Below are 57,671 nucleotides of genomic sequence, written 5' to 3'. Positions count from 1 at the left end.
GGGACCAGCGCGATGATCCCCTGCGGGCGCCGGAACACCGGGCGCCCCGGGTCCAGCGGCGGACGCGGTCCGAACGCGACCGGCTCCGGCAGCTTCTTCACGCGGGACAGCGCGCCGAGGTTCATCAGCAGGACGATCGGCGTGATGACGGCCGACAGCGGCCCCCACCATCCCGCGATCAGCGTGTTCGCCTGCATGTCCCGGAACACCGCCAGCCCGCACGGACGGCAGAACACACCCCGCCGCCGCAGCGACCGCATGATCACGATCAGGCCCTGATGGCCCCGGAAGGTCACCTGCGCGGCGGGCGCGGCCCCGCACACCTGGCAGGCGCCCTGATCCGTCCCGTAGGGGGAGTGCGGCGCGGGGTACGCCGCCTGTCCGGGGGCGCCCCGGTAGGGACCGGGAGCCTGTGGGTACGGCGGCGCGGTCACGTGCGCGTACGGGTCGGGGGTCCGCGGGTACGGCTGCCCGGCGTGCTGCGGGGACGGCGGCGGGCCGGACTGCTGCTGATACGGGCCCGGTACCTGCGGATACGGCCCGGGTGCCCCCGGTGCCTGCGCGTACGGCCCCGGCGCCGGATACCCGTAGGGCCCGGGCGGCCCTCCGGCCGGCGCACCCCCCGGCCCGTTCGGGTGCGGCTGCGAGGCTGGGGCGGCGGGAGGCGGGGGCGCGCTCAACGGGAGTCCTTCAGCGGGGAGATGGCGTGACGGCGGTCCCGGCCAACCCTATCCAGCCAGTTGTGCGGGCAGCGCGGCCGTGTGCGTCACGATCAGGCCCGACACCGCACGGGTCAGGGCCACGTACAGCCGCCGCAGCCCGGTGCGTTCGTCCGGCTCGCCGTCCACCACGGCCTGCGGCTCGTCCAGGACGACGTAGTCGTACTCGAGCCCCTTGGCCAGCGAGGCCGGTACGAGGGTCAGCCGGGTCTCGCGGGTGGTCTCCTCGCCGGGCGCGAGGAAGCCGATCCCGGCCGCGGTCAGCGCCTCCGCGAGCGCGGGGACGCGGGCGTCGGCCGCGATGAGACCGGTCGAGCCCTCGTTGCGCAGCAACTCCTCGCAGGCGGCGATCGCTTCGTCCGTGCCCTCGGCCCCGCGCACCTCGAAGAAACCGGGGTTCTCACGCACCGAGGCGACCGGGGTGAGACCGGGCGCGATGTGCGGCAGCAGCCGGGAGGCGTACGTGATCACGTCCGTCGGCACACGGAAACCGGCGGTCAGCTCCTCGATCACGCCGTCCGCCTTGCCGAGATGACCCAGTGCCTTCTCCCAACTCCGCGTCGCCCAGGGCGTGGTGCCCTGCGCGAGGTCGCCGAGGACGGTCGCGGAACCGGTGGTGCAGCGGCGGCCGACGGCGCGGTACTGCATGGGGGACAGGTCCTGCGCCTCGTCCACCACGACATGGCCGAGCGAGGACGTGCGCTGGATCAGGTCCGCCGCCTCGTCCACCAACACGGCATCGGCGGCCGACCACTTGGCCGACTTCACGCTGCGCACCGGCTTCGCGTGGAGAATCGCCTTCTGCTCGTCCTCGTCCAGGATGCCCGCCGCGTGCTCCGCGAGGAACGCCTCGTCGGTGAGCAGCCGCAGCACCAGCTTCGCCGGATCGACGGGCGGCCAGAGGGACTTGACGGCCGCCTTGACCGCGCTGTTGCGCGCGACCGAGTTCTGCACCCGGTCGTCCGGGGCTTCCCCGGCCCGCTCCATCTGGACGAGTACCGCGTGCGCGATCCGCTGCGGGAGCGCCTCGCGCGCGGCGCCGTAGCGGATGTCGCGCTCCAGCAACTCCCTTACGATCTCCTCCAGTTCGTACGCCGAGACCCGCCAGCGCCGCGATCCGCGCACAACCAGCACCTGTTCGGTCGGCATCGTGACGTGCGCGTACAGCGCCCGGCGCAGCACCTCCGCGAGCCGCGCGTCGCCCTTGATCACGGCCGCGCGGGCGTCGTCGGTGCCGCGTACCTCCACGTGCGCGACCAGGTCGTCCACGGTGGCCTGCTGCACGCTCAACTCACCGAGAGCCGGCAGGACTTGCTCGATGTAGTGGAGGAAGGACCGGTTCGGTCCGATCACCAGGGTGCCGGTGCGGGCGAGGCGTTCCCGGTGGGCGTAGAGCAGATAGGCGACACGGTGCAGGCCGACGGCGGTCTTGCCGGTGCCGGGTCCGCCCTGCACACAGACGGTGCCGCCGAGCCCGCTGCGGACGATCTCGTCCTGCTCGGGCTGGATGGTCGCGACGATGTCGCGCATGGGGCCGACGCGCGGCCGCTCGATCTCCTGCTGGAGCAGCTTGCTGGTGGCCGCCGCCTCCGCCGGGTCCGACAGATGCTCGTCCTCGTACGCGGTCAGCTCGCCGCCGGTGTAGCCGAAGCGGCGGCGCAGCGCGATGTCCATCGGGTCCTTCTTGGACGCCCGGTAGAACGGCTGCGAGACGGGGGCGCGCCAGTCGATGACCATGGGGTCGCCGTCGGCGTCGTGCACATGCCGCCGCCCGATGTAGAACTGCTCGCCCTCCGCCCCCTCCGCCCGGTCCACACCCGGTGCGTGCAGATAGTCCAGCCGCCCGAAGAACAGCGGGGTGTCGCTGAGATCGGCCAGCGCCTTGATCCGCTCCTCGATCTGGCGGGCGAGCACCGCCGCGTTGACCCAGTTCGCGGTGACGTCCTTGATGTTCAGCGCCTGGGCGTCCTCGCGCATGGCGCGCAGGGCGGTACGGGACGCGGCGAGGTGGGCGCGCTCGCGGGCCAGGGGATCGTCGGGGGCGCCGGGGTCGTCGCGCGTGTCGTGGCCGGCCGGCTGGTCGTGGGCTGTCGCGGACAAGGGTGTGCCTCCGGAAGGGCCTGCTGCGTGGCTGTGACGGTGCCGTCCGGTTGCCGTCCGGACGGCGGCACTCCGAGGTGGAGGCGGGCAAGAGCGGAGATTGTAGAGGGGGCGGTGGGGCGGGGGCCAATGGATATTCGGCTGGTCGGGGGTGGGGCCGGGCGCGGCCGGCGCGCGGGGACCCGGGCCGATGCCGAGTTGCGCAGAAGCCGCGGTGGTGCTGGGCCCCCTAGGGGGCGGAACCCCGAGGGTGGAGGGGTGGATCTCCACCCGGAGGTCCAGACGGACGCCGGGAACACCCACCCGTGAGCCGATACCACTCCGATGGCCGAAGTCTCACCATGGAGACATGAGCGCAGCAGCCATCCATCCCGTCCATTCGCTCCAGGCCCGGCCGCCGAACGGTGCCACGGCCCTCGCCGGAGCGTCCCACCGCCACCTGCTCGGCGACGCCCTGCGCGCGATCAAGGTCTTCGCGCAGGCCGCCTTCGGCGTGGTGATACTCGGAGAGTACGGCGAGGAGGCGGGCGTCCACCGCAGATGACGCCCTGCCCCTCCCGGCCCCCGGCTCCTAGCCCTCGGCCGCTTCCTCCGCCGAGGTGTCCGGCGAGTCCGCCGGAGGGTTCTTCGTGGCCGCGTCCGCGAGGATGTCGTCGGCGTCCACGATCCGGTAGGCGTACCCCTGCTCGGCCAGGAACCGCTGGCGGTGGGCCGCGAAGTCCTGGTCGATGGTGTCGCGGGCGACGACCGAGTAGAAGTGCGCCCGGTGCCCGTCCGCCTTGGGCCGCAGCACCCGGCCGAGCCGCTGGGCCTCCTCCTGGCGCGAGCCGAAGGTGCCGGACACCTGGATGGCGACCGTCGCCTCGGGCAGGTCGATGGAGAAGTTGGCGACCTTGGAGACCACGAGCACGCTGATCTCGCCCTCACGGAAGGCGTCGAAGAGCTTCTCGCGCTGGGCGTTCGAGGTCTCGCCCTTGATCACGGGCGCGTTCAGATGCTCGCCCAGCTCGTCGAGCTGGTCGATGTACTGCCCGATGACCAGGATCTGCTGCCCGGTGAACTTGCGCACGATCGCCTCGGTGACCTTCCGCTTGGTCGCGGTGGTCGCACAGAAGCGGTACTTCTCCTCGGTCTCGGCGGTGGCGTAGGCCAGCCGCTCGGAGTCGGTGAGGTTGACGCGGACCTCGACGCAGTCGGCGGGCGCGATGTAGCCCTGCGCCTCGATCTCCTTCCAGGGCGCGTCGAACCGCTTGGGCCCGATCAGGGAGAACACGTCCGACTCGCGGCCGTCCTCGCGGACCAGCGTCGCGGTCAGTCCGAGCCGCCGGCGCGCCTGGAGGTCGGCGGTGAACTTGAAGACGGGAGCGGGAAGCAGATGGACCTCGTCGTAGAGGATCAGTCCCCAGTCGCGGGAGTCGAAGAGTTCGAGGTGGGGGTAGACGCCCTTCCGCCTGGTCGTCAGCACCTGGTAGGTGGCGATGGTGACCGGCCGGATCTCCTTCTTCGTCCCGCTGTACTCACCGATCTCGTCCTCGGTGAGCGAGGTCCGCCGCACCAGCTCGTGCTTCCACTGCCGGGCGGAGACGGTGTTGGTGACGAGGATCAGGGTGGTCGACTTGGCCTGCGCCATGGCACCGGCGCCGACCAGGGTCTTTCCGGCACCGCAGGGCAGCACGACGACACCGCTGCCGCCGTGCCAGAAGTTCTCCACGGCCTGCTTCTGGTACGGCCGGAGCGCCCAGCCGTCCTCGGCCAGGTCGATGGGGTGCGCCTCGCCGTCCACGTACCCGGCGAGGTCCTCGGCCGGCCAGCCCAGCTTGAGCAGCGTCTGCTTGATCTGGCCGCGCTCGGAGGGGTGCACGGCGACGGTGTCCGGGTCGATGCGGGCGCCGACCAGCGGGGCGATCCGCTTGGACTTCAGCACCTCCTCCAGCACCGGCCGGTCGGTGGTGGAGAGCACGAGCCCGTGCGCGGGGTGCTTGGTCAGGGTGAGCCTGCCGTAGCGGTCCATCGTCTCGGCGATGTCCACCAGCAGCGCGTGCGGCACCGGATACCGGCTGAACTGCACCAGCGCGTCCACGACCTGCTCGGCGTCGTGCCCGGCGGCACGCGCGTTCCACAGGCCGAGCGGCGTGACGCGGTAGGTGTGGATGTGCTCGGGTGCCCGCTCCAGCTCGGCGAAGGGCGCGATGGAGCGACGGCAGTCGTCGGCCCGCTCGTGGTCGACTTCCAGGAGCAGGGTTTTGTCGGACTGGACGATCAGCGGACCGTTCACCTGATGACTTCCTTCCGCACGGCCAAACCTCCAGTGTGCCCGATGCGTGAAGAAAGCGGGTCAGTCCTCCGCCAGCTCGGCCACTCCCGTGATCCGGTGCAGGGCGTAGGTGCGGACCTCGTCGGCCGTGTGGTCGTACGCGGTCACGAAGCCGCCCTCGACGCGGATCGGCGCGACGACGCGCTGGCTGGCGGCGCCCTCGGCGTTGACGTGACCGATCCACACGGCGCCGCCGGTGAGGACGGCGGCCTGCAGGGTGGCCAGGGTGTCGGCGGGGCTGGTGCGGGGCAGCTCGCCGCCGGCGAGCTCGCTGCCGGTGCTCTTGCGCGGGGCGGTCGCGGCCAGGTCGCCCGCGCGGATCGCGCGGATCGCCGCCGTCAGCAGGGTGGCGTCGGGCGGCGGCGGCCCGTCCGGCACCGGCTCGGGCGCGGTGCGCGGCGGGGTGCGGTGGGCGTCGGCGCGGGCGATCAGCACGTCGCCCTCGGCGGACTCGGCGGCGGGGGCGTAGCCCATCGACCGCAGCCCCTCCAGCAGGGTGGCGGGGTCGCACGGGGCGGCCAGCACGGTCGGGGCGAGGCGGCGCAGGCGCAGGGCGGCGGCGCGCTTGTCGGCCAGGATCTCGTTGAGCACGGCGTCGTCGTCGCAGCGGACGTAGGAGGAGGCGGCGCCGACCCGGAGGTGGCCGTGGCGGCGGGCCACGTCGTCGATCAGATAGGCGAGCGGTTGCGGGACGGGGGTGCGGGAGTGTTCGGCGAGGAAGGCATGCAGGTCGGCGGCGGTCTGTCCGGCGTCGAGCGCGCGGCGCACCGAGCCGGGGGTGAAGCGGTACACGGTCGCGCCGCCCTTGGACTCCACGTCCGCGAGCACCCCGAGCACGTCCGCGAGGGGCCGCCGCAGCGGGCCGGGTGCCACCGCCGTCAGGTCGGCCTGGAGCAGCACGTGGTCGAGGGGTTCGGGAAGGAGCGGGGCGAGCAGGCGGGCGGCTGCCGCAGTGGCGGTGTCCTGTTCGGAGGGGGAGAGGAGGTCGGGGCCGTGGGCGGACCCGAACTCGTCCGCCGCCTCCACCGGGCCCAGCAGGGCGCGGCCCTGGGCGGAGAGGGCGCCCCGGCCCGTGACGCCGAGGGATTCGGACTCGGCGAGGGTCCAGCGGGCGAGCCGGGCGCGCAGGTCCTCGGTGCTGTCGCGCTGAGGTCCGCGCAGGGGCCGTTCCCAGCTCAGCCGGGCGAGCACCGCCTCGGCGGAGGGGGCACCGCCCTCCGGGAGCCCGGCGAGCAGGGTCAGCACCCGGTGCCGTACCTCGGGCGCGGCCGAGCGGTCGAGACCCGGGCCGAGCGTGGAGAGCGTGCGGTCCTTGGCGTCCCGGCCGCCGATCAGCCCCGCCGTGCGGGTGGCCGTCAGCCAGGTACCGGCGAGATGGGCCCAGCGCTCGGCAGGGGGCCGTTCCAGCCAGGTGTCGTAGGCGGGCGTGGGGGCGTAGCGCTCGTCGGCCTCGCCGTCGGAGGCGAGGAGACCGGCGGCATACGCCAGTTCGATCCAGAAGGCGGCGACCGGCTCGGACAGGTCCAGGGCGACGGCGGTCCGCTTGAGGTCGCGCACGCTCAGCCCGCCCGCGCGCAGGACGGCGGGGCCGCCCTGGTTCCAGGACTTCAGCAGTTCCTCGACGGTGGCGAGGGCGGTGAACGCCTGGCCCGCGGCGGTGGCGTCGACGACCCGCGGGCTGTGCACGGCGGCCGGTTCGACGGCGGGCGGCAGCGGTTCAGGCGCCCGGTGCGCGCGGCCCCCGCGCAGATGCAGGGCGACCTCGCGGGGCAGGACGACCGTGCCGGGCGCGGTCGGCAGCAGCAGCCCCCGGTCGAGCAGCCAGCGCAGATGGGCGGCGGGGTCGGCGGTGACCTGCCCGTACGGCGGTCCCCACATCAGCCGGGACAGCACCTCGCGGGCGGCCTCCGGGGCGCCGTCGAGCAGCGCGGCCATCTTCTTGCGGTCCGTGAACAGGGCGGTCAGCGCGGTGACGGCGGACACCGAGTCGTGGGTGGAGCGGAGCCCGGCGGTGGCGACGATCTCCTGCATCCGCCCCGGCGACATGCCCGAGGTGGCCTCCCGCACGGTCGGGCCGAGCCCGGTCGGGGAGGGGTGCTGGGCGGAGGGGGCGAGCAGTTCGCGGGCGGTGCGCACCAGGCGCAGCCGGTCGTCCTCGCCCCAGACCAGCGCCTGCTCGCGCAGGGCGGCGACGGTGCGGGGCAGCGCGGCGGCGACGGCTTCGTCCCCCTCGTCCCCGGCCAGCAGCCCGAGCAGCGTGTCGTACGGCGCCGGATCCGGGGCGACGGCCAGGGCCTGGGCGGTCTGGAGGGCGAACCGGTCCAGCCGTTCCAGGGCGCGCAGCACCGAGGCGCGGGTGCCGGCGCGGGTGGCCAACTGGGTGAGGTCGCTGGGCACAGGCGTGATGAGGTCGGGTCGGCCGCGCAGCAGCGCGGCCAGCGAGGCGTCGTCCCGCGCGCGGAGCGCCTCCGCGAGGGACCGGGGGGATGAGGGGGCCTCGGGGCTCATCTGACCCACGGTAGCGGCTGCGCTGCCGCCTGGCTGCGGCCCCCCGGCACCGTGCCCGAGCCGGTACGTCCCGGTGGGCGGCGCTCTGCGCTACCTTCCTCACGGGGTTTCACCGCCGTTGGCCCCGGAGGGGTTCCGTTGGGGATCGAGAGCGACCAGGTCGTCTACGAGTATCTGAGCCGCGTCGGAGACGTCGCGCAGCAGCGGCAGTTGCCGTCCGCGACGCGGATGCGGCTGGTGTCCGAGCTGCGCAACGAGATCGACCGCCACCGGGCGAGGACGACGGTGGACTCGCCCGCCGCCGTCCGCCGCATCCTGGACCGGCTCGGCAGCCCGGACGAGGTGGTGGCCTCGGCGGGCGGCGCCGGGAGTGTCCCGCAGGGTCCCGCCACGGCGGTCCCGCCCCAGCGCGACCCCGACCCGGAGCCGCCGAAGCGTCCGAAGGGGCTGAAGTCCCTGCGTGGCACGTTCCCCGGCCAGCGCCCGTCCGCCCCCGAGGCACCGGCGCCCCGGCCCCAGGTCCCCTCCCCGCCCCACCTCGCGTCGGCAGACGAACTCGGCGACTCCGTCACCCGCCCGGACTGGTGGCGCGTCGACAACAGCCCCTTCGGCGCGGCGGCGGCCGACTCCGTACCCGGCTTCGTCGGCGGGGTGGAGATCCCCGAGCTGCTCAAGCGCCCCCCGAAGGAGCCGGAATCCGAACCCGAGCCGGCCGTCGAGGCCCCCGTCCCCGACCCGGAGCCCGCCCCCCGGTCCCGCTTCCTCCGCCTGCTCCCGCGCCGCCGGACCACCGGCTGGACCAACCCCCTCCTGCTGCTCGCGGCGGCCGCCCTCGTCGCCGGCGCGGTCCTCGGCAACTGGTTCGTCCTGATCCTCGGCTGGCTCATCGCCTACGGCTCCCGCCGCCTCACCCCGGCCGAGACCAAATGGGCCGTCATGATCATCCCCGCCCTCTCCGCCGCCACGGGCGTCCTATGGCTCTGGGGCCGCCACACGGGTCACTGGGGTACCCCGCTCCCCTCCGACCACATGTCCACGGCCATCACGGCGACGTGGCCGTGGGTGGTGCGGGGCGCGGCGGTGGCGTCGGCGGTGTTTCTGCTGTGGCGTTCGCAGCGGCGGTAGCCGTCCGGCGGTGCTGGGGAGAGAGCGGGAGAGAGACGGCGCGGCCGGAGTCGAGTGCCGCTCGGACGCGAGGGCTGGTCCGCCGGTGACCTAGTGGTTCGCCGTGCGACGTGCGGAGAGGAGTCGGGGCTGGCGGGGGTGGCGCCCGTTCAGGGGCGTCCACGGCCGGGCCGGGTTGGAGGGGCGCTCGGCCGCGTGGGCTCGTCTGCCGTGCGGACCCCGGGACACGGCGCGTGCCGAGGAGGCGGGGCTGGGCCTGCTCGGGAGGCGTCCACGGTTGGGCCGTATCGAGACCCGCTCGGCCCCGGGGGCTGGTCCGTCGCGCGGTTCGTGTCGAGGGGGCCGGCCGATCCGGCTGCACCGCCCGGAGGCGTTCTGGCCGAAGACCAGGTGGTGGCCGTCCGGAGGGCACCCGGCACAATGGCCCGATGACTGCGCGCCCCCTTCCCGTCCTCACCGTCGGCTTCGATCTCGACATGACGCTCATCGACTCGCGGCCGGGGATCCGGGCGTGTTACCTCGCGCTGTCCGAGCGGACGGGTGTGTACGTCGACGCCGATCTCGCGGTGACGCGGCTGGGGCCGCCGCTGGCCGAGGAACTGGTGAACTGGTTCCCGGCCGAGCAGGTGCCGGCGGTGGCGGATCTGTACCGGGAGATGTACCCGGAGCACGCCGTCGCCGCGACGCCCGCCATGGCCGGGGCGCGCGAGGCGATCGAGGCGGTGCGGGCGGCCGGGGGCCGGACGATGGTGGTCACCGCCAAGTACGAGCCGAACGCCAAGCTCCACCTCGCCCACCTGGGCATCGAGCCGGACGTGGTGGTGGGCGACCTGTGGGCCGAGCAGAAGGCGGAGGCGCTCCGCGAGTACGGCGCGCAGGTGTACGTCGGCGACCATGTGGGCGACGTCCGCGGTGCCCACGCCGCCGGCGCCCTCTCGGTCGCCGTCACCACGGGCCCCTGCGACCACGCCGAACTCACGGCAGCGGGCGCGGATGTCGTCCTCCCCGACCTCCACGCGTTCCCGGCGTGGCTGGACTCCCACAGGAAGACGCGGCGCGCCTGAGTCCTCCGGGGCGGGGACGGAGAGGCAACCCCTACCGTCCCGGCTGCACCCCTGGCACGTCCCCGGCGGCCTGGGTGACCTCGCGGTGACCGCCGTGCCTGCGCCGTGCCCGGGTGGAATCCCGTCCCGCTCCTGAGCGGTCCCCGGCCGAAAATCGTGCCTAAGCCTCCGCTCAAAACCCCGGGCGCACCCCGGCAATGACCCGGCTGAAATCCTCGTGCCGAGCGCCGGCATGGGCCCGGCTCAAAACCCCGAGCGGAACCCCAACCCCCGCCCGGCTCGAAAACCCGTGTCGAACCCCCAGCACCGACGCGGCTCAATTCCTCGCGCCGAAGTCCGGCACCGGCCCGGCTCAGAGCCTTGGCCCGAGCCGCAGCACCGGCCCGACCCGAAACCCCGAGCGGAACCCCGTCCGGTCCGGATCAAACCCCGCACCGAACCTCACCCCGGCCCAGCTCCAGACCAGCCCCGGACCCGAGCACCCCGCCCCGGCGCCGCAAACACCGCCGGCGGCCAGGGCCTAGCGCAGCGTCCTCGCCTGTTTGCGGCCCGCCGACGCCGATCGCAGTACCCCCGCGCCGGCCATCAGGAATCCGACCGCCATGAGCATGCTGAGGCCGAACATGTAGGTCGGAAAGGGGGTCGCGCCGAGAAAGAGGGGGGCCACGGTGACCAGCGTGGCCAGGGCGCCGAGGAAGAACACGATGACTCCGGCGCGGATCAGTCCGTCACCGGGCCCGGCGGAATTCGTTTGGGTTTTGTCACGCACCGGACCAGGGTAGTTCCCAGCGCGAGGGAACAACCCGGCGACGTCTTGTCAGCCGCTCACAGACCATTAGCCTTGGTGTCGGCGGGTCAGGGTCGACCCGCCGAGTGCTATCCAGAGCAGTTTCCGAGCAGTTTTCCCGACGAGTACGAGGACGAGGACAGACGTGCCTACCGGCAAGGTCAAGTGGTTCAACAGCGAGAAGGGCTTCGGCTTTCTCTCCCGCGACGACGGCGGTGACGTCTTCGTGCATTCCTCGGTTCTCCCCGCCGGAGTCGATTCACTCAAGCCGGGACAGCGCGTGGAGTTCGGAGTCGTCGCCGGTCAGCGCGGTGACCAGGCGCTTTCCGTGACCGTTCTGGAGCCCGCCCCGTCCGTCGCGGCCGCCCAGCGCAAGAAGCCGGACGAACTGGCCTCGATCGTGCAGGACCTGACGACCCTCCTGGAGAAGATCACCCCTCAGCTGGAGGGTGGCCGCTACCCGGAGCGCACCGCCGGCAAGCGGATCGCCGGCCTCCTGCGCGCGGTGGCCGACCAGCTCGACGTCTGACCTCCCGGGCATCGAGGACCTCGAAGCCCTCCCCCCGGACGCCCGACCCCGTCGGGCGTCCACCTCGCAGCCAGACCCCCGTAGCCGTCTCCCAGCGAAGCGAGACCTACGGAAACGCCAGTGCCTGCGGCGCGAGCGGCGGTACGAGTCCCTCGGCCGCCGCCCGGGTCAGCAGACCCCGGATCGCCGCGTAGCCGTCCTCGCCGAGGTCGGCGGTGAACTCGTTGACGTACAGCCCGATGTGCTGGTCCGCCACGGCCGGGTCCATCTCCTGGGCGTGCGCCATGACGTACGGCCGGGAGACCTCCGGGTCGTCCCAGGCGGCCCGGACGGACCCGCGAATGGCGTCGGCGAGGCCCCGCAGGGTCTCCGTGCCCAGCGACCGCTTGGCGATGATCGCGCCGAGCGGAATCGGCAGCCCGGTGGTCCGCTCCCAGTGCTCGCCCATGTCGGCGAGCTTGTGCAGCCCGTACTCCTGGTAGGTGAATCGCGCCTCGTGGATGACGAGTCCGGCGTCCACCTTGCCGTCCCGCACCGCGGGCATGATCTCGTGGAACGGCATCACCACGATCTCCCCGACCCCGCCGGGCAGGGTGTCCGCGGCCCACAGCCGGAACAGCATGTACGCCGTCGACCGCTCGCTCGGCACCGCGACCGTACGGCCCGTGAGGTCGGCGCCCGCCTCCCGCGTCAGCACCAGCGGCCCGCAGCCCCGGCCCAGCGCGCCGCCGCAGGGCAGCAGGGCGTACTCGTCGAGGACGTAGGGGAGGACGGCGTACGACACCTTCAGCACGTCGGACTCGCCGCGCTCGGCCATGCCGTTGGTGATGTCGATGTCCGCGAAGGTCACGTCCAGCGCGGGAGCGCCGGGGACGCGGCCGTGGGCGAGGGCGTCGAAGACGAAGGTGTCGTTGGGGCAGGGCGAGTACGCGATCTGAAGCGGCGCGCCGGCCGCCGGGGATTCACTGGTCATGCGGGTTCCAACTCTCCAGGACGGGCGCGATCTTCCCGAAGCCCTCGGTGAGGGCGGCGAGCGCGTCGCCGATGCGCCAGGCGGCACGGTCGCGCGGGCCGACCGGGTTGGACACCGCGCGGATCTCCAGCACGGGCACCCCGTGCGCGGCGGCGGCCTCGGCCACCCCGAAGCCTTCCATGCCCTCGGCCAGCGCACGCGCATGACGGGCGCGCAGCTCGGTGGCGCGTTCGGCGGTGCCGGTGACCGTGGAGACGGTCAGGACGGTGCCGGGGCGGGCGCCAGCAGCCTCGACGATCGCTCGTACGGCTGAATCCGGCGGCGTGTGGCTGACGGTTCCGAAGCCGAGATCGGTGACCGGCAGAAAGCCGTCGGCGGTCTGGGCGCCCAGGTCCGCGACGGTGATCGCGTCCGCGACGACCAGCGAGCCCACGGGCGCCTCCGGGAGGAAGCCGCCGCCGATCCCGGCCGAGACGACCAGGCGGTACGGCGTGCCCGCGAGAGCGGCCGCGGTGAGCGCGGTGGCGGTGGAGGCGGCGGCGAGCGCGGGGCCCACTCCGGCGGCCAGCAGATCGCATCCGGCGCCCGTACGGAACACGGACACGCCCGGCAGTCGGAGTTCCTCGGCGGTGCCCGGAAACGCCCGTGCCACCGCGTCCCGTTCGGCGGGGACGGCGGTGGCGACGAGTACGCGGGCGTTCACGACGGGGACCGGGGTCAGGAGTCGGACTTCTTGACCTTGAAGCTCCACAGACCCTTCGCGGCCTTCTCGCCCATCTGGACGGACACGGTGTTCGTGTTGCCCTGGGTGCCGTACTGCGCGTTGAAGAAGGCGCTGCTCGGGATCGTGCGGTACGTCTTCTTGCTGGCGTCGGTGAACTGGCGGCCGTTCACCAGCAGGGTCCAGCCCTCGTCCGCGATCTTCGGGTCGACGCCGATGCGGACGGTGCTGTCCTGGTCCACGTCGATCGACTTGATGTCGCCGGCCTTCTTGGCGCACTTCGCCAGGGTCTGCGCGTCGAGCGCCTTGCCGTCGTTCCAGCAGACGGCCTCGGAGTTGACCGAGCTGTCGCCGACGGTCACCGTCGCGACGGGCGTCGGCTTGTCACAGGCCGACAGGACGAGCAGTCCGGCGGAAACGGCACCGGCGACGGCGACGGCGCGGCGGCGTCGCGAGCGGGATTGCAGCGAGGTCATGGCCGAAGGCTATCGGGCACCCCGGCGGTGACCCCCACGTGGGGTACGGCGTGCCCGGTTCGTCACGACGACGGCGCCGACCGGCACGGCCCGCGGCGCGCCCGGGATGCCCCGGCGCGTCCCGCTTCCCGCGGCGGGTCCTCACACCACGCGTGCCCGCGACCGCCCTCCGTGCCGCGCCGACGCCAGCAGTCCGCGCAGTGTCGTCACCCAGCCGATGGCCACGATCAGGGCGGCGATCGAGAGACCGAGGGTGCCGTTCAGCGGCAGCACGATGCCGATGGCGCCCCCGAGCACCCAGGCCATCTGGAGCAGGGTCTCGGAGCGGGCGAAGGCCGAGGTGCGCACCGCCTCCGGCACGTCCCGCTGGATCAGGGCGTCCAGGGACAGCTTGGCCAGCGCCTGGGCGAACCCGGCGACGGCGGACAGGCAGGCGACCAGCAGGGCTCCGAAGAAGGCGGCGGCCAGGACCGCCGTACCGAGCGCCACGGCGACCACGGTCACGATGATGACCTCGGGCGCGCGGGACTTCAGCCACGCCCCCACGGCCGTGCCGAGCGCGTTGCCCGCGCCCGCCGCCACGCCCGCGATGCCGAGCGAGACGGCCGCGCTCTCGCCGGTCAGCGGGTGTTCGCGCAGCAGGAAGGCGAGGAAGAAGATCAGGAAGCCGGACAGGCAGCGCAGGGCGGCGTTGGCGCCGAGGGCGTGGGTGACGGCCGTACCGACCGAGCGCAGTCCCGGCCGCCGGGCGCGCTGCTTGCCGCGCGGGTCCGGCAGACCCGAGGCGTCGGCGGAGAGCAGCGCCACGTCCTCGCCCCTGGCGGAGTCCACCTTGTGCGGCAGCGTGAACGACAGGACGGTGCCCGCCACGAAGATCACGAAGGCGCCGTACAGGGGCCAGGGGTCGCCGACCATCTGCAGGCCCGCTCCGATCGGGGCGGCCACACCGGTGGCGAGCAGCCCGGCCAGGGTGACCCGGGAGTTGGCCTTCACCAGGGAGAAGGCGGGCGGCAGCAGCCGGGGCACGACCGCGCTGCGCACCACGCCGTACGCCTTGGAGGCGACCAGGACGCCGAGCGCGGCCGGGTACAGCTCCAGGGCGCCGGTCGCGACCGCCCCCGAGATGACCAGCGCGAGCAGGGCGCGGGCCAGCATCGACGCGGCCATGGCGGCGCGACGGCCGTGCGGGAGGCGGTCCAGGAGGGGACCGATGACGGGGGCGAGGACGGTGAAGGGCGCCATGGTGATGGCGAGATAGAGCGCGACGCGCCCGCGCGCCTCGTCGGTCGGCACGGAGAAGAACACGGTCGAGGCGAGAGCGACGGTGATCATCACGTCTCCGGCGCCGTTCACCGCGTGCAGTTCGATCAGTTTGCCGAGCCCCGACTCGCCCGCGCCGTGCGCGTGCGTCACCCGCCGGATCCCGCGCGCCGTTCCCGTCACCGGCAGATGCAGGGCACGGCCGACCGAGCGGACGACACCGCCGACCCGGCCCGAACCGCTGCCACCGCTCCCCCTGTCCGTGGCTGCCACGAGCTTCATACTGCCCCGAGGAGCCGGGACATGTGCGTTTTGCGGCCGAGCGAGTTGATCGGCCCACCGGTTCGCCGGGCCGCCCGGAGAACCCGTACGGGGCGCCGCGCGGCCGCCTCGGCGCGTCGTCGCCGGTGAGCGCGGAACCCGCCGAACCGCAGCGGACTGTCCCCCACCACGGGCGACGGGGTAGCGTGCCTATCTCAGCCATAACGCAGAATGGATGGCAGAGGTGCGCCCGCGCGTGATCGGACGCGGACGTCGATGCGGCCCACAGGTCCGCTCCGTCCGCTTCACCGCCGGAGGGCATCCGCACTCGTAGACGGCGTAGGAGAGAAGCGATACCTGTGAGCGCAGCGACCACGCGAAGCCGCACCCCCGACCGCCTGTGCGCCGAGGCGATCGACCTCGCCCGCGCCGCAGCGGAGGAGGCGGCCGCGCCCGGCGTGGTCGGCGAGCACATCGGGATGACGTCGGAGGGTGACCGTGTGGTCACCCACTTCTTCGAGTGCAAGGAACCGGGCTACCGGGGCTGGCGCTGGGCCGCCACCGTCGCCCGCGCCTCCCGCGCCAAGCTCGTCACCCTCGACGAGGTCGTGCTGCTGCCCGGCCCCGACGCCATCCTCGCCCCCGAATGGGTGCCGTGGAGCGAGCGGCTGCGCCCCGGCGACCTCGGCCCCGGCGACCTGCTCCCCACCGAGGAGGGCGACCTCCGCCTGGAGCCCGGCTTCAGCGGCGAGGAGGAGCCCCCGCCGAACTCCGTCGTCGCCAAGGGGATCGCGGAACTCGCCGAGGAGGAGGACGCCGACGTCACCCCCGGCAGCCCCGCCGAACAGCCGACGGTCCCGGCGCGCGGCTCCATCGCGGCGGTCGCCGAGGAGCTGGGGATGCGCCGCGCCCGCGTCCTCTCCCGCTACGGGCTGCACGTCGCCGCCGACCGCTGGGAGGAGGCGTTCGGCCCCAAGTCCGCGATGGCCCAGGCAGCTCCCGCCACCTGCGCCACCTGCGGTTTCCTCAACCCCATCGGCGGCTCCCTCGGTCAGGCCTTCGGCGTCTGCGCCAACGAGTTCTCCCCGGCCGACGGCCGCGTCGTCTCCCTCTCCTACGGCTGCGGCGCCCACTCCGAGGCCGCCGTCATGCCCACCCCGCCCCGCCCCGCCGAACCGGTCGTCGACGAAACCCGCCTCGACCCCTTCCCCCTCCGTCCCACCACCGACACCGGCTCGGTGCCGGAGGCGGGCGACGCGGAAACGGCGGAACTCGGCCACGCGTAGTCCCTCCGGGGGTTCGCCGGGGTACTTGGGTGGCCCGGGGCGGTTGGGTACGCGGCTTCCGGACCGGTCGCCACGCCGACAGGCTCTCCAGGCTGCCCGTGCAACTCGCGCGGACCGGTAGCAGCGCCATCGGCCCCCGCGAGTCCTGCCGTCCACCCCGGACACCGCCGCCGTCGCCCCCCGGCACGACTCCGGGCGGCCCGTGACGCCACCTGTCGGGCGGTCCGTGACGGCTCCGGTCCGGGTGCGCCGTGACGCGGTGCCCCTCCCACTCGCGGTGCACGGTCACGATGTGGATACGTACGGCTGCTGTCCGGACCGTGTCCGGTGAAGTCCGGGCTGTCGGGGCGGCCCGGCAGACGCCCCGTCAGGACCACGGCGTCCCCGCAGATCCGACAGGGCGCGCCCCCGCGCGTACGCAGCGAACAGCCGCACCCGCCCTCGCTGTACCTTCGACCTCACGCCGATGAGGAGAGTGTGATCGTGAGCAAGTACGTGCGGCCGGCGGCCGAGGGCGCCGACCCCTTCGGTACCGCCCGCCTCCGCCGTGGTGTCCTCGACGCCTGGGCCACCAGCCCCGCCCGGTTCCGCGAGGACGCCAACGCCGAGGAGGACCTCGCACTCGGCGGTTACCGGGACCGGCTCGTGGTCGAGCTGGCCCAGAACGCCGCCGACGCCGCCGCCCGCGCCCGCGTCCCCGGCCGGCTCCGCCTCACGCTCCGCGACAACGTGCTGATCGCCGCGAACACCGGCGCCCCCCTCGACGCGGTCGGCGTCGAGTCCCTGTCCACTCTGCGCGCCTCCGCGAAGCGGGACCGGGACGACGAGCACGGGACGGCCGGAACGGTCGGACGCTACGGCGTCGGTTTCTCCGCCGTCCTCTCCGTCACCGACGAGCCCGCGATCGTCGGACGGCACGGCGGCGTCCGCTGGTCCCTCGCAGAGGCGCGCGAGCTGGCCGATCAGACCGCCCGGCACAGCCCCGGGCTCGGCGACGAGGTGCGCCGCCGCGACGGCCACGTACCCCTGCTGCGCCTGCCGTTCGCCGCCGAGGGCACCGCCCCGGACCCGTACGACACCGCCGTGATCCTCCCGCTGCGCGACGCGGCCGCCGCCGGACTGGCCGAGCGGCTCCTCGACGCCGTGGACGACGCCCTGCTGCTCGCCCTGCCGGGCCTGGAGGAGGTCGTGGTCGAGATCGCCGGGGACAAGCCGCGCACCCTGCGCCGGAGCACCGAAGGCGCCGTCACCGTCGTGGAGGACTCCCGCGACGGACGCACCCGCTGGCGCACCGCCTCCGCGCACGGCCCCCTCACCCCCGAACTGCTCGCGGACCGCCCCGTCGAGGAACGGCTGCGCCCGCACTGGTCGGTGACCTGGGCCGTGCCCGAGGACGCCGAGGGGCACCCCGTGCGCCCCCGCACCAGCCCCGTCCTGCACGCCCCCACCCCCAGTGACGAGCCCCTCGGCGTCCCCGCCCTGCTCATCGCGTCGTTCCCGCTGGACACCACCCGCCGGCACACCGCCCCGGGACCGCTCACCGACTTCCTGGTCCAGCGCGCCGCCGACACCTACGCCGAACTCCTCGCCGCCTGGCGCCCGGTGACCGAGGGCGCCATCGACCTCGTCCCCGGCCCGCTCGGCAAGGGCGAACTGGACGGCGCGCTGCGCCAGGCCGTGCTCGACCGTCTCCCGCGCACCGCGTTCCTGCCTCCGGCCGTCGCGCCCGGCGAGGACGACGACCTGCCCGAGGCGCTGCGTCCGAGGGACGCCGAGATCGTGGAGGGCGCGGGCGCGCAGACCGTACGGGTCCTCGCCGAGGTGCTGCCCACCCTGCTGCCCGCAGGACTTGAGCGGCGCCCCGAACTGCGCGCGCTCGGTGTCGCCCGCCTGCCCCTCGCCGACGCCGTCGACCGGCTCGCCGGTCTGGAGAAGGACCCGGAGTGGTGGTGGCGGCTCTACGACAGCCTCGCCGGGATCGACCCCGACCGGCTCTCCGGGCTGCCCGTGCCGCTCGCCGGGACCGGCCGGACCACCATCGGCCCACGCCAGGTGCTGCTGCCCACCCCGGACACCGCCGCCGTGGACCCCGAGGTGCTCGGCCGCCTCGGCCTCAAGGTTGCCCACGCGGACGCCGCGCACCCGCTCCTGGAGAAGCTGGGCGCGCTGCCCGCCACCCCGCGCGCGGTGCTCACCACCCCGCAGGTACGGGCCGCCGTGGCCGCCTCGCTGGACGACGGCGGCGGAGCGCTGTGGGAGGAGGACGCCCCCGACGCGGAGGAACTGGCCGACACCGTGCTGGCGTTGGTGCGCGACGCGGGGCTGGAGCCAGGCGACGAGCCCTGGCTCGGCGCGCTCGCCCTGCCCGACGAGGACGGCGAACTCGCCCCGGCCGGTGAACTCGTCCTGCCCGGCAGCCCGTTCGCCCGTGTCATCCGCGACGGAGAACTGGCCGCCGTGGACATGGACTTGGCGGAGCGGTGGGGGCAACAGCCTCTGACCGCCTGCGGGGTGCTGGCGGACTTCGCCCTCGTCCGCGCCACCGACGTCGTCCTCGATCCGGACGAACTGGAGCCCCGCGAAGGCGACTTCGCCGAGCCGGACGACGCCGGGCTCCTCGACGCGGTGGACGTGTGGTGCGAGGACATCCTCGACCGCTTCCCGGACAGCCCCGTCCCGCCCGTCGCCACCGAACTCGTCGCCGTGCGCGACCTGGACCTCGTGGACGACGACCGCTGGCCCGAGGCCCTCGCCCTGCTCGCCCAGCCGCCGCTGCGCGACGCCCTCACCCAGCCGGTCCGCGTCCTGCTGCCCGACGGCACCCACGAGGTCGTACGGCCGTACACCGCCTGGTGGCTGCGCGGGCATCCCGTGCTCGACGGCCGCCGCCCGGCCGGACTGCTCGCGGCCGGCGGCGACCCGCTGCTGCGCGGGCTGTACGAGGAGGCGGACGCCACCGGCTTCGAGGACGAGCAGGTGCTGCGCGCCCTCGGCGTACGCACCTCGGTCGCCGCCCTCCTGGACGAGCCCGGCGGCGCCGCCGAACTCCTCGACCGCCTGACCGACCCCGACCGCCCGGTCACCCCCGCTCAACTGCACGGCCTCTACAGCGCGCTGGCCGATCTCGACCCGGAGCAGGTGACCCTGCCGGACGAGGTGCGCGCGGTGACCGACGGCCGTGTGACCGTCGTGGACGCGCGGGACGCGGTGGTCGTCGACTCGCCCGACCTGCTGCCCTTCACCTCCGGCGTGCCACTGCTGCCGGTACGCCCCGCGCGCGCGGCGGAGCTGGCCGAGCTGTTCCAGGTGCGGCGGCTGAGCGAGTCCGTCACGGGTGCGGTGGACTCCGAGGGCGCCGAGCACGACGTACCGGACGCGGTGCGGGTGCTGCTCGGGTCGCGCACCCCGGCTCGGTACGTCGAGCACGACGAACTCGTCGTGGACGGCGTGGAGATCGACTGGCGGCTCACCGACGACGGCGTGCTGCACGCGGCCACGCTGGAGGGTGTCGCGGCCGGTCTCGCCTGGGCGGCGGGGCAGTGGCCGCGGCGGTTCGAGGTGGCGGCGCTGCTCGAGGACCCTTCGCGGACGGAGGAGTTGGCGCGGGACCGCTGGTTCGACTGAGCGGAAGCGCGGGTGGGGGCGGAGCGGAATCCGATCTTCACCAAGTCACTTCAGAATCCTCGACATCCGTACAACCATTCGTCCCAGGCGTACGTCTGATCGGGTGAGCCAACAGGCTCCCCAGATCTCTGGGCTCCGGGAGGCGTTGGCATCCCGGAGCCCCATTACGCAGGGGAACGCACATGCGCATTCGCGCCACCGTGGCCGCCGTCACCGGCGCCGTGGCCCTCTCTGCCTTCGCCGGCACGGCCGCTCACGCCGCTGGCAACGACTCCGCCTACCAGGCGGCAGCCGTCAAGCTCGTCCAGGGACTGCACGCCGACGCCGCCAAGCAGGGCGTCCGCACCGCGCCGACCGACGGCGAGCCGTACACCCTGAACGCCACCTTCTCCAACTTCAAGATCGCCAAGGCGATCAAGGTCGGCACCACGAACCAGGTCTCCGTGCCCGTCAGCTACACGCTGACCCACGGCGCGGACGTGGACGTCCAGGCCGACGACTTCATCTCCTACGCGGCCCTCTACAAGGGTTCGTACGACGAGCCGGACAACGTGCTCTTCGGTGACGACGTGGCGGCCACCTGCACCGTGGTGACCGACACCTCCGCCACCTGCACGGGCACGATCGACATCCACCCCGGCGACGGCGAGCTGTGGAACTCCGACGCGGGTTCCTGGAAGGGTGCCGCGGTCGCGGTCGCCTTCAACGGCCAGGACCCGGAGACCGGCGACATCTCCAAGATCGGCGTCGCCGACAAGGGTGGTCTGACCACCACTTCGGTCCTGCGCAACTCCCGCCTCACCACCAACGCCTCCCCCGAGCCGGTGAAGAAGGGCGCGACCATCACGGTCACCGGCGCCCTGACCCGCGCCAACTGGGAGGACAACAAGTACCACGGCTACACCAAGCAGTCGGTGCAGCTCCAGTACAAGAAGAAGGGCGCCTCCAGCTACACCACGCTGAAGACCGTCACCTCCGACTCCAAGGGCAACCTGAAGACCACCGTCAAGGCGTCCGCCGACGGTTACTTCCGCTACAACTTCGTCGGCACCTCGACGACCCCGGCGATCGCTTCGACCTCCGACTTCGTCGACGTGAAGTAAGCCGCACCCCACAGCAGTTCACCCCCGGCCCCGAAGGCAGCCAGCCTCCGGGGCCGGCGGCGTGTCCGCGAAGTGCCTCAGGCGGAGTCCGTGGGGCGGGCTTGACCTGGGGATCAAGTTCTCTTGACTTCGAGGCTGACCTGGCAATACGTCGGCAAAATTCGATCAGGTGTGGCAGTCGGCGTACAACTTGGCGGGCCCGCCATGAATCTGATCACCCGAGTCGACCGACTCACCGAACTTTTCTCCCTCCTAGGGAACACACATGCGCATTCGTGCCTCCGTGGCCGCCGTCACCGGCGCCCTGGCGCTCTCCGCGTTCGTCGCGCCCGCCGCACACGCGGACCCCATGCCGTACACCCTCAACGTCGGCTTCTCGAACCTGAAGATCGCCTCGTCGATGAAGGTCGGGACGACGAACGAGGTCAGCACGACCTACACGTACACCCTGACGTACGGCTCGGACGTCAACATCAAGGCGTCCGACTTCTACACCGACGCCTACCTCTACCGCGGGGACCTGGACGACCCGTCCGCCACCGTCGAGGGCGACGACTACGCCACCTGCACGGCGTCCACCACCACCGCGGGCACCGCCACCTGCACCGGCACCGTCGACGTCTACCCCGCCGACGGCGATCTGGTGAACGCCGACGCCGGCAAGTGGTCCGTGGCCGCCGAGGCCACCGCGCTCAACGGTCAGGACGAGAACAACCCCGACTGGAGCAAGGTCGGCTTCGCCGAGAAGGGCGGCCTGGCCACCACCAGCCTGCTGCGCTACTCCAAGCTCACCGTCAACGCCTCCCCGGAGCCGGTGAAGAAGGGCGCGACCATCACGGTCACCGGCGCCCTGACCCGCGCCAACTGGGAGGACCACAAGTACCACGGCTACACCGGCCAGTCGGTCCAGCTCCAGTTCAGGAAGAGCGGCACGACCACCTACACCACCGTCAAGACGGTGACCTCGGACTCGTACGGCAACCTGAAGACCACCGTCACCGCCGCGAGCGACGGCTACTGGCGCTACAACTTCGCCGGCACCTCCACCACCCCCTCGGTCAAGGCGACCGGCGACTACGTGGACGTGCAGTAACCCCGTAGGTGAGCACGGCCCCGCCTAGGCGGGGAAGCGGCGGTCGACCCATCTCCACACGAGTTCGAGGGCGGCCGCCGCCACCGCCGCGATCCCCACCGCGGCCCACGGCATCGTGTTCCCCACCAGGCGCAGCGCGAAGAAGTCCTGCAGCCAGGGCACGGTCAGCACGAACAGGAACGCGATCCCCATCGCCACCACCAGCGCGATCCGCCACCACGTGTAGGGGCGGGCGATGATGGCGAGCACCCACATGGAGACCAGGAACAGGGTCAGCGTCGCCGCACTGGTCTCGGCCGACAGCGCCCCCGCGCCCGTGTAGTGGTGCCGGGCGAGCAGATACGTCACGAACGTCGCGACCCCCGCCACCAGCCCGCCGGGTATCGAGTACCGCATGACCCGGCGCACGAAGTGCGGCCGCGCCCGCTCCGTGTTCGGCGCGAGGGCCAGGAAGAAGGCCGGGATGCCGATGGTGAGGGTGGACAGCAGGGTCAGATGCCGGGGCAGGAACGGGTACTCCACCTGCCAGCACACCACCAGCAGCGCGAGCAGCACCGAGTAGACGGTCTTGACCAGGAACAGCGTCGCCACCCGGGTGATGTTGCCGATCACCCGCCGGCCTTCCGCGACCACCGAGGGCAGCGTCGCGAAGCTGTTGTTCAGCAGCACGATCTGCGCCACCGCGCGCGTCGCCTCCGAGCCGGAGCCCATCGAGACCCCGATGTCGGCGTCCTTCAGCGCCAGCACGTCGTTGACCCCGTCGCCGGTCATCGCGACCGTGTGCCCCTCCGACTGGAGCGCGCCGACCATCTCCCGCTTCTGGCGCGGGGTGACCCGCCCGAACACCGTCGCCCGGTCCATCGCCCTGGCCATCTCCGGCAGCTCGGCGGGCAACTGCCGTGCGTCCACCGCGGCGCCCCCGAGCCCCAGCTTGTGCGCGACCGCGCCCACCGACACAGCGTTGTCCCCGGAGATGATCTTGGCGTGGACGTGCTGGTCGGCGAAGTAGCGCAGGGTGTCGGCCGCGTCCGGGCGCAGCCGCTGCTCCAGCACCACCAGGGCGACGGGACGGGCACCCTCGGCGGGTTCGGGTGCGTCCAGCCCCCGTGCGGCGCGGGCCAGCAGCAGCACCCGCAGCCCCTGCTCGTTGAGCCGTGAGGTCTCCGCGAGCGCCGGGTCGTCCGCGCCGAGCAGCACGTCGGGCGCGCCCAGCAGCCACGTGCTCACCTGCCCGTCGCCCTCGCTGAACGTGGCTCCGCTGTACTTCCGCGCGGAGGAGAAGGGCAGCGCCTCCACACACCGCCACTCCTCGCTGTCCGGATAGGCGTCGATGATCGCCTGGAGGGAGGCGTTGGGGTGCGGGTCGGCCTCGCCCAGGGCGCCGAGCACCTTGCGCGCGTGCTCCTCGTCGGCGCCGTTCAGCATCCTGAGCGCGGAGACGTCCATGCCGCCCTCGGTGAGGGTGCCGGTCTTGTCCAGGCACACCGTGTCCACCCGGGCCAGGCCCTCGATCGCGGGCAGCTCCTGCACCAGGCACTGCTTGCGGGCCAGCCGGATGACGCCGATGGCGAAGGCCACCGAGGTGAGCAGCACCAGCCCCTCAGGCACCATCGGGATGATTCCGCCGATGGTGCGCGCGACCGAACCCTTGAAGTCGTTGCTCTTCACCACGAGCTGGGTGACGATCAGGCCGAGCGCGGCAGGGACCATCATCCACGTCACGTACTTGAGGATCGTGGAGATGCCGGTGCGCAGCTCGGAGTGGACCAGGGTGAACCGGGACGCCTCCTCCGCGAGCTGCGCCGCGTACGCCTCGCGGCCGACCTTGGTCGCCGTGAAGGCGCCGCCGCCCGCGACCACGAAGCTGCCGGAGAGCAGCCGGTCACCGGTGTGCTTGAGAACCGGGTCCGCCTCGCCGGTGAGCAGCGACTCGTCGATCTCCAGGCCATCGGCCTCGGCGCACACCCCGTCCACCACGATCTTGTCGCCCGGCCCGATCTCCACCAGGTCGTCCAGCACGATCGCGCTGGTCGGCACCTCGACGGATCTGCCGTCCCGGCGCACGGTCGGCCGGGCCTCCCCGATCACCGCGAGCGAGTCCAGCGTCTTCTTCGCCCGCCATTCCTGCACGATGCCGATGCCGGTGTTGGCGAGGATCACGAAGCCGAACAGGCTGTCCTGGATGGGCGCGACGAACAGCGTGACGATCCACAGCACGCCGATGATCGCGTTGAACCGGGTGAACACGTTCGCCCGCACGATCTCGGAGAGGGAGCGGCTGCTGCGCACCGGTACGTCGTTGACCTGACCGCGTGCCACCCGTTCCGCGACCTGCGCGCGGGTCAGTCCCGCCGAGCGCGTGCCGGGCGGCGCGACCGGGTGCACGGGGTCCAGTCCGGCGCCCGCGTCGATATGCGTCATGCCTCGACGTTACGTGCGGACGGCCCGGATCACCTGCCGAGTGACCGGAATTCGGGGACGGCTCAGGGGCGCCCCCGGCGTGAACCGGGGGTACCCCTGAATCCGTTCCGGGGCGAGTCGCAAAGCCCCGCCCCGTCAGCGCGTGGCGCCCCTCGCCGTCAGCGCAGCGCAGGCGGCGCCGCCTCCGCCGAGGTGCCCCAGGCCGAGGGCGTCCCGCCCACCGCGAAGGCCAGCGAGCGGTGTGCCCGCAGGTCGGCGGTGGTCAGATAGGTCCGCCCGTAGGCGGCGCCGTCGAGCCGGGCCGACCGGATGTAGCGGGCGTCGGCCGAGGTGCCGGGCGCGCTGATCGTGAGCCGGCCGTGCGGGAAGTACCGGCGGTCCAGGGTGAGGTCCACGCGGTCGAAGACGGGGGTGGACAGGCCCCAGGTGTCGTAGCCCGGCTGGACGGGGAAGACGCCGATGGACGACAGCACGTTCCACGCGGACATCGTGCCGAGGTCGTCGTTGCCGGTCATGCCGGTCGGACCGTCCGTGAACAGGGTCAGCGCCGCGTGCACCACGTCGGTGGTCTTCCACGGCTGGCCGGTGGAGAGATAGGTGTACGGCGCGATGAGGTCGGGCTCGTTCTGCGGGTTGTACTTGTCCGCGTTGTAGTAGTCGTACGGCCCGTTCACCCAGGTCTCCCGCGCGGTCTTCGCCGGGTCCTTCAGCAGGTCGGCGTAGGCGAAGAAGGAGTCGAGGCGGTCGTTGGCGGCCTGCTTGCCGCCGATCAGGTCCACCATGCCGGGCAGGTCCTGCGGGACCAGCCACTGGTACTGCCACGAGGTGCCCTCGTGGAAGCCCTCGCTCTGCGCGGGGTCGGCCGGACCGGTGAAGGCGCCCGAGGCGTCGCGGGCCCGGAAGAAGCCGGTCGAGGGATCGAAGACGCGGCGGTAGTTCTGGGCGCGGGCGGCGTAGCGGGTGGCGTCGGCGCGGTGCCCGAGGTCACGGGCCATCTGGGCGAGCATCGCGTCGGAGAGCGCGTACTCCAAGGTGGCCGAGGCGCCGTGGTCGTAGTCGGAGTCGCCGGGCTTGGCGTGCGGACGGTCCTTGACGTAGGGGGCGAAGCCGTCGGCGATGTACTCCTTGTTCGCCTCGCGCCCCACGGCGGGGGAGCCGGCCGGGGGCACTCCGTCGGCGTTCTTCTTCAGCGCCTTGTACGCCCGCTCCTCGTACCCCTTGAGCAGGCCCTGCTGGTAGGCGTTGGTGAGGAAGGGGGTGACCGGGTCGCCGGTCATGATGTTCGTCTCGACCGTGCCGTAGCCCCACTTGGGCAGCCAGCCGCTCTCCTCGTCGATGTGGACGACGGAGATCGCCATGTCCCGTGCCTCGCGCGGCGCGAGCAGGGAAAGCAGCTGGGACTGGGTGCGGTAGGTGTCCCACAGGGACCAGTTCTGGTAGTAGGTGAAGCCCTTGGCGCGGTGGATCTTCTGGTCCCAGCCGGTGTAGCGGCCGTCCGTGTCGCTGCCGACGTTCGGCGCGAGGAACGAGCGGTACAGCGAGGAGTAGAAGGTGCGGCGCAGGGTGTCCTCGCCGCCCTGGACGCGTACGTCGTCCAGTCTGTCCTCCCAGGCCCGCCGCGCGGCCGTGCGCACCGTGTCGAAGGACCGGCCGCCCTCCGCGCGCAGGTTGACGGCCGCGCCGCGCGCGTCCACGTAGGAGAGCGCGGTGGTCGCCTCGACGGTGCGGTCCTTGGTGGTGTCGAAGCGGACGTACGCGCCGTCCGCGCCGGTCTTCGCGCCGTCGCTGACCGTGGAGCCGGTCCAGGTGCCGTGGGCGGTGAAGGGGCGGTCGAAGTGCGTGATCGTGTACAGGGTGTACGGCACGGTGTCCTGGCAGAAGCCGCGCCCGGTGAGCGTGGTGCGCACGGTGTGGTCGTCCAGGATCTCGACCTTGGTGGCGACCTTGCCGTGCAGCGACTGGGCCGCGTTGACCAGCACGTTCGCCTTGGTGGTGGCGGGGAAGGTGTAGCGCTGCACGCCGGTGCGGGCGGTCGCGGTCAGCTCGGCCTCGATGCCGCTGTCCAGACCGACGCGGTAGTAGCCGGGGCTCGCGCTCTCGTCGTCGTGGCTGAACTTCGCGGCATAGCGCGCGTAGTCGGTGGTGGTGACGTCACCGGTGGTGGGCAGGACGGGCAGATCGCCGCCGAGGCCGCAGCCGACGCCCGAGAGGTGGACCAGGGAGAAGCCTCTGATGTGGTCCTGGGCGTAGTCGTAGCCGGTGTTGTGGCCGGTGTCGGGGGAGAGCTGCACCATGCCGAAGGGCACGGCGGCGCCCGGATAGGTGTTGCCCTCGTTCTGGGTGCCGATGAAGGGGTTGACGAGATCGGTCAGCCGGGTGCCTGCGGGCGGGCCGGCCTGTGCGGTGGCGGGGGCGGCGAACAGCGCGGTCGCCGCCAGCGTCCCGGCCAGGCACAGGCCGATTTGCCGTGTCCATGTCATTTAGACCTCTGGGGAAGCGGGTCGGACTTGCTCGGGGAGGCGTAAGGCAACGTTGTCAGCGGTGCGGAACAACGTTGTCATCGGACAGCAGTGGGCATGACAACACGGAATCCGCATTCCGTCCAGGGGTCTCGCACGAGGGTCTTTCGAGCCGCTCCGGCCGCGCCGTCACTTCACCGGCACGGGTCGGGTCACTCGACCGGCACGGCCTCCCGCGCCGCGTCCCGCTTGATCGCGGCGTCCCGCTTGCGGACGTACCAGATGCCGATCAGGCCGAGTCCGGCCCCGGCCAGGCAGGTCCACACCCACCACAGGTGGCCGTGGTCCTCGAACCAGCCGTAGAAGGGCAACTGGACCAGGAAGAGGACGAACCACAGGATCGTGCCGCCGGTGATGGTGCCGACCACGGGCCCCTCCAGGGGCTCCGGCGCTTCGTGCCTGGGTGTCCACTTCGTCATGGCAGACAGCTTACGAGGTGGCCCGGGTCACTCGGCAGGCACTGTTCCGCTCGGATGTTCCGCCGAAATGTACGCGCGGAGTTCGCGATCCGGGGTTCATACGTTCATACTGAAACCGTTTGTCTGTGACCGCTTCTGATCGTAGGAAACTCCAACGGGGCTCGGGGGAACCCCACTGGTGATGAGGAACCGAATGCCCACGTCGGCACCCACCAAGGCCGCCCCCGCCCCTGAGCAGCCGGGCGGTACGCCCGCCTATGGCGCCATCGACCGCTACTTCAAGATCTCCGAGCGCGGCAGCACCGTCGGTCGTGAGATCCGTGGCGGTTTCGCGACCTTCTTCGCGATGGCGTACATCATCGTGCTGAACCCGATCATCCTGAGCAGCGCCAAGGACATGTACGGGCACCACCTGGACAGTGGTCAGCTCGTCACGGCCACCGCGGTCGCCGCGGCGTTCACCACCCTGCTCATGGGCGTGATCGGCAACGTCCCGATCGCGCTCGCCGCCGGTCTCGGCGTCAACACCGTGGTCGCGCTCCAGCTCGCGCCCCGCATGTCCTGGCCCGACGCGATGGGCATGGTGGTCCTCGCCGGCTTCGTCGTGATGCTGCTGGTGGCGACCGGTCTGCGCGAGCGCGTCATGAACGCCGTGCCCTACAGCCTGCGCAAGGCGATCTCCATCGGTATCGGTCTGTTCATCATGCTGATCGGCCTGGTGGACTCCGGTTTCGTCAGCCGCATCCCGGACGTCGCGCAGACCACCGTCCCGCTCCAGCTCGGCGCCGACGGTCACCTCAACGGCTGGCCGGTCCTGGTCTTCATCCTGGGCGTGCTGCTCACCCTCGCGCTGATCGTCCGCAAGGTCCCCGGCGCGATCCTGATCTCCATCGTGGCGATGACCGTCCTCGCAGTGATCATCAACCTGGTCGCCAAGGTGCCTTCCTGGGGTCTGACCACCCCGAAGTGGCCGGGCAACCCCCTCGACACCCCGGACTTCGGCCTGCTCGGCAAGGTCAGCCTGTTCGGCGGTTTCGGCAAGGTCGGCGTCCTGACGGGCATCCTCTTCGTCTTCACCGTCCTGCTGTCCTGCTTCTTCGACGCCATGGGCACGATCATGGGCGTCAGCGACGAGGCCAAGCTGACCGACGCCCAGGGCCAGATGCCCGGCATCAACAAGGTCCTCCTGGTCGACGGTCTCGCCGTCGCGGCGGGCGGCGCCACCTCCTCCTCGGCCACCACCTGCTTCGTCGAGTCCACGGCGGGCGTCGGCGAGGGTGCCCGCACGGGTCTGGCGAACGTGGTCACCGGCGCGTTGTTCGCCGTCGCGCTGTTCCTCACCCCGATCGCCACCATGGTGCCCTCACAGGCCGCCACGCCCGCGCTGATCGCGGTCGGCTTCCTCATCCTTGCGGGCTCGGTCCGCGAGATCGACTGGGCCGACTTCACCATCGCCATCCCGGCCTTCGTGACCATGGTGATGATGCCGTTCACCTACTCGATCACCAACGGCATCGGCATGGGCTTCATCACCTTCGTGGTGCTGCGCCTGGCGGCCGGACGCGCCCGGGAGGTCCCGGCGGCGATGTACGTCGTCGCGGCGGTCTTCGGCTTCTACTACCTGATGCCGGCACTGGGCCTGACCTGACGGGTGGCCCGAAGGGGAAACACTCCCCGGGGCCACCCCCGGCACCCGGCCCGGTCAGGGCACTACGGGGTCACACGAGGCGTCACGAGCCTCCGGTGTGGCCCCGTAGAACTTTTCCGTCTCCTCCACCGCGTTCTGGAAGCGCTCGTCGAAGTCGTCGCGGACGAGCGTGCGGATCACATAGTCCTGCACGCTCATTCCCCTCTTGGCCGCACGGTCCCGGAGCCTCTCTAGCAGCTCCCCGTCTATCCGCAGGCTGAGCACACTGGTCCCCATGCGTACGAGGGTCGCCACATCCGGCCACCCGATGGGTCACTTTTCGCAACCGACTCACTCTTATGGGTGATCTATGCCTCCAGTGGCGCGCATCACGGGCATCGCGGTGCACCCCCGTTGTTCTTTAGTCAGAGTAATGAGTTACGCTAAAGACATGCCGGACCTCACCCATGGCGACGACTCGGCCGCCGTGAACTCCCTCCGCTCCGCAGTGATGCGGCTGTCCCGTCGGCTCAAGCACCAGCGTGTCGACGAGTCGCTGAGCCCCACCGAGATGTCGGTGCTCGGCACCCTTTCCCTGTGTGGCCAGGCCACGCCGGGCGAGCTGGCCCGCAAGGAGCACGTCCAGCCGCCGTCGATGACCCGCATCGTCGCGCTGCTGGAGGCCAAGGGCCTGGTCCGGCTCGAGCCGCACCCCGAGGACCGCCGCCAGAAGGTGGTCACCAGGACCGAGCAGGCCGAGACGATGCTCGAGGAGAGCCGTCGCAAGCGCAACGCGTTCCTGGCCGGCCTGGTCGAGGGCCTCGACGAGGACGAGTGGGCCGCCCTGCGCGCCGCCGCCCCCGTGCTGGAGAAACTCGCGCATCTGTAAGCCAAGCAGTACCCGCAAGGAGGCGACCTTTTGAGTACGGGCCCCGGAGCAGCTTCCGTCCCCGCACCGACCACCCCTACGAACCCCGCGCCCGCCAAGTCCTCGATGTTCAGCTCGCTGAAGGTCCGGAACTACCGGCTGTTCTTCATCGGCCAGGTCGTCTCCAACACCGGCACCTGGATGCAGCGCATCGCCCAGGACTGGCTCGTACTCAGCCTCACCGGCTCCTCCGCCGCCGTCGGCATCACCACCGCCCTGCAGTTCCTGCCGATGCTCCTCTTCGGCCTCTACGGCGGTGTCCTCGTCGACCGGCTGCCCAAGCGCCCCACGCTGCTGGTCACCCAGACCGCCATGGCGCTCACCGGCCTCGCGCTCGCCCTGCTCACCCTCTCCGGACACGTCCAGGTCTGGCACGTCTACGTCGCCGCGTTCGCGGTCGGTCTCGCCACGGTCGTGGACAACCCGGCCCGGCAGTCCTTCGTCTCCGAGATGGTCGGCCCCGACCAGCTCCAGAACGCGGTCAGCCTGAACTCCGCGAACTTCCAGTCCGCCCGGCTCGTCGGCCCCGCCGTCGCCGGACTGATGATCACCGGCGTGGGCACCGGGTGGGCGTTCCTCTTCAACGGCCTGTCCTTCGTCGCGCCCATCGCGGGCCTGCTGCTGATGCGCGCCCGCGAACTCCACCCCGGCCGCCGTGCGCCGCGCGGCAAGGGCCAGTTGCGCGAGGGTCTGCGTTATGTCGCGGGGCGTCCCGACCTGATCTGGCCGGTCGTCCTGGTCGGCTTCGTCGGCACCTTCGGCTACAACTTCCCAGTCTGGCTCTCCGCCTTCGCGGACAACGTCTTCCACGCGGGCGCGGGCGCCTACAGCCTCTTCAACACCCTCATGGCCGTCGGCTCCCTCGGCGGCGCCCTGCTCGCCGCGCGGCGCGGCACGGCCCGGCTCCGGGTGCTGATCGCCGCCGCGATCGGGTTCGGCGCGCTGGAGACGGTGGCGGCGGTGACGCCGCAGTACTGGCTGTTCGCGGCGCTCATGGTGCCCATCGGCATCTTCGGCCTCACGGTCAACGTCACCGCGAACACCGCCGTGCAGATGGGCACCGACCCGGCCATGCGCGGCCGGGTGATGGCCCTGTTCATGATGGTCTTCATGGGCGGCACCCCGCTGGGCGCCCCGCTCGTCGGCTGGATCACCGACGCCTACGGCGCCCGGGTGGGCTTCGCGGCCGGCGGCCTCGTCTCGGTAGCCGCGGCGACCGCGATCGGCCTGGTCCTGGCCCGGGTCGGCAATCTGCGCCTGGCTCTCGGCTGGCACCGGGGACATCCGAGCCTGCGCTTCGTCCCGCGCGAGCGGGAGGAAGAGCGGGAGGAGCTGACGGCGGCCGCCTGAGGTCCCCGTAGGGACAGGCCCTAGACCCGGCGGGTCAACACCAGCCCCGGCCACTCCTTCTCCCCGACGGTGAAGGACTCGGCCGGGGCGAAGCCGTTCTCCTCGTAGAAGGCGACCAGCTTGCCGTCGTCGCCCGCGTAGCAGTCGACGCGCAGCAGGCAGACCCCGGCGCGGCGGGTCTCCTCCACGGCGTGGGCGATGAGCGCGGCTCCGGCGCCGTGGCCCTTGAAGCGGCGGTCGGAGGTCAGGACCTGGAGGTAGCGCTCGGGCTCGTCGGCGGGGGCCACGTAGTGCGTGGGGGAGTCCGCCAGGACCATCGCGGCGGCCGCCTCGCCGTCCACCTCCGCGATCCAGAGCACGCCGTGCGCCACGCACTTCTCGATCTTCGCCACCGCCGCCGGGTCCTCGGACCACGGGCTGCTGCCCCACTGCCCGGTACGGCCCTGGGCGGCCAGCCAGGCCACCGCGCTGTCGAACATCCCGAGGACCAGCGGTACGTCCGCCGGGCCGCCCTCCCGCATCCTGATCGTCATGCCCTCATCATGCGGATGTCCTGCGGCCATGTCTGCCAAGGTGAGGACATGAGACTCTTCGCCGCCGTCCTGCCCCCGGAGGACGCCGCGGCCGAGCTGGCCGCCGAGGTCGCGCTGCTGCGGAAGCTGCCCGGCGCGGACGAACTGCGCTGGACCGGCCGCCCCGGCTGGCACTTCACCCTCGCCTTCTACGGCGAGGTCCCCGACGAACTCGTCCCCGCCCTCTCCGAGCGGCTGGCCCGGGCCGCCCACCGCACCGCGCCCTTCCCGCTCGCGCTCGCGGGCGGCGGCCGCTTCGGGGGCGGCAAGGCGCTGTGGACGGGCGCGCACGGCGACGTGACGGCCCTGCGCCTGCTGGCCGAGCGGGCGCGGTCGGCCGGGCGCAAGGCGGGCGTCGGCCACGAGGAGCACCGGCGTTACCAGCCCCACCTGACCCTCGCGCGGGGCCGGGGCACCGTGGACCTCCGCCCGTACACCGACGCCCTCGCGGACTTCGGCGGCCGCGCCTGGACCGTAGACGCGCTCACCCTGGTCCGCAGTAACCTGCCGACCTCCGGCGTGCCCGGCGAGCAGCCCCGGTACGAGGCGGTCGCCCGCTGGGTCCTGGGCGCCTCCGGTTAGGCTCGTTCCCGTGGACCCGAAAACCCGGAACCGGATCATGGCCGGTGCGCTCGTTCTCATGCTGGTGGTCGTCGCCGTGGCGGCCCTCCGCTAGCGGGGCCGCTCCGCGGTGTGTCCGGGAGCGGCCTCACTGTCGTGCCGACGGCGCTCTCGTGCCGCTACCGGGCCCGCCGCTACCAGGCGAACGCCTCCGGCGAGGGTCCCGGACCCGGGAAGATCTCGTCCAGGCCCGTCAGTACTTCCTCGCTCAGTTCCAGCTCCACCGCGCGCAGCGCGGACGCGAGCTGGTCCGCCGTGCGCGGTCCGACGATCGGACCGGTGACGCCGGGCCGCGTCAGCAGCCAGGCCAGCGCGACCTCGCCGGGCTCCAGGCCATGCTTGGCCAGCAGTTCCTCGTACGCCTCCAGGCGCGTGCGGACGGCAGCGTTCGCGAGCGCGTCGGCGGCGCGGCCCGAGGTGCGGCGGCCGCCCTCGGCCTCCTTGCGGATGATCCCGCCGAGCAGTCCGCCGTGCAGCGGCGACCAGGGGATGACACCGAGCCCGTACTCCTGGGCGGCCGGGATGACCTCCATCTCGGCGCGCCGCTCCTCCAGGTTGTACAGGCACTGCTCGCTGACCAGGCCGATGGTGTTGCCGCGCCGCAGCGCGGTCTCGTTCGCCTGGGCGATCTTGTAGCCGGGGAAGTTGGAGGAGCCCGCGTAGAGGATCTTGCCCTGGGTGACCAGGACGTCGATCGCCTGCCAGATCTCATCGAACGGCGTGTGCCGGTCGACGTGGTGGAACTGGTACAGGTCGATGTAGTCCGTCTTCAGCCGCTTCAGGCTGGCGTCCACCGCGCGGCGGATGTTCAGCGCGGAGAGCTTGTCGTAGTTGGGCCACACCTCGCCTTCCGCGCCCATGTTCCCGTAAACCTTGGTGGCCAGTACGACTTTCTCGCGCCGCTCGCCGCCCTTGGCGAACCAGTTGCCGATGATCTCCTCGGTACGGCCCTTGTTCTCACCCCAGCCGTACACGTTCGCCGTGTCGAAGAAATTGATCCCCGCGTCCAGCGCCGCGTCCATGATCGCGTGACTGTCCGCCTCGTCGGTCTGCGGCCCGAAGTTCATGGTCCCCAGCACCAGCCGGCTGACCTTCAGTCCCGTACGTCCAAGCTGCGTGTACCTCATGCCTCCCTAGCCAACGACTTGGAGTGCGCTCCAGGCAAGCGGGTGGGGTCAGCCGCGGTTGGTCAGACGGGTCCCGCCGCGTACGGCTTGCCCACCGCCCACGCCTCGTGCATCGCTCCCGCGAACGCCGCCGCGATCCGGTGCTCCCCGCTCGTGTTGGGATGCGTGCCGTCGTAGGTGTCGGTGTGGATGTCCCAGCCGCTCGGTGTGGAGGCCAGCAGCAGCGGCGCGCGGGGTCCGTCCAGGTCGGCGACCGTTTTGGCGAGGAGGGTGTTGAAGAGGGTGACCTGGTCGGCGAAGGGGGCGTCCTCGGCGGCGCGGACGTTGGGGATCACCGGGAGCAGGACCATACGGACGCGGGGGCGGGCCTCGCGGGCGGCGGTGACGAACGCCCGGACGTTGTCCGCCGTCTGGTCGGCGTTGGTGTAGAAGCCGAGGTCGATCAGGCCGAGGGAGACGAGGAGGACGTCGGCGCGGTGGGCGCGGACCGCGTCGCCGATCAGGGGGGCCATGTGGAGCCAGCCCTCGCCCCACCCGGCGAGGTGCGCGCGGGGGAAGTCGGGGTCGGCGTACTCGTAGGAGTCGGCGGACTGCGTGGCCTGGTCGTAGAGCGTCTCGCGGGGGCCGACGATCTGGAAGGGGCCGTCGTACGTCGTGCGCAGGTGCTGCCACATCCGGTACCGCCACGTGTGTTCGCCCGCGCTCCCGATCGTCATGGAGTCACCTACGGGCATGAACCTGAGCATTCGCTCATCATGGATGATCGCGGGGCCGGCCGGGGAATCGGGAGGGGTGTGAGGCCCGCCACGGGGAGGGCGGACGACTCGCCCGGTGAACCCCCGCGCGGAGTGGCACGCTTGGCTCATGCGCCGACCGTTCGCCCTGCTCGCCGGGGCCCTGCTCGCGGGGGCCTGCGCGCTGCCCGCGTCCGCCGCCGACGGGGACCAGGGGTTCACCATCAAGGACCCGAGGATCACCGAGTCCAGCGGCCTGGCCGCCTCCCGGCAGCACCCCGGGATCTACTGGACCCACAACGACAGCGACGACGGCCCGTATCTGTACGCCGTCGACAGCGCGACCGGCAAGACCGTCGCCACGGTGACCCTGCGCGGCATCGGCTCCCCGCGCGACGTCGAGGCCATCTCCATGGGCCCCGGCAACCAGCTCTACGTCGGCGACATCGGCGACAACTTCCACGGCCGCTGGCCCTACGTGTGGATCTACCGTCTGCCCGAGCCGAAGACGCTCAAGGACCAGACGATCACGGCGACGCAGTACGTGGTCAAGTACTCCGACGGCCCGCGGGACGCCGAGTCGCTCGTCGTGGACCCGAAGACGGGGCGCGCGTACATCATCGACAAGAACGAGGACGGCGGTCATCTCTACGAGGGCCCCGCCCGGTTGTCCTCCTCGGGCACGAACATCTTCCGCCCGGTCGCCACGGTCGACCTGTGGGCCACCGACGCCGCCCTCTCGCCCAACGGCCGGCAACTCGCCGTACGCGGCTACCTCGGCGGCATCTACTACGACTGGAACGGCGGCAGGATCAAACGGAAGGGGCAGCTCGACGTGCCCCTCCAGGGCCAGGGGGAATCCGTCTCCTACTCCGTCGACGGCACGAAGCTGCTCTACGGCAGCGAGGGCGCGGAGAGTTCGGCGCGCGCCCTGGACGCGCCGAAGGGCTCTACGGACGCCTCCTCGTCCAAGTCGCCGTCTCAAGGCGGGGGTTCGGCCTCCGGCGGCGGGTCCGGTTCCGGCGGGAACGTGGGGATGGGCGCCGTCGTCGTGGCCCTCGGCGCGGCCGCGCTGTTCGGGGTGCGGCGGATGCGGCGCAAGGGAGACGGCGCGTAGAAGCGCGCCGGAGGCGTGCGTACGGCAGGGGGCGCCCGGTGTGACACCGGGCGCCCCCTGCCGTCGTTCAACCGGCGGTCAGAGCCGCTCGATCACGTAGTCCACGCACTTCGTGAGCGCCTCGACGTCCGCCGGGTCGATGGCCGGGAACATCGCGACCCGGAGCTGGTTGCGGCCGAGCTTGCGGTACGGCTCGGTGTCCACGATGCCGTTGGCGCGCAGCGCCTTGGCGACGGCGGCCGCGTCGATCTCGTCCGAGAAGTCGATCGTGCCGATGACCTGCGAGCGCTTGCCCGGGTCGGTGACGAACGGGGTGGCGTACTTGGACTCCTCCGCCCAGGTGTACAGCCGGGTCGAGGAGTCCTTGGTGCGGCCGGTCGCGAAGTCCAGACCGCCCTGGCCGTTCAGCCACTCGAGCTGCTCGTTGAGCAGGAAGAGGGTGGCGAGCGCCGGGGTGTTGTACGTCTGGTTCTTGCGGGAGTTGTCGATCGCCGTGGGGAGCGAGAAGAACTCCGGGATGTGGCGCCCGGAGGCGTGCACGCGCTCGGCGCGCTCGATCGCGGCCGGGGAGAAGACACCGATCCACAGGCCGCCGTCGGAGGCGAAGGACTTCTGCGGGGCGAAGTAGTAGACGTCCGTCTGCGCGATGTCGACCGGCAGGCCGCCCGCGCCGGAGGTGGCGTCCACCAGGACGAGTGAACCCTCGTCGGCACCGGCCACGCGCTCGATCGGCATGGCGACACCGGTGGAGGTCTCGTTGTGCGTGAAGGCGTACACGTCCACGCCCGCCTCGGCCCGCGCCTCCGGGTGGGTGCCGGGGTCGGAGGCGATGACGGTCGGCTCGGCCAGCCAGGGCGCGAGCTTGGCGGCCTTGGCGAACTTGGAGGAGAACTCGCCGAAGTTCAGGTGCTGCGACTTGTTCTCGATCAGTCCGTGGGTGGCGATGTCCCAGAACGCGGTGGAGCCGCCGTTGCCGAGGACGACCTCGTAGCCCTCGGGGAGGGAGAACAGGGAGCTGATGCCTTCGCGGACCTGGCCCACCAGGTTCTTGACCGGGGCCTGGCGGTGGGAGGTGCCCAGCAGGGAGCTGCCGGTGGCGGCGAGCGCCGCCAGCGCCTCCGTCCGCACCTTGGAGGGGCCCGCGCCGAAGCGTCCGTCGGCGGGCTTGATGTCAGCGGGGATCTCGATGTCGGCCACGAGTCGGAGCGTATCCGGTGGGCGAAACGGTACGAAGCCCTGTCCGTCGGATGAGACGAGATCTCCGGTTCGTGGACTTGTGGGCTCGTACGACGATCTCAGGAATGGGGAAGGGCTGTGGACAACTTCCGATGCCTGTGAGTGATCGGATGCATGCTGGAGCCACGACGGGTCGGCCGGACCACGACTGGTCCACGGGACCACGAGCGATCTACGGGGGACGGGATGAACTTCGAGGAAGGGCTGGAAGCGGAGCTGCGGCGGGCCGTGCGGGGCGAGGTCGGCTTCGGGGTCACCGACCGCGCCCTCGTGACGATGGACGCGTCCAACTACCGCCGCGTCCCGCTGGGCGTGGTGGCGCCCCGGGACACGGACGACGTGGCGGCGGTGCTGGAGGTGTGCCGGGCGCACGAGGTGCCGGTCGTGGCGCGCGGCGGGGGCACGTCCATCGCCGGGCAGGCCACGGGCACGGGCGTGGTCCTCGACTTCTCCCGGCACATGAACGCCGTGCTGGACCTGGACGCTGGCGCGGGAACGGCCGTGGTCCAGCCCGGCCTGGTCCTCGACCGCCTCCAGGAGGCCGCCGCCCCGCACGGCCTGCGCTTCGGCCCCGATCCGTCCACGCACGGCCGCTGCACTCTCGGCGGGATGATCGGCAACAACTCCTGCGGCTCCCACTCGGTGGCCTGGGGCACGACGGCCGACAGCGTGCGCGAGCTGTCCGTGCTCACCGCGCGCGGCGACCGGCTGCGCCTGGGCCGGAACTGGGCCGGGGCGCCGCCCGGACTGCGCGAACTGGCCGAGGGCGAACTCGCCCGTCTGCGCACCGGCTTCCCGGACCTGCCGCGCCGCATCTCCGGGTACGCCCTGGACGCCCTGCTGCCCGAGAACGGCGCCGACGTCGCCCGCTCCTTCTGCGGCTCCGAGGGCACCCTGGGCATCCTCACCGAGGCGGTCGTGGGTCTGGTCCCGGAACCGCCCGCACGTGCCCTGGCCGTGCTGGGCTACGCCGACGAGAGCGCCGCCGCCGAGGCCGCCCCCGGGCTGCTGCCCCTCGCCCCGCTCACCGTGGAGGGCATGGCCGCCGACCTGATCCGCGCGCCGGCCGGGCTGCCGAAGGGCGGTGCCTGGCTGTTCGTGGAGACGGGCGGGGACACGCCCGGGGACGCACGCGCGCGGGCCGAGGCCGTGGTCCACGCGGCCGACGCGGTGGACGCGCGGGTGGTCACCGACCCGGCCGAACGGCGCACGCTGTGGCGGCTGCGCGAGGACGCGGCCGGCACAGCGACCCGGATGCCGGACGGCACGGAGGCGTGGCCCGGCTGGGAGGACTGCGCGGTGCCGCCCGCCCGGCTCGGCGTCTACCTGCGCGACTTCCGCGCCCTGCTCGCCTCCCACGACCTGCGCGGCACCCCGTACGGCCATTTCGGGGACGGCTGCGTCCACGTCCGCATCGACTTCGACCTGCTCACCGAGGCGGGCGTCGGCCGCTTCCGCCGCTTCTCCGAGGACCTGGCCGACCTGGTCGTCGCCCACGGTGGTTCGCTGTCCGGGGAGCACGGCGACGGACAGGCACGCGCGGAGCTGCTGTCCCGCATGTACGGCGCGGAGACGGTCGGGCTGTTCGAGCGGGCCAAGGCGGTCTGGGACCCCGAGGACCTGCTCAACCCCGGGATACTGGTCCGCCCGGCGCCGCTGGACGCCAACCTGCGCTTCGCCGTCCTGCCGCGCCGCCCGGTGGAGGTGACCTTCGGCTATCCGGCCGACGCCGGCGACTTCCGCGCCGCCGTCCGCCGCTGCGTCGGCGTCGCCAAGTGCCGTACGACAAGCGCGTCCGGGTCCGCCGTGATGTGCCCCTCCTTCCGGGCCACGGGCGAGGAGGCGCACTCCACGCGAGGGAGAGCCCGGCTGCTGCACGAGATGCTCGCGGGCGAGCTGATCACCGACGGCTGGCGCTCCACCGAGGTCAGGGACGCGCTCGACCTGTGCCTGTCCTGCAAGGGCTGCCGCTCGGACTGCCCGGTCGGCGTCGACGTGGCCACCTACAAGGCCGAGTTCCTGCACCACCACTACGCCGGACGCCTCCGCCCCGCCGCGCACTACAGCATGGGCTCGCTCCCGGTCTGGCTGCGCTGGATCGCCCGCACCCGCACCGCGCCCCTGGTCAACGCGCTCGCCTCGGTGCGCCCACTGGCCCGGGCGGCGCGATGGGCGGCGGGGATCGCGGCCGAGCGGGAGGTTCCCCGGGTGGCGGAGCGGACGTTCGGGCAGTGGTGGCGGGGGCGGGCGAGTCCTCGCGACCCGGGCGCCCTGGACGGCGGCGCGTTCGCGGGCCGTGCGGCCCCGGGCGGCACCGGGGACCTCGTGGTCCTGTGGCCGGACACCTTCACCGAGCATCTGTCCCCGTCCGTCGGCCGGGCGGCGGTGCGGGTGCTGGAGGCGGCCGGGCTGCGGGTCGCCCTGCCGCCCACGCTGCGGCTGCGGGGACGCCCGGTCGGGGACGGCCACTCACGCGCGGCGACCGCGCTGCTCCGGGCGCGCCGCGAGCGGGTCTGCTGTGGGCTCACCTACCTCTCCACCGGCCGCCTCGACGCCGCCCGCGCGGTACTGCGCCGCACCCTGGAGCTGATGGAACCGGTGCTGGAGGCGGACGCCCCGGTCGTCGTCCTGGAACCGAGCTGCGCGGCGGCGCTCCGCTCCGACCTGCCCGAGCTGCTGCCCGAGGACCCGCGCGCGGCCCGGCTCGCCGCCTCCGTCCTCACCTTCGCGGAGGCGCTGGAGCGGCACGCGCCCCTGTGGAAGCCGCCCGCCGTGGACCGCCCGGTGGCCGGCCAGACCCACTGCCACCAGCACGCGGTGCTCGGCGACACCGCCGACCGCGGACTGCGCGCGTCGGCTGGGCTGACCGGGGACCTCAGCGGCGGCTGCTGCGGACTGGCGGGCAACTTCGGTTTCGAGAAAGGACACTTCGAGGTCTCCCGCGCCTGCGCGGAGGACCAGCTCCTGCCGGCGGTCCGGCGGGCACCTCCGGACGCCGTGATCCTCGCCGACGGCTACTCCTGCCGCACCCAACTGGCCCAACTGGCCGGCGTCCGCGGGCGCCACCTCGCGGAGGTGCTCGCGGACGCGCTGGACCGGGCGGAAGGAGGGCCGTGAGCGGGAGGAACGGCCGGAGGGGTGCCCTCACGGCGGCGCGCTCGGGGGCGTGCGGGTCCGGGGTGCGGGGCGGTCGGTGCCGGGGCCGGGGGCGGAGCGCGCTCGTAGGGTGAGCGCACAGCGACCGTGAAGGAGTCCCGCGCATGACTCTCACCCTGCGTCCCGTCACCCGAGCCGAGCATCTGTCCTTCGTCGCGTCCCTCCCCTCGGCCAGCCACATGCAGATGCCGTCCTGGGGCGAGGTGAAGCCGGACTGGACGGCGGAGAGCCTCGGCTGGTTCGCCGAGGACGGACGCCTGGTCGGGGTCGGTCTGGTGCTGCTGCGGCCGCTGCCCAAGGTCAGGCGGTATCTGGCCTACCTCCCCGAGGGTCCGGTCATCGACTGGCACGCCCCGGACCTGGAGCGCTGGCTCGCCCCGCTGCTGACCTACCTGAAGTCGCGTGGCGCCTTCACGGTGAAGATGGGACCGCCCGTGGTCGCCCGGCGCTGGAGCCCGGAGGCGGTCAAGGCCGCCATCGCGGACCCGGCCGCGCACCGGCTGTGCGACGCCGAGCCCACCTCGGAGGACCCCCGCGCCCGCGAACTGGCCGACCGGCTGCGCCGCATGGGCTGGCGGCAGGCCGAGCCGGGCGCCGAGGAGGGGTTCGCGGCGGGCCAGCCCCGGTACGTGTGCCAGGTCCCGCTCACCGGGCGCTCCCTGGACGACCTCCACCGCGGTCTCAACCAGCAGTGGCGGCGCAACATCAAGAAGGCCGAGAAGGCGGGCGTCAAGGTCGTGCGCGGCGGCCACGAGGACCTGCCGGCCTTCCACGAGCTGTACACCGAGACCGCCGGGCGCGACCGGTTCGTGCCGCGCCCGCTGCCGTACTTCCAGCGCATGTGGACCGCGCTCACCGCCGAGGACCCCGACCGGATGCGGCTGTACCTCGCGCACCACGACGGGGAGGTGCTGGCGGCGGCGACGATGCTGACCGTCGGGGGCCACGTCTGGTACTCCTACGGCGCCTCCACTTCCCGCAGGCGCGAGGTCCAGCCCAGCAACGCCCTGCAGTGGCGCATGATGACCGACGCCCACGAGAGCGGCGCGCACGTCTACGACTTCCGGGGCATCGGCGACACCGTGGAGGAGTCCGATCACCTCCTCGGCCTGCTGCGCTTCAAGGTGGGCGCGGGCGGCGAGGCGGTGGAGTACGTCGGCGAGTGGGACTTCCCGCTGAACCGGCTGCTGCACAAAGCGCTGGAGACGTATCTGCGCCGCCGCTGAAACCGCTGGTCGCAGGGGTGGGACCAGGGATGGGCGCCGGGTCGCTTCTCAGCATCCGGGACGGTCGGTCGTACAGCCGTGAAATCGCTTCACACACCTGACGGCGGTCCATTACCGTGGACCAGGCAGTACACCATGATGCACAAGATCCGTTCCGAGCCCGACCTCAGGACCGCCCGTGACTCCCGTCAGCACCTCCAGCACGACCACTCCGGCAACCGGCGCGCGGCCGTCGCCGCCGGACGGGCCGGGCGGGTTCGGCTCGCTCGGACCGGTGGGCCTGGTGCTGGCCGGCGGGATCTCGGTCCAGTTCGGCGGCGCGCTCGCGGTGACGCTGATGCCCCGCACGGGCGCGCTCGGCGTGGTCCTGCTGCGGCTGCTCGCGGCGGCCGTGGTGATGCTCGTGGTCTGCCGCCCCAAGCTGCGCGGCCACTCCCGCGCCGACTGGACCACGGTGATCGTCTTCGGTATCACCATGGGCGGGATGAACGGGCTGTTCTACCAGGCGGTCGCGCGTATTCCGCTCGGTCCCGCCGTCACCCTCGAAGTGCTGGGCCCGCTGGCCCTCTCCGTCCTCGCCTCCCGCCGCGCCGTCAACGTGCTGTGGGCCGGGCTCGCCCTCGGCGGTGTCTTCCTGCTGGGCGGGGGCAGCTTCGACACGCTCGACCCCATCGGTATGGCCTTCGCCCTGGGCGCGGGCGCCATGTGGGCGGCCTACATCGTGTTCAGTGCCCGTACGGGCCGCCGCTTTCCGCAGGCCGACGGGCTGGCCCTCGCCATGGCGGTGGCCGCGCTGCTCTTCCTCCCGCTGGGTATCGCCGGTGCGGGCACCCGGCTGCTGAACCCGACCACCATCGCCCTCGGCTCGGCGGTCGCCCTGCTCTCCTCGGTGCTGCCCTACACCCTCGAACTCCTCGCCCTGCGCCGCCTGCCCGCCCCCACCTTCGCCATCCTGATGAGCCTCGAACCGGCTCTCGCGGCCACGGCGGGCTTCCTCGTCCTCGACCAGACGCTGTCCGCCATGCAGGCGGCGGCCATCGCCCTGGTCATCGCGGCGAGCATCGGCGCGGTCCGCACCCAGACGCGCCGCACCTCGGTCCCCACGCGAGCGCCGGAAGCCTGAGCCGAAGCCCGAGCGCGGTCCGGCTCGCCGGTCACTCCAGGGTGGCCAGGGCCGCCCGCGCGTTGTGAGCCGCGATGCCGAGCATGGCCTCGCGGTCGGGGAAGTCGCCGTCGAGGAGGCGCAGGGGGCCCGCGACCAGGGAGAGACGCCGGGCGAGGGCGTAGAGCGCGAGCCGGCCGGGGTCCAGGTCCGGGCGGGCGAGGCGGTCGTGGTGGGCGCCGAAGCGGAGGCGCAGGAAGGCGTGCTCCCACTCCACGTCGAAGTGGAGCAGGCCCTCGATGTCGATGAGGACGGGGTGCCCGTCGGAGTCGAGGAGGACGTGGTCGGGGCCGAGTTCGCCGTGGACGAGGCCGTAGGCCGCGCGGGGGCGGACGCGGGCGCGCAGGTCGTGCAGGCGGGTGGCGAGGCGGTCGTGCGCCGCGTGGATCGTGGTGTCGCGGGAGGCGGCCTCGGTGAGGTCGCGCAGGGCGCGGTCGAGGACGAGCTGTTCGGCGGGGGTGCGGTCGGGATCGACGTCGGAGGGGTGTGGGTTGCCCACACGGCCGTAGTGCGGGGCCTGGGCGTGTCGCATGTGGTCGAGGGCGCGGGCGAGTTCGGCCAGGGGAGCGGCGGCGCGGGCGGGGTCCTCGGTCAGCAGCGACTCCAGGGTGCCGCCGGGGAGGTCCTCGACGACGGCGAGGTCGGCGGTGGGGGAGTCGGTCGTGCCGGAACCGGCTCCTCCCGGGTCGGTCGTGTGGAGCAGCTCCGGGGTGCGGACGCCCGCCTCCTGGAGGGCGCGGTGTGCGGCCAGGTAGGGGGCGAGACCGGTGGCGGGGGTGAGGGGGTCCGTCGGGGATTCACCGCCGTTGTGCGGCCAGAAGTCCTCGTCCGGTGCCCACCGGTAGACGATCACGGCGGCGGGTCCGGTCCCGGCGAGGCGTATCCGGTACACGCCCTTCTTGCTGCCGCCGCGCAGTCGCTCGACGCCGGTGATCTCGGCGGGTACGCCCAGTGCCGTACGCAGGAGTGCCGGCAGGTCGACGGTCGTCGTCAGTTCGCGCATCGGGCGAAGGTACCGGGCGGCGGGGGCGGGGAGGTGGCCGATTTTTATCATGCAAGCACGCTTGATTGTTTCTGGGGTCGCTGCCATGCTCCCCTCCATGGCCGACCCGACGCCCGTCATTGACGACTTGCGTGCCGAGAGTGATGAACTCGATCTACTGGTGGGGGAGTTGAGCGCGGAACAGTGGGCGTTGCCCACCCCCGCCCCCGGCTGGACCGTGGCTCATCAGATCGCGCACCTTGCCTGGACCGACCGGTCCGCGGTGATCGCGGTGACCGATCCCGACGGTTTCCGGGTGCTGGTGGAGAAGGCGTTCGCCGCGCCCGGTTCCTTCGTGGACGAGGGCGCGGAGGAGGGGGCGCGGCTCGCGCCCGCCGAGCTGCTGGCGGGGTGGCGCGCGGACCGGGCCGCGCTGGAGCGGGCACTGCGGGAGACGCCGGCCGGGGCACGGTTCCCCTGGTACGGACCCCACATGTCCGCCGCCTCTATGGCAACGGCCCGGATCATGGAGACCTGGGCCCATGGGCTGGACGTCGCGGCCGCTCTGGGTGTGGTGCGGCCACCTACGGACCGGCTCCGGCATGTGGCCCGGCTCGGGGTGCGGACGCGGGACTTCGCCTACGGGGTCCACGGGCTGACGCCGCCGGAAGAGGAGTTCCGGGTGGAACTCGTGAGCCCGTCCGGCGAGCTGTGGTCCTACGGCCCGCCCGACGCCCCGCAACGCGTCACCGGCCCCGCCCTCGACTTCTGCCTGCTGGTCACCCAGCGCGCCCACCGTGCCGACCTGGCGCTGGCCGCCGAGGGGCCGGACGCCGACCGCTGGCTGGACATCGCCCAGGCCTTCGCGGGCCCTCCGGGACCGGGGCGCGCACCGGGGAAGGCGGGCCGGTGACTGCGCCCGAGGCGAGCCCGGCCGCCGAGGCCGCGCCCCAGCCCGTCGCGCCCCTGCGCGTCGGCAACTTCTCCGGCTTCTACGGCGACCGCGCCGACGCCCTGCGCGAGATGCTCACCGGCGGCGAGGTGGACGTCCTCACCGGTGACTACCTCGCCGAACTCACCATGCTGATCCTCGCCCGCGACCGCCTGAAGGACCCGAACGCCGGGTACGCCCGCACGTTCCTGCGCCAGTTGGAGGACTGTCTCGGACTCGCGCACGAGCGCGGGGTGCGGATCGTCACCAACGCGGGCGGGCTCAATCCGGCGGGACTCGCGGACGCGGTGCGGGGTTTGGCGCACCGGCTGGGGATACCCGTGCGTGTCGCACATGTGGAGGGGGACGACCTCACCGCCGCCCACCCCGGTGTGCTCGCCGCACATGCCTACCTCGGCGGCTTCGGCATCGCGGAGTGTCTGCGCGCGGGAGCCGACGTCGTGATCACCGGTCGGGTGACCGACGCCGCCCTCGTCACCGGGCCCGCCGCCGCGCACTTCGGCTGGGCGCCGGGGGACTACGACCGGCTCGCCGGGGCTGTGGTCGCGGGACATGTGCTGGAGTGCGGGACGCAGGCGACGGGCGGGAACTACGCGTTCTTCGGGGACGGCGACGTACGCCGTCCCGGCTTTCCGCTGGCCGAGATCCACGCCGACGGCAGCAGCGTCATCACCAAACACCCCGGCACCGGCGGCTTCGTGGACACCGGGACGGTCACCGCGCAGCTGCTGTACGAGACGGGGGGCGCGCGATACGCGGGCCCCGACGTCACCGCCCGGCTGGACACCGTGCGGCTCCACCGGGACGGCCCCGACCGGGTGCGGATCACCGGCGTACGGGGAGAGGCGCCCCCGCCCACGCTCAAGGTCGGACTCAACCGGCTCGGCGGGTTCCGCAACGAGGTCGCCTTCGTCCTGACCGGGCTCGACATCGAGGCCAAGGCGGAGCTGGTGCGCGAGCAGATGAGCGACGCGCTGGCCAAGGCGCCTCCGGCGGAGACCGCTTGGGAACTCGTACGCACCGACCGGCCCGATGCCGGCACCGAGGAGACGGCTGCGGCCCTGCTGCGGCTCGTCGTACGGGACAGCGACCCCCAGGTCGTGGGTCGCGCCCTGAGCGGGGCCGCGATCGAGCTGGCCCTCGCCAGTTACCCCGGCTTCCATGTGCTGGCACCACCCGGAAAGGGCGATCCCTATGGGGTCTTCGAGGGTGTGCACGTGCCCCATGGTGCCGTCGACCACACGGCAGTACTCCACGACGGTCGCCGCATCCAGGTGGCACCACCCCAGGACACGCGCGACCTCGACGACGTACCGGACCCGGCCCTCCCCGAGCCCCTCCCGTCAGGCGGTCCCACCCGCCGCGCCCCCCTCGGACTGCTCGCCGGGGCCCGCAGCGGCGACAAGGGCGGGGACGCCAACGTCGGGGTGTGGGCGCGTACCGACGACGCCTGGCGCTGGCTCGCGCACGAGCTGACCGTCGACCGGTTCCGCGAGCTCATCCCCGAGGCCCGCGACCTCCCCGTCACCCGGCACGTACTGCCCTGGCTGCGCGCCCTCAACTTCGTCGTCACCGGCGTCCTCGGCGCCGGAGTGGCCGCCCGCCACCGCTTCGACCCCCAGGCGAAGGCCCTCGGCGAATGGCTCCGCGCCCGCCATGTGGACATCCCGGAGGGGCTGTGGTGAGGGCCGGGGCGATCCGGGATACCGCCCGCCCCTCGGCCGGCACCGCCACCGGCCCCGCCCGCCCCTTAGCCGGCACGGTCACCCGTCCCGCGCCCACCACGACCCCGGCCCCCGCCGCCCCCGCGTCCGTCCCGGAGACGCCGCCGCCCCCCACCCCCCGTCCCCCGGAGGCCCGCTCATGACCGTCCTCCCCACCTCCCTCGACCCCACCGCCCCCGACTTCCAGGCCAACCGTGAGGTCATGCTCGGCAAGCTGGCCGAGCTGGAGGCCGAACACGGGAAGGCGCTCGCGGGTGGCGGGGAGAAATATGTGGCCCGGCACCGTAAGCGCGGGAAGTTGCTCGCGCGGGAGCGGATCGAGTTGCTGCTCGATCCCGACACACCGTTCCTGGAGCTGTCACCGCTGGCCGGCTGGGGCAGTGAGTACACCGTCGGGGCGTCGCTCGTCACCGGGATCGGTGTGGTGGAGGGCGTGGAGTGCCTGATCACCGCCAACGACCCGACCGTGCGGGGCGGTGCCAGCAACCCCTGGAGTCTGAAGAAGGCGCTGCGGGCGAATGAGATCGCCCGCGTCAACCGGCTGCCCTGCATCAGCCTGGTCGAGTCCGGCGGCGCCGATCTGCCGTCGCAGAAGGAGATCTTCATCCCCGGCGGGGCGATCTTCCGGGATCTCACCCGGCTGTCGGCCGAGGGCATCCCGACCGTCGCCGTCGTCTTCGGGAACTCCACGGCGGGCGGCGCGTACATCCCCGGGATGTCGGACCACGTGATCATGGTCAAGGAGCGGGCGAAGGTGTTCCTCGGCGGTCCGCCCCTGGTGAAGATGGCGACCGGGGAGGAGAGCGACGACGAGTCGCTGGGCGGCGCCGAGATGCACGCCCGCACCTCTGGCCTCGCCGACCACTTCGCGGTGGACGAGCGGGACGCGATCCGCCAGGCCCGCCGGGTGGTCGCGCGGCTCAACCACCGCAAGGCGCACGGCGATCCGGGCCCCGCCGAGCCGCCGAAGTACGACCCCGAGGAGCTGCTCGGGATCGTGCCCGGCGATCTGCGCACCCCCTTCGACCCGCGCGAGGTGATCGCCCGCATCACCGACGCGTCCGACTTCGACGAGTTCAAGCCGCTGTACGGCACGAGCCTGGTCACCGGCTGGGCCGAGCTGCACGGCTACCCGGTCGGCATCCTGGCCAACGCGCGCGGGGTGCTGTTCAGCGAGGAGTCGCAGAAGGCCGCCCAGTTCATCCAGCTCGCCAACCAGCGCGACGTCCCGCTGCTGTTCCTGCACAACACCACCGGCTACATGGTCGGCAAGGAGTACGAACAGGGCGGGATCATCAAGCACGGCGCCATGATGATCAACGCGGTCTCCAACTCGAAGGTGCCCCACCTCTCCGTGCTCATGGGCGCGTCCTACGGCGCCGGGCACTACGGCATGTGCGGTCGCGCCTACGACCCCCGCTTCCTGTTCGCCTGGCCCGGCGCCAAGTCCGCCGTCATGGGACCCCAGCAGCTCGCCGGGGTGCTGTCGATCGTGGCCCGGCAGTCGGCGGCGGCCAAGGGACGGCCGTACGACGAGGAGGCGGACGCCGCGCTGCGCGCCATGGTGGAGCAGCAGATCGAGTCCGAGTCGCTGCCCATGTTCCTGTCCGGACGCCTCTACGACGACGGCGTCATCGATCCCCGCGACACCCGAACCGTCCTCGGCATATGTCTGTCCGCCATACACACCGCCCCGTATCAGGGCGCCCGTGGCGGCTTCGGCGTCTTCCGGATGTGAGGCCCATGATTTCCACCCTGCTCGTGGCCAACCGGGGCGAGATCGCCTGCCGGATCTTCCGCACCTGCGCCAACCTGGGCATCAGCACCGTCGCCCTACACTCCGACGCCGATGAGGGTGCGCTGCACACATGTGTGGCCGACACAGCGGTACGCCTGCCGGGCGCGGCACCCGCCGAGACGTATCTGCGCGGCGACCTCATCGTGAAGGCGGCCCTCGCGGCGGGCGCGGACGCCGTGCACCCCGGCTACGGCTTCCTCTCGGAGAACGCCGACTTCGCCCGCGCCGTCCTCGACGCCGGGCTGGTCTGGATCGGGCCGCCGCCCGAGGCGATCGAGGCCATGGCGTCCAAGACCCGCGCCAAGGAACTGATGGGCGTCGCCCCGCTCGACGCGGGCCACCTCACCGCCGCCGACCTCCCCGTGCTGGTCAAGGCCGCGGCGGGCGGCGGCGGGCGCGGGATGCGGGTCGTACGCCGCCTGGAGGACCTGGCCGGCGCGCTGGAGGCCGCCCGCGCCGAGGCCGCGAGCGCGTTCGGGGACGGGGAGGTGTTCGTCGAGCCGTACATCGAGCGCGGGCGCCATGTCGAGGTGCAGATCCTCGCCGACACCCACGGCACCGTCTGGACCCTCGGCACCCGCGACTGCTCCCTCCAGCGCCGCCACCAGAAGGTCATCGAGGAGGCTCCGGCACCGGGGCTGCCGGCCGCGCTCACCGAGAAGCTGTACGCGATGGCCGTCCGGGCCGCGCGTGCCGTGTCGTACGAGGGCGCGGGCACCGTCGAGTTCCTCGTGGCCGACGGCCGGGCGCACTTCCTGGAGATGAACACCCGGCTCCAGGTGGAACACCCCGTCACCGAGGCGGTGTTCGGGCTCGACCTGGTCGCCGAGCAGATCCGGATCGCCGAGGGCCACGCCCTGCCCCTCGACCCGCCGACCGCGCGCGGGCACGCCGTCGAGGCCCGCCTCTACGCCGAGGATCCGGCGCACGGCTTCGCCCCGCAGACCGGCACCCTGCACCGGCTCGCGGTACCGGGCGTACGCCTGGACGCCGGATACGGCGACGGCGACACGGTCGGCGTGCACTACGACCCGATGCTCGCCAAGGCCGTCGCCCACGCCCCGACCCGCGCCGAGGCCGTCCGCGCCCTCGCGGGCGCCCTGGACCGGGCCGCCGTGCACGGCCCGGTCACCAACCGCGACCTGCTCGTCCGCTCGCTGCGGCACCCGGAGTTCACCGCCGCCCGCATGGACACCGGCTTCTACGACCGTCACCTCGCCACCCTCACCGAGCCCGCCCCCGACCCGCACGCCCCCCTGGCCGCCGCCCTCGCGGACGCCGCGAGCCGCACCCGCTCCGGCTCGCGCTTCGGCGGCTGGCGCAACGTGCCCTCGGCCCCGCAGGTGAAGCGGTACGAGATGGCGGGCGAGGAGACCGAGGCGTCCTACCGCCACACCCGGACCGGCCCGACGGCGGACGGCGTCCGCGTGGTCCGCGCCGAACCCACCCTCGTCGTCCTCGAAGTGGACGGCGTGGAGCGGAAGTTCGACATCGCCCGGCACGGCGACCGGGTGTACGTCAACACCACCCCGCTCACCGCCCTGCCCCGCTTCCCCGACCCCCGCCCCGCCCACGCCCCCGGCTCCCTCCTCGCCCCCATGCCCGGCACGGTCGTCCGCGTCGCGGAGAACCTGACCGAGGGCACCGAGGTCCAGTCCGGCCAGCCCCTGATCTGGCTGGAGGCGATGAAGATGCAACACCTGATCACGGCCCCGACGGACGGCACGCTGACAGCGCTCCGAGCGGCCGTGGGACAGCAACTGGAGATGGGAGCCCTCTTGGCGGTGGTCGAGAACAACCGCCCTTGAGGGGCGTGGGGAACCGCGCGACCAGCCACGGACAAGCCGCAACCGGAGGAAAAGAATGACCCCGCTCGTCGAATCCGCGGAACACCGATCACTCCGCAAGGCCGTCTCCGCCCTGGGCAACCGCTATGGCCGCGACTACATGACGCGCGCCATAAGCGAGGGACGTCACCCCACGGAACTGTGGTCCGAAGCAGGCAAACTCGGCTACCTCGGCGTCAACCTCCCCGAGGAACACGGCGGCGGAGGCGGCGGGATAGCCGAACTCTCCATAGTCCTGGAGGAACTGGGAGCGGCGGGATCTCCCCTGCTGATGCTGGTCGTCTCCCCGGCCATCTGCGGAACGGTGATCGCCCGCTTCGGCACGGAAGACCAGAAGCGCGCCTGGCTCCCCGGAATGGCCGACGGCACCCGCACGATGGCCTTCGGCATCACCGAACCCGACGCCGGATCCAACTCCCACCGCATCACCACCACCGCCCGCCGCGACGGCGACGACTGGCTCCTCACCGGCCGCAAGGTCTTCGTCTCCGGCGTCGACCAGGCGGACGCCACGCTGATCGTCGGCCGCACGGAGGACGCCCGCACGGGCCGGCTCAAACCCTGCCTCTTCATCGTCCCGCGCGACGCGGACGGCTTCACGCGCAACCGGATCGACATGGAGGTCAACGCCGCGGAGAAGCAGTTCGAGCTGGTCCTGGACGACGTACGGCTGCCCGCCGACGCCCTCGTGGGCGGGGGCACCTCCCACGCTTTCGGCAGTGGGGGAGAGGACACCGGGCTGCTTCAGCTCTTCGCCGGGCTGAACCCCGAGCGGATCATGACGGCGGCGTTCGCCATCGGCATGGGGCGCTACGCCCTCGCCCGGGCCGTGGAGTACGCCCGCGAGCGCACGGTGTGGAACGTCCCCATCGGTGCCCACCAGGCCATCGCGCACCCCCTCGCGCAGGCCCACATCGACCTGGAACTGGCCAAGTTGATGATGCAGAAGGCCGCCCAGCTCTACGACGCCGGGGACGACGTCGGCGCGGGCGAGGCCGCCAACATGGCCAAGTACGCGGCCGGGGAAGCCTGTGTGAAGGCGGTCGACCAGGCCGTGCACACCCTCGGCGGCAACGGTCTCACCCGCGAGTTCGGCCTCGCCTCCCTCGTCACCGGCGCCCGGGTGGCCCGGATCGCTCCGGTGAGCCGGGAGATGATCCTCAACTACATCTCCCATCAGACCCTCGGCCTCCCCAAGTCCTACTAGGCACACGCCGGTTGGAGGAACCGTGTTCCACAGTGCGTACGACGACGTACCGCCCGTAGAACTCCCCGTCCACGACGCGGTGCTGGGCGGTGCCGCCGCCTTCGGGGACCGGCCCGCGCTCATCGACGGGACCGACGGCACGACCCTGACCTACGAGCAACTGGACCGGTTCCACCGCCGGCTGGCGGCGGCGTTCGCGGAGGCGGGGGTGCGCAAGGGAGACGTGCTGGCCCTGCACAGCCCCAACACCCTGGCGTTTCCGCTGGCGTTCTACGCGGCCACCCGGGCGGGCGCCACCGTCACCACCGCCCACCCGCTCGCGACACCCGAGGAGTTCGCCCGGCAGTTGGAGGACAGCGGGGCCCGCTGGATCGTCACCGTCTCCCCGCTGCTCCCGGCCGCGCGCCGGGCCGCCGAACTCGCGGGCGGGGTACGGGAGATCATCGTGTGCGACAGCGCGCCCGGCCATCGCTCCCTGGTCGACATGCTGGCGAGCGACGGGCCCGAGCCGGAGATCGCCCTCGACCCGGCCGAGGACATCGCCGTACTGCCCTACTCCTCCGGCACCACCGGTGTGCCCAAGGGCGTGATGCTCACCCACCGGCAGATCGTCACCAACCTCGCCCAACTGGACCCGGCCGTGAAGGCGGAGCCCGGCGACTGCATCCTCGCCGTACTCCCGCTCTTTCACATATACGGCCTCACCGCCCTGATGAACGCGCCCCTGCGGCAGGGCGCCACCGTCGTCGTGCTGCCCCGCTTCGAGCTGGACACCTTCCTCGCGGCCATCGAGACCCACCGCATCACCGGCCTCTACGTCGCCCCGCCGATCGTCCTCGCCCTCGCCAAGCACCCCTCCGTCGAGCGCTACGACCTCTCCTCGCTGAAGTACGTGATCAGCGCCGCCGCCCCGCTGGACGCCTCCCTCGCCGCCGCCTGCGCCGAGCGGCTCGGGCTGCCGCCGCTGGGGCAGGCGTACGGCATGACCGAGCTGTCGCCCGGCACCCATGTCGTCCCGCTCGACCTGCTGCGCGAGGCGCCCCCTGGCACCGCGGGCAAGCTGATCGCGGGCACCGAGATGCGGATCGTGTCCCTGGACGACCCCGGCAAGGACCTCGGCGCCGGGGAGGCCGGCGAGATCCTGATCCGGGGCCCGCAGGTGATGAAGGGCTACCTCAACCGGCCCGACGCCACCGCCGAGACGATCGACGCCGACGGCTGGCTGCACACCGGGGACGTGGGTCGGGTCGACGCGGACGGCTGGCTGTTCGTCGTGGACCGGGTGAAGGAACTCATCAAGTACAAGGGCTTCCAGGTGGCACCCGCCGAACTGGAGGCGCTGCTGCTCACCCACCCGGGCATCGCGGACGCGGCCGTCGTCGGCGCCCTGAACGACGAGGGCAACGAGATCCCGCACGCCTTCGTCGTCCGCCGCCAGGCCGCGCCCGAACTCAAGGAGAACGAGGTGATGTCGTACGTCGCCGAGCACGTCGCGCCGTACAAACGAGTGCGTCGGGTGACCTTCGTCGGCTCCGTGCCGCGCGCCGCCTCCGGGAAGATCCTGCGCCGCGAACTGAGGGAGCGCTCATGACCCTTGTCGGACGGTCCCGCGAACGGGCCGTGGAGAGGCTCAGCCTGGACTCCCCGGACACCCGCAACGCCCTCTCCGCACCCCTGGTCGCCGCGCTCGCCGACGCCCTGGCCGACTGCGCGAAGGACCCCGGTGTCCGGGCGGTCGTCCTCACCCACACCGGAGGCACCTTCTGCGCGGGTGCCGATCTGCGCGACCCGCCTCAACCGGACGCGCTGGTAGCGCTGTTGCGGCAGATCGTGGAGCTGCCCAAGCCGGTGGTGGCACGGGTCACCGGGCATGTCCGCGCGGGCGGGCTCGGGCTGCTCGCCGCGTGCGACATCGCCGCCGCCTCGCGCGAGGCCACCTTCGCCTTCACCGAGGTACGGATCGGGGTCGCCCCGGCGGTGATCTCCCTGCCGGTGCTGCCGCGCGCCGACCCGCGCGCGGTCGCCCGCTACTACCTCACCGGCGAGCGCTTCGGCCCCGCCGAGGCCGTACGCCTCGGTCTGCTCACCGCCGCCGGAGACGACGCGGACGGCGACGTGGACGACCTCCTCGCACCCGTCCTCGACGGCCTGCGCCGCTCCTCGCCCGACGCCCTGGCCGCGACGAAACGGCTGCTCACGGCTAGGGTGCTGGAGACATTCGACCGGGACGCGGCGGACCTGACCGCCCTCTCGGCCCGGCTGTTCTCCGCCCCCGGGGCCCGGGAGGGGATGACGGCCTTCCTGGAAAGACGGGATGCGGCATGGGTGGTGTGAGTACGGCGGAACGCGACCGCGTACCCAAGCAGGACCGCAGCCGGGCCACCCGGCAGCGGCTCCTGGAAGCCGCCGTGGCCTGCCTCGCCGAGTACGGCTGGGCGGGCTCCACGGTCGCGGTCGTCGCCGAGCGCGCGGGCGTCTCCCGGGGCGCCGCGCAGCACCACTTCCCCACCCGCGAGGACCTCTTCACCGCCGCCGTCGAGTACGTGGCGGAGAGCCGCTCCGTCGCCCTGCGCGAGCTGTTCCCCGACGGCCCCGGCGACCGGCGCGCCGTGATCTCCGCCCTGATCGGCCTCTTCACCGGCCCGCTCTTCCGCGCCGCCCTGCACCTGTGGGTGGCTGCCTCGAACGAGGAGCAACTGCGCGGCCGCGTGACGGAACTGGAGGCGCGCGTCGGCCGCGAGTGCCACCGCATCGCCGTCGAACTCCTCGACGCCGACGAGTCCCGCCCCGGCGTCCGCGAAACCGTCCAGGGCCTCCTCGACATGGCCCGCGGCCTCGGCCTCGCCACCCTCCTCACCGACGACACCGCCCGCCGCGAGCGGGTCGTGGCCCAGTGGGCGGTGCTGCTCGACGAGGCGCTGGGGGAGTAGACCCAGGCAGGCGTGGCAGATGGGGCAAGTTCCGAGGCGGGGAGACCCGACGGGAAGGTGACGACCGTCACACCCGTATTCCGGGCATCGCAGTACTCTTGGCCCATGCTTCCGATGCTCGTTCGCCGCCGCCACGTGGACTACGTGCGCGTCACGAGCATGGGCTGTCGGCGTTCCGCCTGACCCAGCCCCCTTCCTCTCGTCTCTTCCTTTCCGGCACCCGGGGGCCGCACACCCCCGCGGCCGCCCGTGCCCCGTACACCCGCGGACGCGCCATGACGACTCACGCGACGAACCCGTCGTACGCCCAGCTCCCGATCATCGATCTGTCGGCCGCGGACCGCGGCCCCGAGGAGCGCGCCCGGCTCCACGAGCGGCTGCACTCCGCCGCCCATGACGTGGGCTTCTTCCAGCTCGTCGGGCACGGTGTGACCCAGCGGGAGACCGACGCCCTGCTCACCGCGATGCGCGCCTTCTTCGCGCTCCCCGAGGCAGACCGGCTCGCCCTGGACAACCTCAACTCCCCGCACTTCCGCGGCTACACGCGCACCGGCGACGAGCGCACCGCCGGTGCCCGCGACTGGCGCGACCAGCTCGACATCGGCGCCGAGCGCCCCGCCCGCATGCCCGGTCCGGACGAGCCGCCGTACTGGTGGCTCCAGGGTCCCAACCAGTGGCCCGCCGCCCTGCCCGAGCTGCGTACCGCCGCCCTCGCCTGGATCGACAAGCTCAGCGCGGTCGCCCAGCGCCTGCTGCACGAGCTCCTGACCGCCATCGGCGCCCCCGCCGGCTTCTACGACCCGATCTTCGGCGCCCACGCCCACCCGCACCTCAAGCTCGTCCGCTACCCCGGCAGCGCGGGCGACGGCACCGACCAGGGCGTCGGCGCCCACAAGGACTACGGCTTCCTCACCCTGCTCCTCCAGGACTCCGTCGGCGGCCTCCAGGTCCAGCGCGAGGACGGCCGCTTCCACGAAGTCCCGCCCCTGGACGGCGCGTTCGTGGTGAACCTCGGCGAACTCCTGGAGGTCGCCACCAACGGCTACCTCCTCGCCACCAACCACCGTGTGGTCAGCCCGCCCGGAGCCACGGAGCGCTTCTCGATCCCGTTCTTCTACAACCCCCGCCTGGACGCGAAGATCGCTCCGCTGCCCTTCCCGCACGCGGACCTCGCCCCCGGCGTGACGACGGACCCGACGAACCCGCTCTACGCGGAGTACGGCTTCAACGAACTGAAGGGCAAGCTGCGGGCGCACCCGCTGGTGGCGGAGCGCCACCACGCGGGCCTCTTGACGCCGGCCTAGGGGTTTCGCCTTCTCAGGGGCGCGAGGAACCGCGCGATCGACCACACCGATCGCGCAGCCGCCCACGCGCCCCCGCAACCCCTCTCAGCGGGCGATGTCAGTGGGCGATCCCCGCAAACCCGGGGATGTCCTCAGGCCGGCGAGAAGCGGGCCCCACATACTTCGCCGAAGGCCGCACCAGGCGACCGGTCCGCTTCTGCTCGAGAATGTGCGCCGACCACCCGGCGGTACGCGCACACGTGAACATCGACGTGAACATGTGCGCCGGCACCTCGGCGAAGTCGAGCAGGATCGCCGCCCAGAACTCCACGTTGGTGGCCAGCACGCGATCCGGCCGCCGATTGTGCAGCTCCTCCAGCGCCGCCTTCTCCAGCGCCTCCGCGATCTCGTACCGCGGCGCCCCCAGCTCCCGCGCGGTGCGCCGCAGCACCCGCGCCCGGGGGTCCTCGGCCCGGTAGACCCGGTGCCCGAAGCCCATGAGCCGCTCACCGCGGTCGAGGGCCTGCTTGACCCACTCCTCCGCGTCCCCGGTCCGCTCGATCTCCTCGATCATGCCGAGCACACGGGAGGGCGCCCCGCCATGGAGGGGACCGGACATGGCCCCGACGGCACCCGACAGCGCCGCGGCGACGTCCGCGCCGGTGGAGGCGATGACGCGCGCCGTGAAGGTGGACGCGTTCATGCCGTGCTCGGCGGCCGAGGTCCAGTACGCGTCGACGGCGGCGACATGCTTCGGGTCCGGCTCGCCGCGCCAGCGGATCATGAACCGCTCGACCACCGACCGCGCCTTGTCGATCTCGTTCTGCGGCACCATCGGCAGCCCCTGCCCGCGCGCGGACTGGGCGACGTACGACAGCGCCGTCACGGCGGCGCGTGCGAGGTCGTCACGGGCCTGCTCGGCGTCGATGTCCAGCAGCGGTTTGAGGCCCCACACGGGGGCCAGCATGGCCAGCGCGGACTGCACGTCCACGCGGATGTCCCCGGAGTGCACCGGGATCGGGAACGGCTCGGCGGGCGGCAGGCCGGGGTCGAAGGCACCGTCGACCAGCAGTCCCCACACGTTCCCGAAGGACACGTGGCCGACCAGGTCCTCGATGTCGACGCCCCGATACCGCAGGGCGCCGCCCTCCTTGTCCGGCTCGGCGATCTCCGTCTCGAAGGCGACGACTCCCTCTAGCCCGGGTACGAACTCGGACATAAGGCGGCTCCTCATGCTGGGTCGGCGGCGGTCACACCGGTCATGCCCCGTACGGCCGGGGGTCACCCGGAGACGGGGCGGGAACCAGCACGATAGCCCTGAGTGCCAGGTTTGGGGAGACCTTGCGGCACTGAGTGCCACGTTAGAGGGAGGTGGCGTTGGCGAGCCGCCGCGCGACGCGCCGGGAGCGGACGGGAGCGTCCGGGAGGCGCCCCGCGAGGCCCGTACGCCCCATACGGCAGGATGACCACGTGACCGATCGCGACACGATGCCCGACCCCGCCACCGACCCCGCGTTCATGCGCAAGCAGTACCGCGCCCGGGGACTGGACGAGCCGGATCTCGCGGGCCACCCGATGGACCAGTTCGCGCGCTGGTTCGCGGACGCGGCCCGCGCGGCCGTCCACGGCACGCTGTACGAGCCCAACGCCATGGTCGTCTCCACGGTGGACCCCGCCGGGCGCCCCAGCTCGCGCACGGTCCTGATGAAGGGCTACGACACCGAGGGCTTCGTCTTCTACACCAACTACGACTCCCACAAGGCGCGTGACCTGGCCGGGAACCCGTACGTCTCGCTGCTCTTCCCCTGGCATCCCATCGCCCGCCAGGTCATCGTCTCGGGTGTGGCCCGCCGTACGAGCCGTGAGGAGACCGCCGCGTACTTCCACAGCCGCCCGCACGGCTCCCAGCTCGGCGCCTGGGCGAGTGCGCAGTCCACGGTCGTCGGCTCCCGCGCCGAACTGGACGAGGCGTACGCCGCGCTCGGCGCCCGCTATCCCGAGGGTGAGGAAGTCCCCGTCCCGCCCCACTGGGGCGGTTTCCGCGTCGCCCCCGAGACCGTCGAGTTCTGGCAGGGCCGCGAGAACCGCCTCCACGACCGCCTCCGCTACGCCGCCCTCCCGGACGGCACCTGGACGATCGACCGCCTGAGCCCCTGACACCTGCTGAAAACGCAGACGACCCGTGAGCTCGGGTCCTCCGCCGAGGCGGAGGGCCGGCCGGACGTTACCGGCGAGCTCACGGGTCGGGCGACTGCGATGGATTGGCCGGCGGCGCGCATTCACACGCGCTGTTCCGGCACCGCAACTCGGTGTGGTGACGGGCCGCTAGCCCGCAGCCACCTCACGCGTCCGGGTTTCACACATTTACCCGATCACCTCCCTTCTGCTTGCTTTGCAGCCTAGGCAGTGGAGCGGAGGGGCTCAACTTCTTTTTTCGCGACGCCCGCAATCTTGCGAGAACCTGATGTGTGCCGGGTCACTGTCGAGTTGAATGACAAGCGAACAACGCAGGCCAGTGAGCGGAACGGGCGCCGAGGGGTGTGCCCGACGCAGCCTCCAGGGGGTCCAGGGTGAGTGCTTCCCGGCGTGGTGGGGCCACCGACGAGCTGGGGCCGGGGGAGCCGGGCGGGGAGGATCTGCTCGCCGCGCTGCTGGACGGCATGGACGCGGCCCTGTGCGCCTTCGACGCCGAGGGGGTCGTGACCCACTGGAACCGTGAGGCGGAGCGGATTCTGGGGTGGAGCGCGGCCGAGGCGGTCGGGCGGCCGGGGTTCGCCGGGTGGGCGGTGC

At 72.6% G+C, this 57,671-nt stretch carries 46 protein-coding genes (2 of these 46 running past the window's edge); 27 read left to right on the top strand and 19 right to left on the bottom strand.

The features are described 5' to 3' along the window. Window positions 1-434 carry the 5' portion of an LppU/SCO3897 family protein gene (locus tag ACWEEU_RS01510; RefSeq protein ID WP_451727292.1) on the bottom strand. The gene continues 295 nt to the left of window position 1, outside the view, so the window shows 434 of its 729 coding nt (coding positions 1-434); its start codon is at window positions 432-434; the stop codon falls past the left edge of the window. 294 nt (window positions 435-728) lie between these two features. Beyond that, a complete protein-coding gene (locus ACWEEU_RS01505) occupies window positions 729-2,819 on the bottom strand; it encodes a HelD family protein (RefSeq protein ID WP_451727289.1) in 2,091 nt (696 codons plus the stop codon). Window positions 2,820-3,168: 349 nt separating this feature from the next. Between ACWEEU_RS01505 and ACWEEU_RS01500 the strand changes: the two genes are divergently transcribed. After that, window positions 3,169-3,363 (top strand): hypothetical protein, encoded by a 195-nt coding sequence (locus tag ACWEEU_RS01500; RefSeq protein WP_385744657.1) that lies wholly within the window; start codon window positions 3,169-3,171, stop codon window positions 3,361-3,363. Window positions 3,364-3,390: 27 nt separating this feature from the next. On the opposite strand, the gene ACWEEU_RS01495 is transcribed toward ACWEEU_RS01500, so the two are convergent. Both ACWEEU_RS01495 and ACWEEU_RS01490 read right to left on the bottom strand, forming a co-directional pair. Further along, entirely contained in the window at window positions 3,391-5,094 is a 1,704-nt protein-coding gene (locus ACWEEU_RS01495; protein WP_451727285.1) for a DNA repair helicase XPB, read from the bottom strand. A gap of 60 nt (window positions 5,095-5,154) precedes the next feature. After that, entirely contained in the window at window positions 5,155-7,641 is a 2,487-nt protein-coding gene (locus ACWEEU_RS01490) for a helicase-associated domain-containing protein (protein WP_451727280.1), read from the bottom strand. Between the two features lie 138 nt (window positions 7,642-7,779). On the opposite strand from ACWEEU_RS01490, the gene ACWEEU_RS01485 reads away from it, so the two are divergent. Beyond that, entirely contained in the window at window positions 7,780-8,766 is a 987-nt protein-coding gene (locus tag ACWEEU_RS01485) for a hypothetical protein (RefSeq protein ID WP_451727277.1), read from the top strand. 428 nt (window positions 8,767-9,194) lie between these two features. Then, a complete protein-coding gene (locus ACWEEU_RS01480) occupies window positions 9,195-9,830 on the top strand; it encodes an HAD family hydrolase (protein WP_385744647.1) in 636 nt (211 codons plus the stop codon). Between the two features lie 520 nt (window positions 9,831-10,350). Here the strand turns inward: ACWEEU_RS01480 and ACWEEU_RS01475 are convergent. Next, entirely contained in the window at window positions 10,351-10,599 is a 249-nt protein-coding gene (locus tag ACWEEU_RS01475) for a hypothetical protein (protein WP_385744645.1), read from the bottom strand. 163 nt (window positions 10,600-10,762) lie between these two features. On the opposite strand from ACWEEU_RS01475, the gene ACWEEU_RS01470 reads away from it, so the two are divergent. Beyond that, window positions 10,763-11,146, top strand: coding sequence for a cold-shock protein (locus ACWEEU_RS01470; protein WP_199587445.1), 384 nt, complete (start codon window positions 10,763-10,765; stop codon window positions 11,144-11,146). A 106-nt stretch (window positions 11,147-11,252) separates the two neighbouring features. On the opposite strand, the gene ACWEEU_RS01465 is transcribed toward ACWEEU_RS01470, so the two are convergent. The 4 genes from ACWEEU_RS01465 to ACWEEU_RS01450 all read right to left on the bottom strand — a co-directional run bounded on the left by ACWEEU_RS01465 (window position 11,253) and on the right by ACWEEU_RS01450 (window position 14,858). Next, window positions 11,253-12,119: a 1,4-dihydroxy-6-naphthoate synthase gene (locus ACWEEU_RS01465; RefSeq protein WP_451727272.1), complete on the bottom strand. Its 867-nt coding sequence runs from the start codon at window positions 12,117-12,119 to the stop codon at window positions 11,253-11,255. Beyond that, on the bottom strand, window positions 12,109-12,822 hold the full coding sequence (locus tag ACWEEU_RS01460) for a futalosine hydrolase (RefSeq protein ID WP_451727269.1): 714 nt from the start codon (window positions 12,820-12,822) through the stop codon (window positions 12,109-12,111). The genes ACWEEU_RS01465 and ACWEEU_RS01460 overlap by 11 nt, the downstream gene beginning before the upstream one ends. A 14-nt stretch (window positions 12,823-12,836) precedes the next feature. Further along, a complete protein-coding gene (locus ACWEEU_RS01455; protein ID WP_199587448.1) occupies window positions 12,837-13,316 on the bottom strand; it encodes a DUF2771 domain-containing protein in 480 nt (159 codons plus the stop codon). 141 nt (window positions 13,317-13,457) lie between these two features. Then, window positions 13,458-14,858 (bottom strand): MFS transporter, encoded by a 1,401-nt coding sequence (locus ACWEEU_RS01450; protein WP_385744637.1) that lies wholly within the window; start codon window positions 14,856-14,858, stop codon window positions 13,458-13,460. A 338-nt stretch (window positions 14,859-15,196) separates the two neighbouring features. Between ACWEEU_RS01450 and ACWEEU_RS01445 the strand changes: the two genes are divergently transcribed. From ACWEEU_RS01445 to ACWEEU_RS01430, 4 genes are all read left to right on the top strand, one after another. Beyond that, the gene (locus ACWEEU_RS01445) at window positions 15,197-16,123 is read left to right on the top strand and encodes a DUF3027 domain-containing protein (protein ID WP_385744635.1); all 927 of its coding nucleotides are present in this window, start codon (window positions 15,197-15,199) and stop codon (window positions 16,121-16,123) included. Between the two features lie 483 nt (window positions 16,124-16,606). After that, window positions 16,607-19,747: a sacsin N-terminal ATP-binding-like domain-containing protein gene (locus ACWEEU_RS01440; RefSeq protein ID WP_451727264.1), complete on the top strand. Its 3,141-nt coding sequence runs from the start codon at window positions 16,607-16,609 to the stop codon at window positions 19,745-19,747. A 182-nt stretch (window positions 19,748-19,929) separates the two neighbouring features. Then, on the top strand, window positions 19,930-20,850 hold the full coding sequence (locus tag ACWEEU_RS01435) for a hypothetical protein (RefSeq protein ID WP_385744631.1): 921 nt from the start codon (window positions 19,930-19,932) through the stop codon (window positions 20,848-20,850). 265 nt (window positions 20,851-21,115) lie between these two features. Then, window positions 21,116-21,943: a hypothetical protein gene (locus tag ACWEEU_RS01430; protein WP_451727261.1), complete on the top strand. Its 828-nt coding sequence runs from the start codon at window positions 21,116-21,118 to the stop codon at window positions 21,941-21,943. A gap of 24 nt (window positions 21,944-21,967) precedes the next feature. Here the strand turns inward: ACWEEU_RS01430 and ACWEEU_RS01425 are convergent, their stop codons facing one another. From ACWEEU_RS01425 to ACWEEU_RS01415, 3 genes are all read right to left on the bottom strand, one after another. Further along, window positions 21,968-24,364 carry an HAD-IC family P-type ATPase gene (locus ACWEEU_RS01425; protein WP_451727258.1) on the bottom strand — a complete coding sequence of 799 codons (2,397 nt, stop codon included), beginning with the start codon at window positions 24,362-24,364 and terminating at the stop codon, window positions 21,968-21,970. A gap of 158 nt (window positions 24,365-24,522) precedes the next feature. Continuing rightward, window positions 24,523-26,844, bottom strand: a complete 2,322-nt coding sequence (locus ACWEEU_RS01420) for a GH92 family glycosyl hydrolase (RefSeq protein ID WP_451727255.1) — start codon at window positions 26,842-26,844, stop codon at window positions 24,523-24,525. Window positions 26,845-27,035: 191 nt separating this feature from the next. Then, window positions 27,036-27,302 (bottom strand): DUF2530 domain-containing protein, encoded by a 267-nt coding sequence (locus tag ACWEEU_RS01415; RefSeq protein WP_199587456.1) that lies wholly within the window; start codon window positions 27,300-27,302, stop codon window positions 27,036-27,038. A 193-nt stretch (window positions 27,303-27,495) separates the two neighbouring features. Here ACWEEU_RS01415 and ACWEEU_RS01410 point away from each other — a divergent pair, with 193 nt between their 5' ends. Beyond that, a complete protein-coding gene (locus tag ACWEEU_RS01410; RefSeq protein WP_451727252.1) occupies window positions 27,496-28,950 on the top strand; it encodes an NCS2 family permease in 1,455 nt (484 codons plus the stop codon). Between the two features lie 54 nt (window positions 28,951-29,004). Here ACWEEU_RS01410 and ACWEEU_RS01405 read toward each other — a convergent pair whose 3' ends face one another. Next, the gene (locus ACWEEU_RS01405) at window positions 29,005-29,226 is read right to left on the bottom strand and encodes a ribbon-helix-helix protein, CopG family (RefSeq protein WP_385744620.1); all 222 of its coding nucleotides are present in this window, start codon (window positions 29,224-29,226) and stop codon (window positions 29,005-29,007) included. Window positions 29,227-29,380: 154 nt separating this feature from the next. Between ACWEEU_RS01405 and ACWEEU_RS01400 the strand changes: the two genes are divergently transcribed. Then, a complete protein-coding gene (locus tag ACWEEU_RS01400; RefSeq protein ID WP_018548316.1) occupies window positions 29,381-29,818 on the top strand; it encodes a MarR family winged helix-turn-helix transcriptional regulator in 438 nt (145 codons plus the stop codon). Between the two features lie 30 nt (window positions 29,819-29,848). Then, the gene (locus ACWEEU_RS01395; RefSeq protein ID WP_385744618.1) at window positions 29,849-31,207 is read left to right on the top strand and encodes an MFS transporter; all 1,359 of its coding nucleotides are present in this window, start codon (window positions 29,849-29,851) and stop codon (window positions 31,205-31,207) included. A 20-nt stretch (window positions 31,208-31,227) separates the two neighbouring features. On the opposite strand, the gene ACWEEU_RS01390 is transcribed toward ACWEEU_RS01395, so the two are convergent. Beyond that, window positions 31,228-31,740 (bottom strand): GNAT family N-acetyltransferase, encoded by a 513-nt coding sequence (locus ACWEEU_RS01390; protein ID WP_451727247.1) that lies wholly within the window; start codon window positions 31,738-31,740, stop codon window positions 31,228-31,230. Between the two features lie 48 nt (window positions 31,741-31,788). On the opposite strand from ACWEEU_RS01390, the gene thpR reads away from it, so the two are divergent. Continuing rightward, a complete protein-coding gene (thpR, locus tag ACWEEU_RS01385; RefSeq protein ID WP_385744614.1) occupies window positions 31,789-32,361 on the top strand; it encodes an RNA 2',3'-cyclic phosphodiesterase in 573 nt (190 codons plus the stop codon). A 173-nt stretch (window positions 32,362-32,534) separates the two neighbouring features. On the opposite strand, the gene ACWEEU_RS01380 is transcribed toward thpR, so the two are convergent. Together ACWEEU_RS01380 and ACWEEU_RS01375 are read right to left on the bottom strand one after the other, a co-directional pair. Next, window positions 32,535-33,527 carry an aldo/keto reductase gene (locus ACWEEU_RS01380; RefSeq protein WP_385744612.1) on the bottom strand — a complete coding sequence of 331 codons (993 nt, stop codon included), beginning with the start codon at window positions 33,525-33,527 and terminating at the stop codon, window positions 32,535-32,537. Between the two features lie 62 nt (window positions 33,528-33,589). Continuing rightward, window positions 33,590-34,273: a GDSL-type esterase/lipase family protein gene (locus ACWEEU_RS01375; RefSeq protein WP_451727242.1), complete on the bottom strand. Its 684-nt coding sequence runs from the start codon at window positions 34,271-34,273 to the stop codon at window positions 33,590-33,592. 118 nt (window positions 34,274-34,391) lie between these two features. Between ACWEEU_RS01375 and ACWEEU_RS01370 the strand changes: the two genes are divergently transcribed. Next, complete coding sequence (locus ACWEEU_RS01370) at window positions 34,392-35,378, top strand: WD40 repeat domain-containing protein (protein ID WP_451727239.1); 987 nt, start codon at window positions 34,392-34,394, stop codon at window positions 35,376-35,378. 78 nt (window positions 35,379-35,456) lie between these two features. Here ACWEEU_RS01370 and serC read toward each other — a convergent pair whose 3' ends face one another. After that, the gene (gene serC, locus ACWEEU_RS01365) at window positions 35,457-36,575 is read right to left on the bottom strand and encodes a phosphoserine transaminase (protein WP_385747394.1); all 1,119 of its coding nucleotides are present in this window, start codon (window positions 36,573-36,575) and stop codon (window positions 35,457-35,459) included. Between the two features lie 225 nt (window positions 36,576-36,800). Here serC and ACWEEU_RS01360 point away from each other — a divergent pair, with 225 nt between their 5' ends. From ACWEEU_RS01360 to ACWEEU_RS01350, 3 genes are all read left to right on the top strand, one after another. Further along, window positions 36,801-39,731 carry an FAD-binding and (Fe-S)-binding domain-containing protein gene (locus ACWEEU_RS01360; RefSeq protein WP_451727236.1) on the top strand — a complete coding sequence of 977 codons (2,931 nt, stop codon included), beginning with the start codon at window positions 36,801-36,803 and terminating at the stop codon, window positions 39,729-39,731. A 143-nt stretch (window positions 39,732-39,874) separates the two neighbouring features. Then, a complete protein-coding gene (locus ACWEEU_RS01355; protein WP_451727233.1) occupies window positions 39,875-40,996 on the top strand; it encodes a lipid II:glycine glycyltransferase FemX in 1,122 nt (373 codons plus the stop codon). A gap of 178 nt (window positions 40,997-41,174) precedes the next feature. Further along, window positions 41,175-42,119: an EamA family transporter gene (locus tag ACWEEU_RS01350; RefSeq protein WP_385747388.1), complete on the top strand. Its 945-nt coding sequence runs from the start codon at window positions 41,175-41,177 to the stop codon at window positions 42,117-42,119. Between the two features lie 31 nt (window positions 42,120-42,150). Here the strand turns inward: ACWEEU_RS01350 and ACWEEU_RS01345 are convergent, their stop codons facing one another. Further along, the gene (locus ACWEEU_RS01345) at window positions 42,151-43,161 is read right to left on the bottom strand and encodes a phosphotransferase (protein WP_451727229.1); all 1,011 of its coding nucleotides are present in this window, start codon (window positions 43,159-43,161) and stop codon (window positions 42,151-42,153) included. 97 nt (window positions 43,162-43,258) lie between these two features. On the opposite strand from ACWEEU_RS01345, the gene ACWEEU_RS01340 reads away from it, so the two are divergent. From ACWEEU_RS01340 to ACWEEU_RS01300, 9 genes are all read left to right on the top strand, one after another. After that, window positions 43,259-44,053 (top strand): TIGR03084 family metal-binding protein, encoded by a 795-nt coding sequence (locus tag ACWEEU_RS01340; protein WP_385747384.1) that lies wholly within the window; start codon window positions 43,259-43,261, stop codon window positions 44,051-44,053. Continuing rightward, window positions 44,050-45,777 carry an acyclic terpene utilization AtuA family protein gene (locus ACWEEU_RS01335; protein ID WP_451727225.1) on the top strand — a complete coding sequence of 576 codons (1,728 nt, stop codon included), beginning with the start codon at window positions 44,050-44,052 and terminating at the stop codon, window positions 45,775-45,777. Before ACWEEU_RS01340 ends, ACWEEU_RS01335 begins: the two co-directional genes overlap by 4 nt. 178 nt (window positions 45,778-45,955) lie before the next feature. After that, the gene (locus ACWEEU_RS01330; RefSeq protein ID WP_385747382.1) at window positions 45,956-47,554 is read left to right on the top strand and encodes an acyl-CoA carboxylase subunit beta; all 1,599 of its coding nucleotides are present in this window, start codon (window positions 45,956-45,958) and stop codon (window positions 47,552-47,554) included. Between the two features lie 5 nt (window positions 47,555-47,559). Then, window positions 47,560-49,422: an ATP-binding protein gene (locus ACWEEU_RS01325; RefSeq protein WP_451727221.1), complete on the top strand. Its 1,863-nt coding sequence runs from the start codon at window positions 47,560-47,562 to the stop codon at window positions 49,420-49,422. Between the two features lie 55 nt (window positions 49,423-49,477). Further along, window positions 49,478-50,668, top strand: coding sequence for an acyl-CoA dehydrogenase family protein (locus tag ACWEEU_RS01320; RefSeq protein WP_451727218.1), 1,191 nt, complete (start codon window positions 49,478-49,480; stop codon window positions 50,666-50,668). Between the two features lie 22 nt (window positions 50,669-50,690). Next, window positions 50,691-52,259 (top strand): 4-coumarate--CoA ligase family protein, encoded by a 1,569-nt coding sequence (locus tag ACWEEU_RS01315; protein ID WP_451727215.1) that lies wholly within the window; start codon window positions 50,691-50,693, stop codon window positions 52,257-52,259. Continuing rightward, window positions 52,256-53,002 (top strand): enoyl-CoA hydratase family protein, encoded by a 747-nt coding sequence (locus tag ACWEEU_RS01310; protein ID WP_385747374.1) that lies wholly within the window; start codon window positions 52,256-52,258, stop codon window positions 53,000-53,002. Before ACWEEU_RS01315 ends, ACWEEU_RS01310 begins: the two co-directional genes overlap by 4 nt. Next, the gene (locus ACWEEU_RS01305; protein ID WP_385747372.1) at window positions 52,990-53,598 is read left to right on the top strand and encodes a TetR/AcrR family transcriptional regulator; all 609 of its coding nucleotides are present in this window, start codon (window positions 52,990-52,992) and stop codon (window positions 53,596-53,598) included. Before ACWEEU_RS01310 ends, ACWEEU_RS01305 begins: the two co-directional genes overlap by 13 nt. A gap of 275 nt (window positions 53,599-53,873) precedes the next feature. After that, a complete protein-coding gene (locus ACWEEU_RS01300; protein WP_385747370.1) occupies window positions 53,874-54,902 on the top strand; it encodes an isopenicillin N synthase family dioxygenase in 1,029 nt (342 codons plus the stop codon). Between the two features lie 97 nt (window positions 54,903-54,999). On the opposite strand, the gene ACWEEU_RS01295 is transcribed toward ACWEEU_RS01300, so the two are convergent. Continuing rightward, window positions 55,000-56,100 (bottom strand): citrate synthase 2, encoded by a 1,101-nt coding sequence (locus ACWEEU_RS01295; protein WP_385747368.1) that lies wholly within the window; start codon window positions 56,098-56,100, stop codon window positions 55,000-55,002. 251 nt (window positions 56,101-56,351) lie between these two features. On the opposite strand from ACWEEU_RS01295, the gene pdxH reads away from it, so the two are divergent. After that, window positions 56,352-57,038 carry a pyridoxamine 5'-phosphate oxidase gene (pdxH, locus tag ACWEEU_RS01290; protein ID WP_385747366.1) on the top strand — a complete coding sequence of 229 codons (687 nt, stop codon included), beginning with the start codon at window positions 56,352-56,354 and terminating at the stop codon, window positions 57,036-57,038. A 413-nt stretch (window positions 57,039-57,451) separates the two neighbouring features. Beyond that, window positions 57,452-57,671, top strand: the beginning of a protein-coding gene (locus ACWEEU_RS01285; RefSeq protein ID WP_451727208.1) for a PAS domain-containing protein. 1,154 nt of this gene lie beyond the right edge of the window; the window shows 220 of its 1,374 coding nt (coding positions 1-220); the start codon lies at window positions 57,452-57,454; its stop codon lies off the right edge, out of view.

It is taken from the genome of Streptomyces sp. NPDC005004 (assembly GCF_053600675.1).
Note: the sequence above shows the minus strand (reverse complement) of the source record. Positions and strands in the feature narration are given on the sequence as shown.

Bases quoted from the DNA above. Each gene is read 5' to 3' on its own strand.
- ACWEEU_RS01410 (WP_451727252.1), top strand. From the start codon at position 27,496: ATGCCCACGTCGGCACCCACCAAGGCCGCCCCCGCCCCTGAGCAGCCG.
- ACWEEU_RS01325 (WP_451727221.1), top strand. From the start codon at position 47,560: ATGATTTCCACCCTGCTCGTGGCCAACCGGGGCGAGATCGCCTGCCGG.
- ACWEEU_RS01430 (WP_451727261.1), top strand. From the start codon at position 21,116: ATGCGCATTCGTGCCTCCGTGGCCGCCGTCACCGGCGCCCTGGCGCTC.
- ACWEEU_RS01355 (WP_451727233.1), top strand. From the start codon at position 39,875: ATGACTCTCACCCTGCGTCCCGTCACCCGAGCCGAGCATCTGTCCTTC.
- ACWEEU_RS01295 (WP_385747368.1), bottom strand. From the start codon at position 56,100: ATGTCCGAGTTCGTACCCGGGCTAGAGGGAGTCGTCGCCTTCGAGACG.
- ACWEEU_RS01390 (WP_451727247.1), bottom strand. From the start codon at position 31,740: ATGACGATCAGGATGCGGGAGGGCGGCCCGGCGGACGTACCGCTGGTC.
- ACWEEU_RS01345 (WP_451727229.1), bottom strand. From the start codon at position 43,161: ATGCGCGAACTGACGACGACCGTCGACCTGCCGGCACTCCTGCGTACG.
- ACWEEU_RS01305 (WP_385747372.1), top strand. From the start codon at position 52,990: ATGGGTGGTGTGAGTACGGCGGAACGCGACCGCGTACCCAAGCAGGAC.
- ACWEEU_RS01360 (WP_451727236.1), top strand. From the start codon at position 36,801: ATGAACTTCGAGGAAGGGCTGGAAGCGGAGCTGCGGCGGGCCGTGCGG.
- ACWEEU_RS01490 (WP_451727280.1), bottom strand. From the start codon at position 7,641: ATGAGCCCCGAGGCCCCCTCATCCCCCCGGTCCCTCGCGGAGGCGCTC.
- ACWEEU_RS01450 (WP_385744637.1), bottom strand. From the start codon at position 14,858: ATGAAGCTCGTGGCAGCCACGGACAGGGGGAGCGGTGGCAGCGGTTCG.
- ACWEEU_RS01465 (WP_451727272.1), bottom strand. From the start codon at position 12,119: ATGACCAGTGAATCCCCGGCGGCCGGCGCGCCGCTTCAGATCGCGTAC.
- ACWEEU_RS01400 (WP_018548316.1), top strand. From the start codon at position 29,381: ATGCCGGACCTCACCCATGGCGACGACTCGGCCGCCGTGAACTCCCTC.
- ACWEEU_RS01330 (WP_385747382.1), top strand. From the start codon at position 45,956: ATGACCGTCCTCCCCACCTCCCTCGACCCCACCGCCCCCGACTTCCAG.
- ACWEEU_RS01455 (WP_199587448.1), bottom strand. From the start codon at position 13,316: ATGACCTCGCTGCAATCCCGCTCGCGACGCCGCCGCGCCGTCGCCGTC.
- ACWEEU_RS01375 (WP_451727242.1), bottom strand. From the start codon at position 34,273: ATGCTCAGGTTCATGCCCGTAGGTGACTCCATGACGATCGGGAGCGCG.
- ACWEEU_RS01320 (WP_451727218.1), top strand. From the start codon at position 49,478: ATGACCCCGCTCGTCGAATCCGCGGAACACCGATCACTCCGCAAGGCC.
- ACWEEU_RS01435 (WP_385744631.1), top strand. From the start codon at position 19,930: ATGCGCATTCGCGCCACCGTGGCCGCCGTCACCGGCGCCGTGGCCCTC.
- ACWEEU_RS01405 (WP_385744620.1), bottom strand. From the start codon at position 29,226: ATGGGGACCAGTGTGCTCAGCCTGCGGATAGACGGGGAGCTGCTAGAG.
- ACWEEU_RS01310 (WP_385747374.1), top strand. From the start codon at position 52,256: ATGACCCTTGTCGGACGGTCCCGCGAACGGGCCGTGGAGAGGCTCAGC.
- ACWEEU_RS01300 (WP_385747370.1), top strand. From the start codon at position 53,874: ATGACGACTCACGCGACGAACCCGTCGTACGCCCAGCTCCCGATCATC.
- ACWEEU_RS01380 (WP_385744612.1), bottom strand. From the start codon at position 33,527: ATGAGGTACACGCAGCTTGGACGTACGGGACTGAAGGTCAGCCGGCTG.
- ACWEEU_RS01415 (WP_199587456.1), bottom strand. From the start codon at position 27,302: ATGACGAAGTGGACACCCAGGCACGAAGCGCCGGAGCCCCTGGAGGGG.
- ACWEEU_RS01480 (WP_385744647.1), top strand. From the start codon at position 9,195: ATGACTGCGCGCCCCCTTCCCGTCCTCACCGTCGGCTTCGATCTCGAC.
- thpR (WP_385744614.1), top strand. From the start codon at position 31,789: ATGAGACTCTTCGCCGCCGTCCTGCCCCCGGAGGACGCCGCGGCCGAG.
- ACWEEU_RS01370 (WP_451727239.1), top strand. From the start codon at position 34,392: ATGCGCCGACCGTTCGCCCTGCTCGCCGGGGCCCTGCTCGCGGGGGCC.
- ACWEEU_RS01500 (WP_385744657.1), top strand. From the start codon at position 3,169: ATGAGCGCAGCAGCCATCCATCCCGTCCATTCGCTCCAGGCCCGGCCG.
- ACWEEU_RS01425 (WP_451727258.1), bottom strand. From the start codon at position 24,364: ATGACGCATATCGACGCGGGCGCCGGACTGGACCCCGTGCACCCGGTC.
- ACWEEU_RS01420 (WP_451727255.1), bottom strand. From the start codon at position 26,844: ATGACATGGACACGGCAAATCGGCCTGTGCCTGGCCGGGACGCTGGCG.
- ACWEEU_RS01340 (WP_385747384.1), top strand. From the start codon at position 43,259: ATGGCCGACCCGACGCCCGTCATTGACGACTTGCGTGCCGAGAGTGAT.